The 57,671-nt window shown below is 61.0% G+C and carries 48 protein-coding genes and 1 tRNA gene (2 of these 49 running past the window's edge); 28 read left to right on the forward strand and 21 right to left on the reverse strand.

The window, feature by feature from the left end:
* The 3 genes from M1D43_RS04910 to M1D43_RS04920 all read left to right on the forward strand — a co-directional run.
* Positions 1-801, forward strand: partial view of a LysR substrate-binding domain-containing protein gene (locus M1D43_RS04910; RefSeq protein ID WP_153314228.1) — the 3' portion only. Its footprint begins 135 nt before the window's first position; 801 of the gene's 936 nt are visible here — the last part of the coding sequence; the start codon falls outside the window, past its left edge; its stop codon occupies positions 799-801.
* A gap of 145 nt (positions 802-946) precedes the next feature.
* Positions 947-1,837: a LysR family transcriptional regulator gene (locus tag M1D43_RS04915; RefSeq protein ID WP_153314230.1), complete on the forward strand. Its 891-nt coding sequence runs from the start codon at positions 947-949 to the stop codon at positions 1,835-1,837.
* Between the two features lie 228 nt (positions 1,838-2,065).
* A complete protein-coding gene (locus M1D43_RS04920) occupies positions 2,066-4,963 on the forward strand; it encodes a PAS domain-containing sensor histidine kinase (protein ID WP_153314232.1) in 2,898 nt (965 codons plus the stop codon).
* A gap of 57 nt (positions 4,964-5,020) precedes the next feature.
* Here M1D43_RS04920 and M1D43_RS04925 read toward each other — a convergent pair whose 3' ends face one another.
* Positions 5,021-5,392, reverse strand: coding sequence for a response regulator transcription factor (locus M1D43_RS04925; protein WP_153314235.1), 372 nt, complete (start codon positions 5,390-5,392; stop codon positions 5,021-5,023).
* 9 nt (positions 5,393-5,401) lie between these two features.
* Positions 5,402-10,984 (reverse strand): trifunctional serine/threonine-protein kinase/ATP-binding protein/sensor histidine kinase, encoded by a 5,583-nt coding sequence (locus tag M1D43_RS04930; RefSeq protein WP_498814124.1) that lies wholly within the window; start codon positions 10,982-10,984, stop codon positions 5,402-5,404.
* A gap of 304 nt (positions 10,985-11,288) precedes the next feature.
* Here M1D43_RS04930 and M1D43_RS04935 point away from each other — a divergent pair, with 304 nt between their 5' ends.
* Together M1D43_RS04935 and M1D43_RS04940 are read left to right on the forward strand one after the other, a co-directional pair.
* Positions 11,289-11,768, forward strand: a complete 480-nt coding sequence (locus M1D43_RS04935; RefSeq protein ID WP_127541946.1) for a carboxymuconolactone decarboxylase family protein — start codon at positions 11,289-11,291, stop codon at positions 11,766-11,768.
* 466 nt (positions 11,769-12,234) lie between these two features.
* Positions 12,235-13,203, forward strand: a complete 969-nt coding sequence (locus M1D43_RS04940) for an MBL fold metallo-hydrolase (protein ID WP_498814125.1) — start codon at positions 12,235-12,237, stop codon at positions 13,201-13,203.
* Positions 13,204-13,441: 238 nt separating this feature from the next.
* On the opposite strand, the gene M1D43_RS04945 is transcribed toward M1D43_RS04940, so the two are convergent.
* From M1D43_RS04945 to M1D43_RS04955, 3 genes are all read right to left on the reverse strand, one after another.
* Positions 13,442-13,621 (reverse strand): hypothetical protein, encoded by a 180-nt coding sequence (locus M1D43_RS04945; RefSeq protein WP_027990710.1) that lies wholly within the window; start codon positions 13,619-13,621, stop codon positions 13,442-13,444.
* A gap of 20 nt (positions 13,622-13,641) precedes the next feature.
* Positions 13,642-13,947 carry a hypothetical protein gene (locus M1D43_RS04950; protein ID WP_010969388.1) on the reverse strand — a complete coding sequence of 102 codons (306 nt, stop codon included), beginning with the start codon at positions 13,945-13,947 and terminating at the stop codon, positions 13,642-13,644.
* A 152-nt stretch (positions 13,948-14,099) separates the two neighbouring features.
* Positions 14,100-14,175 (reverse strand) — tRNA-Lys (locus tag M1D43_RS04955).
* Positions 14,176-14,731: 556 nt separating this feature from the next.
* Here M1D43_RS04955 and M1D43_RS04960 point away from each other — a divergent pair.
* Both M1D43_RS04960 and M1D43_RS04965 read left to right on the forward strand, forming a co-directional pair.
* Positions 14,732-15,475 (forward strand): cytochrome c biogenesis CcdA family protein, encoded by a 744-nt coding sequence (locus tag M1D43_RS04960; protein WP_003533210.1) that lies wholly within the window; start codon positions 14,732-14,734, stop codon positions 15,473-15,475.
* 130 nt (positions 15,476-15,605) lie between these two features.
* On the forward strand, positions 15,606-16,568 hold the full coding sequence (locus M1D43_RS04965; RefSeq protein WP_003533213.1) for an AEC family transporter: 963 nt from the start codon (positions 15,606-15,608) through the stop codon (positions 16,566-16,568).
* Here M1D43_RS04965 and M1D43_RS04970 read toward each other — a convergent pair.
* Positions 16,536-17,747, reverse strand: a complete 1,212-nt coding sequence (locus M1D43_RS04970; protein WP_013844473.1) for a UbiH/UbiF family hydroxylase — start codon at positions 17,745-17,747, stop codon at positions 16,536-16,538. The genes M1D43_RS04965 and M1D43_RS04970 overlap by 33 nt on opposite strands.
* A 344-nt stretch (positions 17,748-18,091) precedes the next feature.
* On the opposite strand from M1D43_RS04970, the gene pcsA reads away from it, so the two are divergent.
* The 9 genes from pcsA to M1D43_RS05015 all read left to right on the forward strand — a co-directional run bounded on the left by pcsA (position 18,092) and on the right by M1D43_RS05015 (position 27,747).
* Complete coding sequence (gene pcsA / locus M1D43_RS04975) at positions 18,092-18,817, forward strand: phosphatidylcholine synthase (RefSeq protein WP_003533217.1); 726 nt, start codon at positions 18,092-18,094, stop codon at positions 18,815-18,817.
* A 52-nt stretch (positions 18,818-18,869) separates the two neighbouring features.
* Positions 18,870-19,847: a quinone oxidoreductase family protein gene (locus M1D43_RS04980; protein WP_127541944.1), complete on the forward strand. Its 978-nt coding sequence runs from the start codon at positions 18,870-18,872 to the stop codon at positions 19,845-19,847.
* A 146-nt stretch (positions 19,848-19,993) separates the two neighbouring features.
* The gene (locus M1D43_RS04985; protein ID WP_003533224.1) at positions 19,994-21,580 is read left to right on the forward strand and encodes an ABC transporter ATP-binding protein; all 1,587 of its coding nucleotides are present in this window, start codon (positions 19,994-19,996) and stop codon (positions 21,578-21,580) included.
* Complete coding sequence (locus tag M1D43_RS04990; protein WP_015007561.1) at positions 21,570-22,664, forward strand: ABC transporter permease; 1,095 nt, start codon at positions 21,570-21,572, stop codon at positions 22,662-22,664. Before M1D43_RS04985 ends, M1D43_RS04990 begins: the two co-directional genes overlap by 11 nt.
* Positions 22,664-23,584 (forward strand): ABC transporter permease, encoded by a 921-nt coding sequence (locus M1D43_RS04995; RefSeq protein WP_028011603.1) that lies wholly within the window; start codon positions 22,664-22,666, stop codon positions 23,582-23,584. The genes M1D43_RS04990 and M1D43_RS04995 overlap by 1 nt, the downstream gene beginning before the upstream one ends.
* A gap of 46 nt (positions 23,585-23,630) precedes the next feature.
* Positions 23,631-24,701 carry a BMP family ABC transporter substrate-binding protein gene (locus M1D43_RS05000; protein ID WP_003533231.1) on the forward strand — a complete coding sequence of 357 codons (1,071 nt, stop codon included), beginning with the start codon at positions 23,631-23,633 and terminating at the stop codon, positions 24,699-24,701.
* Between the two features lie 172 nt (positions 24,702-24,873).
* Complete coding sequence (locus M1D43_RS05005) at positions 24,874-25,623, forward strand: FadR/GntR family transcriptional regulator (RefSeq protein WP_033049008.1); 750 nt, start codon at positions 24,874-24,876, stop codon at positions 25,621-25,623.
* Positions 25,624-25,755: 132 nt separating this feature from the next.
* Positions 25,756-27,048, forward strand: a complete 1,293-nt coding sequence (locus tag M1D43_RS05010) for a hemolysin family protein (RefSeq protein ID WP_010969382.1) — start codon at positions 25,756-25,758, stop codon at positions 27,046-27,048.
* Positions 27,049-27,174: 126 nt separating this feature from the next.
* Positions 27,175-27,747: a hypothetical protein gene (locus tag M1D43_RS05015; RefSeq protein ID WP_192923469.1), complete on the forward strand. Its 573-nt coding sequence runs from the start codon at positions 27,175-27,177 to the stop codon at positions 27,745-27,747.
* Positions 27,748-27,776: 29 nt separating this feature from the next.
* Here the strand turns inward: M1D43_RS05015 and M1D43_RS05020 are convergent, their stop codons facing one another.
* Genes M1D43_RS05020 through M1D43_RS05040 form a run of 5 tightly spaced genes read right to left on the reverse strand, consistent with a single transcriptional unit; the run spans position 27,777 to position 33,240 of the window.
* Positions 27,777-28,997 carry a molybdopterin molybdotransferase MoeA gene (locus tag M1D43_RS05020; protein ID WP_127541941.1) on the reverse strand — a complete coding sequence of 407 codons (1,221 nt, stop codon included), beginning with the start codon at positions 28,995-28,997 and terminating at the stop codon, positions 27,777-27,779.
* The gene (moaC, locus tag M1D43_RS05025; RefSeq protein WP_153314239.1) at positions 28,997-29,491 is read right to left on the reverse strand and encodes a cyclic pyranopterin monophosphate synthase MoaC; all 495 of its coding nucleotides are present in this window, start codon (positions 29,489-29,491) and stop codon (positions 28,997-28,999) included. The genes M1D43_RS05020 and moaC overlap by 1 nt, the downstream gene beginning before the upstream one ends.
* Positions 29,491-30,306, reverse strand: coding sequence for an indole-3-glycerol phosphate synthase TrpC (trpC, locus tag M1D43_RS05030; protein WP_127541939.1), 816 nt, complete (start codon positions 30,304-30,306; stop codon positions 29,491-29,493). The genes moaC and trpC overlap by 1 nt, the downstream gene beginning before the upstream one ends.
* A gap of 9 nt (positions 30,307-30,315) precedes the next feature.
* Positions 30,316-31,329 (reverse strand): anthranilate phosphoribosyltransferase, encoded by a 1,014-nt coding sequence (trpD, locus tag M1D43_RS05035; RefSeq protein ID WP_003533254.1) that lies wholly within the window; start codon positions 31,327-31,329, stop codon positions 30,316-30,318.
* 18 nt (positions 31,330-31,347) lie between these two features.
* Positions 31,348-33,240: a peptidylprolyl isomerase gene (locus M1D43_RS05040; RefSeq protein WP_107591925.1), complete on the reverse strand. Its 1,893-nt coding sequence runs from the start codon at positions 33,238-33,240 to the stop codon at positions 31,348-31,350.
* Between the two features lie 352 nt (positions 33,241-33,592).
* Between M1D43_RS05040 and M1D43_RS05045 the strand changes: the two genes are divergently transcribed.
* The 5 genes from M1D43_RS05045 (at position 33,593) to M1D43_RS05065 (ending at position 40,040) form a co-directional block, all read left to right on the forward strand.
* The gene (locus M1D43_RS05045) at positions 33,593-35,239 is read left to right on the forward strand and encodes a Na/Pi cotransporter family protein (protein ID WP_153314241.1); all 1,647 of its coding nucleotides are present in this window, start codon (positions 33,593-33,595) and stop codon (positions 35,237-35,239) included.
* 155 nt (positions 35,240-35,394) lie between these two features.
* Positions 35,395-36,765 (forward strand): bifunctional UDP-N-acetylglucosamine diphosphorylase/glucosamine-1-phosphate N-acetyltransferase GlmU, encoded by a 1,371-nt coding sequence (glmU, locus tag M1D43_RS05050; RefSeq protein WP_153314243.1) that lies wholly within the window; start codon positions 35,395-35,397, stop codon positions 36,763-36,765.
* A 243-nt stretch (positions 36,766-37,008) separates the two neighbouring features.
* Entirely contained in the window at positions 37,009-38,835 is a 1,827-nt protein-coding gene (glmS, locus tag M1D43_RS05055; RefSeq protein ID WP_318853685.1) for a glutamine--fructose-6-phosphate transaminase (isomerizing), read from the forward strand.
* Positions 38,832-39,329, forward strand: a complete 498-nt coding sequence (locus tag M1D43_RS05060) for a GNAT family N-acetyltransferase (protein WP_003537700.1) — start codon at positions 38,832-38,834, stop codon at positions 39,327-39,329. The genes glmS and M1D43_RS05060 overlap by 4 nt, the downstream gene beginning before the upstream one ends.
* Positions 39,330-39,347: 18 nt before the next feature.
* Positions 39,348-40,040: a DUF502 domain-containing protein gene (locus M1D43_RS05065; RefSeq protein WP_003537698.1), complete on the forward strand. Its 693-nt coding sequence runs from the start codon at positions 39,348-39,350 to the stop codon at positions 40,038-40,040.
* Positions 40,041-40,053: 13 nt separating this feature from the next.
* Here M1D43_RS05065 and recG read toward each other — a convergent pair whose 3' ends face one another.
* Positions 40,054-42,159: an ATP-dependent DNA helicase RecG gene (recG, locus tag M1D43_RS05070; RefSeq protein ID WP_153313331.1), complete on the reverse strand. Its 2,106-nt coding sequence runs from the start codon at positions 42,157-42,159 to the stop codon at positions 40,054-40,056.
* 116 nt (positions 42,160-42,275) lie between these two features.
* On the opposite strand from recG, the gene M1D43_RS05075 reads away from it, so the two are divergent.
* Genes M1D43_RS05075 through M1D43_RS05085 form a run of 3 tightly spaced genes read left to right on the forward strand, consistent with a single transcriptional unit; the run spans position 42,276 to position 46,454 of the window.
* On the forward strand, positions 42,276-42,581 hold the full coding sequence (locus tag M1D43_RS05075) for an FAD assembly factor SdhE (protein WP_028011380.1): 306 nt from the start codon (positions 42,276-42,278) through the stop codon (positions 42,579-42,581).
* 2 nt (positions 42,582-42,583) lie between these two features.
* On the forward strand, positions 42,584-46,099 hold the full coding sequence (mfd, locus tag M1D43_RS05080; protein WP_153313332.1) for a transcription-repair coupling factor: 3,516 nt from the start codon (positions 42,584-42,586) through the stop codon (positions 46,097-46,099).
* A 40-nt stretch (positions 46,100-46,139) separates the two neighbouring features.
* Positions 46,140-46,454 (forward strand): hypothetical protein, encoded by a 315-nt coding sequence (locus tag M1D43_RS05085; protein ID WP_192923408.1) that lies wholly within the window; start codon positions 46,140-46,142, stop codon positions 46,452-46,454.
* A gap of 62 nt (positions 46,455-46,516) precedes the next feature.
* On the opposite strand, the gene M1D43_RS05090 is transcribed toward M1D43_RS05085, so the two are convergent.
* The 7 genes from M1D43_RS05090 to M1D43_RS05120 form a co-directional block, all read right to left on the reverse strand.
* Complete coding sequence (locus M1D43_RS05090) at positions 46,517-47,017, reverse strand: hypothetical protein (protein ID WP_153313333.1); 501 nt, start codon at positions 47,015-47,017, stop codon at positions 46,517-46,519.
* 81 nt (positions 47,018-47,098) lie between these two features.
* Entirely contained in the window at positions 47,099-48,718 is a 1,620-nt protein-coding gene (tnpC, locus tag M1D43_RS05095) for an IS66 family transposase (protein WP_153313334.1), read from the reverse strand.
* A gap of 44 nt (positions 48,719-48,762) precedes the next feature.
* Positions 48,763-49,110, reverse strand: a complete 348-nt coding sequence (tnpB, locus tag M1D43_RS05100) for an IS66 family insertion sequence element accessory protein TnpB (RefSeq protein ID WP_153313335.1) — start codon at positions 49,108-49,110, stop codon at positions 48,763-48,765.
* Positions 49,107-49,502 (reverse strand): IS66-like element accessory protein TnpA, encoded by a 396-nt coding sequence (gene tnpA / locus M1D43_RS05105; RefSeq protein ID WP_153313336.1) that lies wholly within the window; start codon positions 49,500-49,502, stop codon positions 49,107-49,109. The genes tnpB and tnpA overlap by 4 nt, the downstream gene beginning before the upstream one ends.
* Before the next feature lie 102 nt (positions 49,503-49,604).
* Positions 49,605-49,823, reverse strand: coding sequence for a hypothetical protein (locus M1D43_RS05110; RefSeq protein WP_010969371.1), 219 nt, complete (start codon positions 49,821-49,823; stop codon positions 49,605-49,607).
* 95 nt (positions 49,824-49,918) lie between these two features.
* Positions 49,919-50,083, reverse strand: coding sequence for a hypothetical protein (locus M1D43_RS05115; protein ID WP_153314101.1), 165 nt, complete (start codon positions 50,081-50,083; stop codon positions 49,919-49,921).
* Between the two features lie 72 nt (positions 50,084-50,155).
* The gene (locus M1D43_RS05120; protein ID WP_153314143.1) at positions 50,156-51,085 is read right to left on the reverse strand and encodes a LysR family transcriptional regulator; all 930 of its coding nucleotides are present in this window, start codon (positions 51,083-51,085) and stop codon (positions 50,156-50,158) included.
* A gap of 113 nt (positions 51,086-51,198) precedes the next feature.
* Between M1D43_RS05120 and M1D43_RS05125 the strand changes: the two genes are divergently transcribed.
* The 4 genes from M1D43_RS05125 (at position 51,199) to M1D43_RS05140 (ending at position 55,516) form a co-directional block, all read left to right on the forward strand.
* Positions 51,199-51,951, forward strand: coding sequence for a 3-oxoacyl-ACP reductase family protein (locus tag M1D43_RS05125; RefSeq protein WP_153314103.1), 753 nt, complete (start codon positions 51,199-51,201; stop codon positions 51,949-51,951).
* A gap of 26 nt (positions 51,952-51,977) precedes the next feature.
* Positions 51,978-52,577, forward strand: coding sequence for an NADPH-dependent F420 reductase (locus tag M1D43_RS05130; protein WP_153314105.1), 600 nt, complete (start codon positions 51,978-51,980; stop codon positions 52,575-52,577).
* A 300-nt stretch (positions 52,578-52,877) separates the two neighbouring features.
* Positions 52,878-54,860, forward strand: a complete 1,983-nt coding sequence (locus tag M1D43_RS05135; RefSeq protein WP_153314107.1) for an alkyl/aryl-sulfatase — start codon at positions 52,878-52,880, stop codon at positions 54,858-54,860.
* Between the two features lie 92 nt (positions 54,861-54,952).
* Positions 54,953-55,516, forward strand: a complete 564-nt coding sequence (locus tag M1D43_RS05140; RefSeq protein WP_041169313.1) for a hypothetical protein — start codon at positions 54,953-54,955, stop codon at positions 55,514-55,516.
* Between the two features lie 168 nt (positions 55,517-55,684).
* Here M1D43_RS05140 and M1D43_RS05145 read toward each other — a convergent pair whose 3' ends face one another.
* Positions 55,685-56,941, reverse strand: coding sequence for an alpha/beta hydrolase (locus tag M1D43_RS05145; protein WP_014526828.1), 1,257 nt, complete (start codon positions 56,939-56,941; stop codon positions 55,685-55,687).
* A 98-nt stretch (positions 56,942-57,039) separates the two neighbouring features.
* On the reverse strand, positions 57,040-57,671 hold the end of the coding sequence (locus M1D43_RS05150) for an arylsulfatase (RefSeq protein WP_192923462.1). 1,747 nt of this gene lie beyond the right edge of the window; 632 of the gene's 2,379 nt are visible here — the last part of the coding sequence; its start codon lies off the right edge, out of view; it ends in the stop codon at positions 57,040-57,042.

Below are 57,671 nucleotides of genomic sequence, written 5' to 3' on the forward strand. Positions count from 1 at the left end.
GTAAGGCTGATCAATCGCACGTCGCGTCAATTTGGAATGACGGATATCGGCGCTGAGTTTTATCAATACGCGGTGCAACTGCTTCACAGCGCTGACCTGGCCGAGGAGTTTGTCCGGCAACGTCTGGTCGAGCCAAGTGGAACGATCCGGATGACCACGGCGGTAGAGATTGCCCAATTTGCCTTGAAGGACCTCATGCCGGAATTTCTCAACCGGCACCCGAAGGTCAAAATAGTGTCAATTGCAACCGACAGGCTCGTTGACATGGTTGGGGAGGGCTTTGACCTCGCACTTCGGGGACATGTCGCGTCGCTGCAGAGTTCCACTCTCGTCCAACGTGGGATCGCGAGCGTTCCGTGGTACATTTTCGCAAGTCCTGGATATCTCAAAAAGACCGGCGAGATAGTCGAGCCGCAGAGCTTGACGACCCATGCTACGCTGTCGATGGACCGCCACGGTGCGGACTTGTGGCGCCTGAAAGGTCCCACTGGCCAAGAAGTCGATATCCCGATCGAGCCAAGATTTCTTAGCAATAACATGATTGCGCTCAAGGAAGCGGCCTGTGCTGATCTGGGCGTCGCAGCGCTTCCCGGATACATCTGCCGGGACGAAATCGAGGCGGGCAAGCTACGCCAGATTTTGCCTGGCTGGATAGCGGCCGATGCTCGCATGAGTGCATTGATCCCCTACCGGAACGGGCTGCTTCCAGCCGTGCGCTCCCTCGTGGACTTCCTCGCTGCGGAAGTGCCGAAAGTCACCGCGTTCACGCCTTTAGTCGTCGATTTTAAAGGCAACTGTTAGCCTTCTCCGAACGCTGGTGCGGCGAACGCCTCGACTGAGCTTGGTCCGAGTTTGTCGGGGAGATTGTCAGGCTGCAAGCAGCATGGTGATTGTGAGCCTGTGGTAATATCGTAACTGCATTCAATGACTGAGCGGGGGAGTGGCTATGCAAGGGCTTTTGTCGGAAACGGCTGGTCTTGTGACTTTTGTGAGGACAGTTCAAACAGGTTCTTTCAGTGCCGCCGCCAAAAGCCTGGGCGCAACGCCATCGTCCGCTTCCAAACGTGTCTCCCGGCTCGAAGTTCTGTTGGGGGCCAAGCTGTTCCGGCGATCTACGCGTGTCCTCACACTCACTCCGGAAGGCGAGGCTTTCTATGAAAGAGTAATGCCGCTGCTCAGGGAACTCGAAAGCTCGACCGACGTCGTGCAATCCCATGGCGCAACTTCCGGACATTTGCGCGTAAGCCTTCCGGGCGAAATGGGGCGGCTGCTGCTCGGTCCGATTTTCAGCCATTTCATGCAAGCTTACCCCGGCATCTCGCTGGAAATCGGCATGACTGACAGGCACGTCGATATTTTGCGAGATAACTATGACATCGCATTCCGCGTCGGCCATTCGGATCATAATGGACTGATGTCCAAGACGCTTTCGCATCTTGATATGGTCCTTGTGGCAGCACCGTCGTTGATCGAGCGCTATGGAAAGGTCGAGGAGACCGCCAAGCTGCGAGAACTCCCTTTTGCACGGTATTCGGTCCAGGGGCGTCCGTATCCCGTTCGGTTTGCCGACGGTCTTGAAATACTTCCTCGAGGCAGGCTGGACTTGGACTCGGCTACCGCGATTAAGGAGGCGGCGAAACTGGGGCTAGGCGTGGCACATGTGCTGAAGCGGATCGTACAAAAGGACATCGACGATGGGTCCTTGGTTGTCTTGCTGCCAAATTATGAGCTGGAGAAACTGCCGTTCCGCGCACTCCATGCTTTCGGACGAATGCCGAATTTGCGAATGCAGCTATTGACCGACTTTGTCACGAACTTCATCCGGGCTTCGGCCTAACACAAGAGTCGCTTTCAATTTATCGAGCTGCCAAAAGCATGCAGTCACCCGAGCGTCCCGTACCACAGTCTGCGCTCCGATTGGCTGGCCGGCAGCGCCGAACTGAGATATCCTGCGCTCTGATATTACTTCGGGTGAAGGGTTATTCCTGCCGTAGTCCAATGGGTTAGCCGCGGTAAATGCTGAGATGCGTATGCTGCCGGCCTTGTCGGCAACAGAGAATCGGGGATGGCTGAGCTCACAGTGCGGCGCTTCATATTTCTGGTGGGCCTTGCGTTGGCCGGATTGCTCGCATTCTGGGCTACCCATACCGCTTTCGGTTTTCTACCGCTCCTCGTCGCGCTGATTCTCTCTTTCGAGGGTCGGTCTCTCCGGCTCGCGGCATCGGCGCTTCTGCTGGGGTTCGTATGCTCGGTAGCAGTAGCAATAGGCTACAGGAATGACGGAGGAGGGGCCGGCGTGGCCTTGGCCGAATTCTTCGCGGTCACGCTTTGCATTGCTGCGCTCGTCAAAGGAAAACCGACCGGCTTGCCTGCTCCGGCGACCGTGCCTTTTTCGCCAACCTTGACCGAGCGTTCTGCGTCCGCGGCGATGCATCGCAACCCGTCTGACCAGACCGAGCTTATCCATGAGGATGACCGAAGGGACGCGATGTTCGCGTCCGCGCGAGCCTTCTGGACCGGCGTAGCGCAGGTCATGAGCTTTCGCCTTCGTCAGGAAGACGGAAGCTACCGGTGGACGGAAATCACTTCGGTCCCTGCTGTGCCGTCAGGTATTGCAGTCAGTCCGCTGGTGGGGAAGGACCTTCGGTTCGTTGCTGGCCAGACCGATACCGCAGTTTCCGACGTTGATCCGGTAACAGCAGCAAAGACTATCGAAAACCTCTTCGGCAACGGATGGGCATTCGATGCAGAGGGTCGTTGGCTGTATCTTCCGGCGTTCGCGCAAACGACGCTCGGTCGAACGCCTGAGGAGATGAATACATCCTGCGATGAGGGTTTTATCGCCTGGAAGCAGCTTCTGCACCCGGATGAGTATGATGGCGTTGCTGAAAACTGGCTGCACTCATTGAAGACGGGTGCAGCATTCAATGCAGAATTCCGCATAAGGAGAAAGACAGGTTATGCATGGGCTCGCAGTTCCGCTCGGGCGGTTCGCGATGTGTCCGGCCGTTTAGTGGGTTGGTACGGCACGTCAATCGATATCGATGTGCACCGAAAAACAGTCGATGCACTGCATGAACGCGAGAGAGAGCTGTTGGAACTCGTCAACGTCGTTCCGAGTCATCTTTGGCGGCTCTCGCGAAATGGCGAGCCAAATTTCTTCAATACAAGAATGGCCGATTATCTCGGCGTGTCTGTTGAGGAAATCAGCAAACCCGGTTTGTCTCGCCTCGATGCGATGATCGAGACGGCCGTGCACCCGGAAGACCAATCCGGTTTCAAGGCGACGATCATGCGGTCGCTTGAAAGCGGTGAAGGGTTTTCTTCCAGATACCGCCTGCGCCGCTTCGACGGGGTCTATCATTGGATGTCCAGCCGGGCCGAAGCGTTGCGCGGCAAAGATGGAGAAATCCTGCAATGGTACGGGCTTTGTCATGATATCGACGACCAGGTGAATGTCGAAGAGGCCCTGCAGCGAAGCGAATGGCATCTACAACAACTGATCGACGCTCTTCCGGTCCGCGTATGCAGCTGGACGCCGAACGGTGAGATTTCATACGTCAGCAGGCGCTATCTCGAGGAGCTTGGCCTCACGACGGCCAGCTTCGCGGAAATGAGTGCTGCAGCCATGGAGCTCGTTCACCCGGACGACATCCCAAGAGTTCGAGCGAGCGCTGCCGACGCGATCCAAAATGGGGCGGTCTTTCTCTCGCGGTATCGTCGGCGCGGAAAAGATGGCGTTTACCGCTGGACAGACGGCAGGTTTGAGCCGTTACGGAATGCCGACGGAAGAATTACGGAGTGGTACGGCTTAGCCATCGATGTCGACGACGAAATGAATGTGCAACAGGCTCTCCGCGAAAGCGAACAGTCGCTGCAGCAGCTCGTGGAAACACTTCCGGCACTCATCTATTGTGCCGCGCCTGACGGCAAGCCGATCTATCGAAGCAAGAAGCTCCGCGAGTTTTTGGGTTTCGGCCTCGAGGATAAGGATGGTTTGGGCGGAACCAGGCTCGACGGCACGCTGGAAGCTATTATCCATCCCGAAGATCTCGGGCTCGTCCGGGAAAAATACGGTCACTCACTCGCCACCGGGGAGCCATACGTACACAAGCACCGTTTGAGGCGTCACGATGGTGTATACCGATGGGTGGAAACGCGGACCTCGGCCATGCGCGATGCTCTCGGGACAATCGTGCAATGGAACGGTGTGTGTCTCGATATTGATGATTGGGTGCGCGCCCAAGAGGAGCTAGGCCACACGCAACGGAACCTCGCGAGAGCAAGCGAAGCGGCTAGCCTTGCCGAGCTCACCGCATCTATCGCCCACGAAGTCGGTCAACCGCTGGCCGCACTGGTTTCGAGTTCCGATGCCTGTCAGCAGTGGCTTTCGGCGGACCCTCCAAATATCGAACGAGCGCAGAAAGCGCTTGAAAGGGTGGTCCGAAGCGCCGGGACGGCGACCGAGGTCGTCACCCGTATTCGGGCCTTGTTCAAGCACAACAATGATGCAAGGCGAAAAGAGTCGTTCGGCCTGGTCCTGTCAGAGGCCGGAGAACTGATGAGCGAAGAAGCGATAAGACGCAACGTGCGCATGGAAATTGAAAGTGAACCTGAACTGCCGCTCGTCCTGATAGATCGAGTTCAAATGCAACAGGTGCTTGTGAACCTCGTCCGCAATGCGTTCGATGCTCTGGAGCAGGTCCCGTCCAACCGAACGCTGAAAGTTCGGGCCTACGAAAAATGCAACACGATCCACGTCGAAGTGATCGACAATGGATTGGGCATTCAGGATCCAGTTCGGATATTTGAACCGTTCTTCACGACCAAAGGGCAGGGCATGGGGATGGGGCTGGCTATTTGCCGGTCTATCGTGGAGTCTCACGGCGGGCAGCTTTGGGTGGCTAGAACGGAGCCGAGAGGCGCGACATTCACGTTTACATTGCCAGTTGACGACTTGTGACCATGGCCGTTGTAGCCAAGATACTGCGGGCCACATTTCTCTGCAGATTTGCAGTCCTCAGGGATTCACCGCGAGTTCGATTGCAGAACGCAGTTCCTTGCTTGCGAAGGGCTTGAAGAGGCAGGTGCCGGCCTTTTTGGCTTCGTTGATCACAGCGTCTTGAGCGTGTCCGGTCATGAAGACTACGGGTATTTCTATTTCTCGACGTTTGAGTTCCAGATTGAGATCGACACCTCCCATGCCGGGCATTGAGATATCCAGGAGGAGGCAATTTGTTTCCGGTATCGCCGACGATTCCAGAAATTCATTCGCAGATGCAAATGTCCGCACCGAGTATCCGAACACCTCAAGCAGATCGAGCAGCGACTCCCGGACCGATTGATCGTCGTCAATGATCGTGATTGAGAGCGATTTCGTCATGCTGTTCATACCCGCATATTATGCGCTGTCCGGAGGCGCTTCGCGAGCTTTGGCCATTCTTGCGGCGGGGCTCGGGGGTTGCTCCGATGCGCGTTGGAGTGTGAACGAAAACGTGGCTCCTTGCTTCTCGTTCCGAGAGGCCCATAAACGTCCTTCAAGGCTTTCGATAATCGCCTGGCTGACCGACAGCCCGACACCCATGCCGTTGACCTTGGTCGTGTAGAACGCCTCGAACAGCTTTTCCGCCAAAGCCGGGTCGAATCCGATGCCGCAATCGCTAACATCGACGCGTATATCGTTCGGCCCGGATGTTCGGGTTCGAATGTGTACTGTCTTCGGCGTCCCGGATGTGGTGCGCATTGCATCCACCGCGTTCAGAAGCAAGTTCAGCACGACCTGTTGGACCTGCACGCGATCCCCTGCCGCAAGGGGAAGACCATGCGTGAAATCGGTCTGTACGATGACCTCATTCATCTGAAGCTCGTTGGCCGCGAGATTGAGTACTTCACGGACGATTTCATTGACGTTGAGGGGCTCAATCGTCGCATTCTTGCTGCCAAAGAGGCTTCGCAGCCTCTTTATCGTTTCGGCTGCACGGTATCCGTCACGAAGACAACGCTGAGCGGTTCTTACAGCGCCTTCTATATTTGGAGGGGTGCTCTCAAGCATGATCTGGCACGCCTCGGCATTGGCGACGATGCCCAGCAACGGTTGGCTGATCTCATGGGCAATCGATGCCGTCAGCACCCCCAAAGTGGCCGTTCGCGACACATGCGCTAGTTCGGATCGAACGTTACTGAGAGTGTCTTGGGCATGCTGCATTTCCGTCACATCCTGAAGCGAACCAAGATGCCGCCGCTTTCCAGCATGATCGACACCGCTGCGAGTAACCAGTCGAACGTCTTTGACGAGACCGCCGTCGAATTGAAGGCGAAACTGACGATCGATGTCGGCGCCTGATTGCCGGGCGGTTTCGACCAACTCTTCAAACATCTTTTGATCGGCGGGGTGGATACGAGTTCTGATAACCCCGATCGTGACTGCCAATCCCGGTGGAAGTTCGAAGATCCTGTAAATTTCCTCGGAGCACTCAAGCGCATCCAGGTCATCGTGCCAATAGAATCTTCCTGTCCGGCTCAGTCGCTGAGCCTCCCTTAGCCAGGCTTCACTGCGTTGGAGCTCGGAATAAAGCCGAGAGTTGCTCAGCCAGATGCCCGCTTGGGAGGCAAGGAAATCCAGAACAGCAATGCGATCTGGCGAGAAAACGCCCGATGTGAGACCGTTCTCGGCATAGAGAAGGCCGATGATCTCCGTGGCGTTGAATATGGGGATACAAAGGATCGATCTTGGACGCCGGCCATGGAAATATGCGTCGGAGACATCGAACGCTCCGGAAGGCAGATCATTTAGAACCGCGGGTGTTTTCGTTCGTAAAACGTATTTGAGGATGGAATTCGGCAAATCCGAAGGGCTGTGACGGCGCCGCTCGAGCGTGACGGCAATTTCTCCGCGTTCTGTTGCCGCTGTCGCTTCGATATTGAGTTCGCCATTGCTGAACAGTAGCAATGCTCCGCGCTCGGCTCCGGCGTGCTGGACTGAAAGATGCATGAGCTTCTCGATGAGCTTGCTCAACACCATCTCGCTTGAAAGCACTCTGGAGGCCCGCCCAACTGCTTCCACGTCCAATGCAGCCACGGGCATCTCGATTGTGCTCAGGGGCGAGGCGGATGGCTGGCGTTTGCTCAGATGAAGATAGCGAAAATCCAGCAGCCGGACTTTTGCCAGGCAGCCCCACCGGTTGTAGCATTCCCGTGCATTGCGCAAGTACGCGTCTGAGGCAATGTTCAGTCCTCTCGACGCGTAGAAGCGGCCGGCCAGCTCGGCAGAGATGGCTTCGACCTGAAGAAATCCTCCGGATCGCGACAGGTGAATTGACCTCTCGTACAGTGATTGCGCCACGCTGTCCTGCCCCTCCAAGCGCGCGCGCTCGGCACCCAACAGCGCTTCCCGGCACCCGAAATTGGACGGGCTGTTCTTGGACCAGGTTGCCATCCGGTCGTGATGACGGCAAAGCGTGTCCAGATATGTTTGCCGCTGGGCTGCGGACACGGTCTCACGATCGGCCAGTGCGGCCGACGTGAGGCCCGCATAAAAACCGTACTCGGCCTCTTCGATCGAAGACCGCATCGCCCACCGAATGGCCTCAACTCGCGATGCGGCAAGGTGCGCGGCGGTGAAATCCTCGGTTAGATAGTGCTCAATGAGCCTGAAAACCCAATGGTAGCCGATCATCATCGCGACACCGGGTTGCGGCTCGGCTTCCCCGAGCGCCCACGCGTCGTCGTCGGTCGAGATTGCCGTGTCTTCCCCCCGCAGTTTCCGAACGAGGCGAAGCTGGCTGAAAAACCTTTCCGTCGGGAGGCCGAGCTGGACCTTTTTCGCAAAGTCTACAGCGTTCTCGACTTCGTTCTGTACATGCTTCAGCGACTTGCCGCTTACGAATTCATGGGTGATCCGATTTCGCGTATTGTAGGCAGCAAACGCCAGATCTCCGGTTGAACAGCTAATTCGAAAGGCCTCTGCCATAAGGGGTGCGCTGTCGGCCAGCGGCCTGATCCAAGGCGTCGCAAACCCGGCAAATAGAGAATAGACTCGCGCTCTGTAGCGCCCGCTTTGGCTCTTATCGACAAGCCGGCGGGCGAGTTCACCGAATGCATAGGCGGTCTTGTAGTCACCGAACTGCACGCCAAGAGCCATATTCAGGGCCGAAAAGGCCACGGCCGAACTCTCACAAAAGCCATGCTGCAGGCTGAGATTAGTCATTCTCAAGAGGAGAAATTCCATGAGCCGGCGATCTACCGCGTAGGCGGCAGGAAACACCTCCGTCATCACCGCAATCGCGGAGATGATCCGCGGATCAGTCATCTCGGCGGCGTCGGCAAGAGTGTCGATATCAATGTCGGAAAGCCAAAGGTGGAGGCTGTCGAACTCGCTCCGAACATCGGCTTCTGTCGACTGTGACGGCCAGCCCGGATCCGCTTCGCTTAGAAATCGGACGCCTACCTCGACGGCGCGACTGCTCCTGCCAGTTGTGAAATAAAGGAGCACGGCGAGGCAAACAACCTCGGCCCTGTCGGCAAAATCCGTTGTCATCGCCATCAATCCGGAAAGCCGTTCCTCCGCAGCGACCAGATCCCCGGTAACAATCTCGCTCTCGGTTTGATTCAGCTCTAACTGAAAAAGGAGCTGATATTGATCTTGCCGGCGGTCGGCAATGAGCGAGCGCCCTCGTTCAAAATACGACCTCGCGGAAGAATAGGCACTTGCCGCCTTCGCCCGTTGACCAGCGACAAGGTAAAGCTGCGCGACTGTAGCCGCTTCGGCGCGGGTAACGGCAGGCAGGCCCCTGTCGAATTGGTTCGTTATCTCGAAGATACGCTCCTCAAGTTCCCGGCGTGCCGTGTGGGCGAGCAACAACCTTGCGATATCGAGGTGCGCCTGCGCAAGCGATTCGACCCCAAAGAAGGAATAGGCCGCCGCCTGCACATGGTCATGTGCAAAAGACAAGGTGCTATTTGAAAGCTTTATGAGCCCGGCATCGAGGGCGGGATCGAGCAATTCTCTCAAACCGCCGCTGGACACACGCAGCACGAGGGCAGCGGTGCGGGCGTCCGTGACGTTGCCCAGCAAGGAGAGCTGGCCTAACGCCTTCTGCGTACCCGCCGGCAAGCGATCCAACTGCATCGCCAAAAGCTGACCGACATTGTTTGTGAGGCCCTTCTCTCGAACTGCCGAGGTATTCCAGCTCCATTCCGAGTTACCGGGTTGGAAAAACAGCGTGCCCTCTGAAGCCAGCTGACGGACGAACTGAATGGCGAAGAATGGATTGCCTCCCGTTTTCTCGCCAACCAAATCCGCTAGCGTCCCGACGCGGTCAGGCGAGGTCGAAAGGATGTTCGCGACCAAGTGCAGAAGATCGTCATGTTGCAAAGATTGCAATCCGATCTCTGCCGTCCGACCACGCATTGAGCGCAGATTTGAGAGGACGCTTCGGAGCATATCGCTTTGCTCGTTTTCTTCATCACGGTAGGCCCCGATGATGAGTATGTGCCGAAGCTCAGGATCGTTTATAAGCCTTTGAACCAGGTCTAACGTCGCTGCGTCCAGCCACTGCAAGTCGTCGATGAAAAGCACCAGCGGATGTGAGGCAGTCGCAAAAACGTTTAGAAACGCCCTGAATACGAAGTGGAACCGAACCTGTGCGGTCGCCAGGTCCGCGGGAGCGGTCTCGGGCTGCGATCCGACGACGTAGGCCAGCTCCGGGATTAGATCGACGATGAGCTGAGCGTTGCTTCCCAACGCATTCAACAGCGAGTGGCGCCAATGTGCCAGTTCGCTTTCATCCTTGGTGAGAAGCTGCCGCACGAGCCGTGTGAATGCTTGTGCGAGCGTAGCATAAGGTATTTCCCATTTGTGCTGATCGAACTTCCCAGAGGCAAACAGCATGCCTCTTTCAACGAGATTTTTGGAAAGGTCTTCGACGAGCGAGGATTTTCCAATGCCGGGCGGCCCTGAAACCAGGACGAACTCACTTTCGCCACTGGCTACGACCCTATCGACCGCCTTCATCAAAAGCTGCTGCGCTTCGCCACGTCCGAAGAGCATCGGGGAATTTTGTCTTTGATCCAGCAGATCGCTTTTGGCGGGTTGAAAACGCTGGACCTGATCGGTGGCGGAAAAGTCTGCAAGGCAGCGTTGGAGGTCATTTTCGACGGCCTTCGCCGTCTGGTACCGGTCATCCGGATTTTTCTCGAGTAGCTTCAATATGATGGCATCGATCTGGGATGGGATCGCTGCGTCTCTGTCGCTCGGCCTTGGCGAACTTGTGGCGAGATGGCGGTGGGCCCATTCGAGAGCATCGTTGGCTTCGAACGGAAGCGCGCCGGTGAACAGTTCAAACAGAGTGATCCCGAAAGCGTAGAGGTCGCTCCTTAGATCCGGAGAGCGGTTCATTTTTCCGGTTTGCTCAGGCGACATGTAGGCGAGTGTGCCAGCGATTACGTCGATAGACCGCGGAGCCTTCCCATCCACGATGAATTGACCGGCAAGGCCGAACCCTGTCAGCTTTATGTCACCGGACGCATCGACGAAGCAGTTTGATGGGCGGATGTCTCCGTGGAAAAGGCCGATCTCATGGATTTTGCGGATCGATGACGCCAATCTGCATGCAGTTACCAGCACATTTGTCAGGCTGGGCCGCCAGTCGGCCTCTGGCACGGATGCTTCGAGAGAAACGCCGCCCGGGTCTTCAAAAACAAGGGCGATACGGCCGCGATCCCGATGCATGCCTAGTGGATGAATGACTGCCGGGCAGTTTAGACCGGCAAGAAGACTGTATTCCCTTGCAAATCGATCATCGGTGCGGCTTGCAGGGGGCTCGCTTGTCCCCACGAGAACCAGAACGGAGGGGCCGTCAGTGGCCTTCGCGCGATACAATGCAACGTCGGGCTCGGCTTTGACAAATTCGACATCTAGAGCACATTTGGGAAGAAACGAGAGCGCCGCTTCTCGGACACCGTCTAAGTCTGCACGGGCTTTCATTTGTCCGGAACCTGTAGGTGCCTGTAAAGTTGGTGTCATCTTCCACTAACTCGATAGACGGCTGCTCAGCCCGTTCAAACTGTTCGCTTAGGACGGCTGAGGGTAGCCACGACCCACATCGGTGCGCGGCGATGGAGCCATGGCATGGTTTTGTTACTCTACGCACCCGCGAGGCTATCAGGCGTCCCCAACAGATGTATAGCTATGCCTGGGCCTGCCAGTAAACCAACATCCGTTCGGCTGTGCATTGAATCTGCTTGCATGTGCAGCTGGAAAGCATTTTTCAAGAAACGGGTGAGAGACAATGTCACAGCGGCTCAACTACGCACAGTTATCGCCTGAACATTTTAAAGATCTGATGGCCTTCAGCAATGAGGTCAGGAAAGGTTCGATCGAGCCGTCGATCCTCGATCTTGTCGATATTCGAGCATCACAGCTCAACGGCTGCACATTTTGCCTCGATATGCACTCGAAGGAAGCGACAATTCACCAGGAGCGGCCTCTTCGCCTCCACCATATCGCATCCTGGCGGGACTCCAATTTGTTCAGTGCGCGCGAACGAGCAGCGCTTGCATGGACTGAAGCGCTGACCAAACTTCCGGACACCGGCGTTTCTGATGAGCTTTACGAACAGGTGCGAGAACAGCTTTCGGAAAAAGAAATCTCGGATCTCACGTTTCAGATCATGTCCATCAATGCATGGAATCGAGTGAGCATTGCGGTGCGCGCCGTTCCGGGTTCTGCGGACAAGGCGTATGGGCTGGACAAGGCCGGCCTGGTGTAAAGCGTTTCGGCAGCAGGAGATCCGCGCCGATCTCCTGCTTTCCAGAAAAACGCTGCCATCTCAAACAATAGCTCGAAGATCGGTATCGTGCTGGCTTGCTGCTTTGCTCTTTCGACGTGCACTGAACACGGACGATGAAGGTGTGGCGGCGCGCCGGCACCATGAACATCCGGGGTCGCGAGCCGCCCGCGCTACGGCTGACGCCGGGCAAAGGTCCGTTTGAAAGCGTCCCGATTCTGTCTCGAATGGCTGAAGGCGCGGCGCACGATCAGCCCACTCCTAAACCTAAGTTTGGATTACTGGCTTCCGAGGGCGACTGTAATGGTGTTTGAGCCGTCACGAGAGAAGCGCTCGAAAACGACAATGTCCAGAACACGCCTCGTGCGCCGATTCCATGGCCATACGCAACTTCAGCGAACACCAAATGGCCCGTGGCGAGATCGTCCAAGCAACACAGGAGTGCATCATGTCTCAGCCACTAGCAGAAGCCCCTACGTCGGGTCCGCAGCAGCTAAAGATTCCCTCGGAGAACACCTTTCATCCCGGTAAACAGGGCACCAGCGAGCTCGTTCCGTCCCGTTATGCGGTGCGGATCGGCGAAATCGACGTGATGATCGTCAGCGATGGGGTCCTGCCGCTTCCAACGCAAATGTTGGGACATAATGCCGACCCTGCGGCTCGGGCGTCATGGATGGAAAACATGTTTCTGCCGCCGGATGCTTTCGACTGGCCACTAAACGCAGTGGTCGTGCGCAGCGGCGAACAAACCATCCTCCTGGACGCCGGACTGGGCCTTGACCCGGACCTGAATTTGCCGCGGGCCGGACAGTTGGTTAAGCGGCTGGAGGCAGCCGACATTGATCTCGCCTCCGTGACCGACCTCGTACTCACCCATCTGCATATGGATCACATTGGCGGACTTGTGGTCGAAGGGGTGAAGGAAAAGCTGCGTCCTGACCTCCGGATACATGTAGCTGCCGCTGAGGTCGAATTCTGGGAGGCCCCCGATTTCTCCCATACCAGCATGCCGCAAGGGTTCCCGGACGCACTCCGGGCGACGGCCAAGCGATTTCTGAGCGAATATCGCAGCCATCTTCGACCATTTGACGAGGAGCGCGAGGTTGCGCCGGGCGTCGTTGCCCGTCGGACCGGTGGGCACACTCCGGGTCACTGTGTGATCCGCATAGCATCCGGAGGGGAAGGGCTCACCTTCGCCGGTGATGCTGTGTTCGCCGTCGGTTTCGACCAGCCGGACTGGCATAACGGCTTCGAGCATGACCCGGAAGAGGCGGCTCGTGTACGGATCGAGCTTTTGCGGCAGCTGGCGGCGAGCGGCGAGCTCTTAGTGGCCACTCATCTGCCGTTCCCTTCCGTTGGCAGGGTGGCGGTCGCTGGCGATGCTTTTCGTTGGATACCGGTTTTCTGGGATTACTGACAGCGATCGTATTTCCGTTTGTACTTGTCGATTTAGTAAGGCCCGGCAACTGCCGGGCCTTACTTTGAATCTGTGTTTTCCCCTGTGGCTCCTGTCCGAGCGCCATGCTGATCTTTTCAGCGTTCAACCGAAGGCAAATGGCAGCCACACGAGCACAAAGGCGGAGATGATGATCACTGCCACCGCAATCAATTCACCTCTTCGTCCCATCATCTACGGCCATTCGGAAATTACGTCGCTAACTTGGGGCAAACAGCAGAACCACAGCGATAACGATCAACAACGGCCCCATCCAGCGAAAGTGCCTTGTGAGTTGAACGAGCCACGGCATTTGAGTGTTCGTCTGAACGAAGCCAAAGCCTGACGCTGTCATCCAAAGACCGGCGCCAAACATGATTATTTGATCGATATTGGCCATTCGTCACAGGTTCGAACGTGTTACTTGGTCGGCTTCACAAGCGAGATGACCCGCGGCTTAGACGGCGCGTCCAACCATTCGATCCACGTGTCTCGTTCCTCGATCGTGTCGAAAAACCGCCAGAGCTTGTACTCTTCTTCGGTGGTGTCCAGCATCTCGCCAACGGTCACGAGTTCCAGGGGCAATGTCACCTCGTTGCCGTCGAACCGAACGAAATAGAGTCCCTCGGCAGCAAGACGGATCACTTGACCAGTGGAGTAACTCCCATCGGGGGCGTCCATCGTGAAGTACATGCCGGTCAAGGTCTCAAAAATTTTGCTGCTCATTGGTTTCACATGCCAGTTCAAGAAATGGGAATCAGAGATTCGCCCAGGCCGCCGGCAAACGCAAGAGATCACTATGATAGGTGAGGGCCGACAGGCACCGCGCTGACTGGGAAGCAATAGAGGGCGCGAGTATGGCGTCGGCAAGGGCGCAGTGGTGAGCGCGCAGGGATTCGAACCCTGGACCTACTGATTAAAAGTCAGTTGCTCTACCGGCTGAGCTACGCGCTCCCATACCGGGCCTAAGGCCCGGCGGAGTGGCCGGACATATGCACGCAGGCTTTGCGCCGGTCAACCCAAAAATTGCATTAAGGCCTGAGTTTATAACGGCTGCTGCGAGATGGGTAATGGCGTTGAAGCTCTGGTCGGTTTTGTTGGGTACGCCTGGCGCGATGCACTTGAATTCCTTGAGCACCGACTGCCTGGCCTAGGAAAGCTTTCGGAGGACTGCAATGTCTCCTCACCCTCATCTCTGTGCTTGTCACAGAGATCCAGCAGCGCCGCGTCTGCGGGCGCGGGAAGAGTTCTTTCAGACCAAGGACTTGGTCTGGCCGGATCCCTGTGACGAGCACAGGGAGGAGGAAATCAAACAAGTCGCGGCGGGTATCCCGCATCTCAAGAGGCCTAGACCATGGTTATGGATTCGAAGCGAGCGGCTGCGGGTCGGACCGCTCGTCTTCGGCGCGGCTATGGCTCCGTGCGGCAAAATGATCGCCAAAAGGTGATTGGTTTCGCTCCATACATGCGGGTAAGAAGGCGGCAAGTCGAGTGCCGGAGTTCTGATACCTTGTCGATTGCAGATATTTCCATCTGGACCGCCGTTCTTGCAGGTGCTCTGTCCTTTCTCTCGCCCTGCGTCCTGCCCCTGGTGCCGCCTTACCTGTGCTACATGGCAGGCGTTTCCGTCGATCAGTTCCGGGACGGAAATGCAGTGGCAACCGCAAGCACGCGCAGGGCCGTGCTGCCGGCGGCGTTGTTCTTCACGCTCGGCTTTGCGACGGTCTTCGTGGCGCTCGGGGCGGGTGCCTCTTCGATCGGTCTTTTGCTCAGGCAGCATCTCGATCTTCTTTCGCGCATCGGCGGGATCATCATCATCATCATGGGGCTGCATTTCCTCGGGGTCTTCCGGATCGGGCTGCTTGCCCGCGAGGCACGTTTCCAGGGCGGCAAGCCGGCGACCCTGTCGGGAGCCTATGTCATGGGCCTTGCCTTCGCCTTCGGCTGGACACCGTGTATCGGCCCGGTACTCGGCACCATCCTGGGTGTTGCCGCCGCGCGCGATACGGTCGCCGACGGCGCTGCTCTGCTGGCGATCTATTCGCTCGGACTCGCAGTACCGTTCTGGATCGCCGCGGGCTTTTCCAGTGCCTTCATGCGTTTTCTTTCGCGTTTCCGCCGCCATCTAGGGCTCATCGAAAAGCTGATGGGCGCTCTGCTCGTCGCCGCCGGCCTTGCTTTCCTCTTCGGTTTCGTCAGTTCCGTCGCGATCTGGTTCCAGCAGACCTTCCCAATTCTCTCCCAAATCGGCTAAGCACGCCCAGCTACAGCTTCCGGACGGGGAAACGTTACCGGGAAGCGCTGAGTCTTTGAACAACGCACTTCCGGACGGAAAACCGCTACGCATTTTTCCTGGAAGCGCTTCTGCAGCGGCGAGGGAGATCATGGCGGAAATCACGGGTCTGGTGCTGCCGTTCTTCGGCCTCATCTTTCTCGGCTACCTGACGGCGCGCCTCGTCGACCATCCGGGCGAGGCGATGGGCTGGCTGAACACGTTCATCGTCTACCTGGCGCTGCCGGCGCTCTTCTTCAAGCTGGTATCGCGCACGCCGGTGGAAGAGCTTACCCGTGCCGATTTCATCCTGACCAGCGTGGGCACGACCTATGTCGTCTTTGCGCTGATCTTCGCCATAGGGCTGTTCCTGCGCCGCAATACGGTTGCCGAGGCGACGATGCAGGGCTTCGCCGGTGCTTATGGCAATATCGGCTACATGGGCCCCGGTCTGGCGCTGCTGGCCCTCGGGGAGACGGCGGCCGTTCCGGTAGCGCTGATCTTCTGCTTCGAGAATGCAGCGCATTTCACCGTCGCTCCGGCGATGATGGCGGCTGCGGGCGGCAGCAAGCAGAAGCCGGCAGTCGTCGCACTCGGCATTGCGCGCCGAATAGCGTTTCATCCATTCATCCTGTCGACCTTTGCCGGCGTCGCCGCGGCTTTTCTCTCTTTCGAACCCCCGCTGCCGCTGCAGCGGCTTATCGACTATCTGGCGCAAGCGGCGGCGCCTTGCGCCCTTTTTGCGATGGGGGTCACGCTTGCGCTGCGCCCGCTCAAGCGTATTCCCGCAGAGATCGGCTACATCGTTCCGGCGAAGCTCGTGCTTCATCCGGTGCTCATGTACCTGGCGCTCAGCCTTGGCGGGGCCTACGATCCCATCTGGGTACAGACAGCCGTGCTGCTCGCCTCCTTGCCGACCGCAACCAATGTCTTCGTGATCGGCCAGCAATACGGCGTCTGGCAGGAGCGGGCATCGGCGACGATCCTCATCACGACGTTGCTTTCGGTCGCGACGGTGACCGGCCTGCTTTATCTGATACGCTCAGGCGCTCTTCCGGCGGATCTGTTCCCGTAAACCCTCCTTGAACGCCTGCAGCGCGCTGCCGGGATGTATTCCCTCGCGCATCAAAAGTCCGCGCAACGGCCCCGCAGAGGAGAGGAGATGCAGGCCGGCCGCACGCAGGGCCTGCACCGGCAGGAAATTGGAGAGCAGCGAACGGTTGAGCAGGTCGACGCTCGCCGTTCGGCTGAGAATGTCGGCGCGCCGCCGGCCATCGAAGCGGTCGCCTGTGTCTGCCGGCAGGCGGCTGCCGGTTGGCCGGCCGATGAGATCGACAAGGGTCATGATGTCGCGAAGACTGAGGTTCAGCCCTTGGGCCCCGATTGGTGGAAAGGCATGGGCGGCTTCGCCGACGAGCAGCGTGCGGCCCTTGCCGAAACGACGGGCGGAAAGGCCGGAAAGCGGAAATGATTGCGGCATTCCCTCCGTCGTGACTTTGCCGAGAATCGACTGCATTCGGTCCTCGATGGTGCGCGAGAGGACGTCCGGTGCAAGCGTCAGCGTCTCCTCGGCGTCCCGGGGCTTGCGAACCCAGACCAGGCTCGAGCGGTTGCCGGGAAGAGGCACCTGCGTGAACGGACCGCCCTCCGTATGGAACTCGGTCGAAACGTCCTGGTGCGGCAGTTCGTGGCTGAAATTCAGGACGATAGCGGCCTGCGGATAGGACCAAGTGCGAACGCCGATCCCGGCGGCCTCGCGCACCGCCGAGCGTCGCCCGTCTGCGCCGACCACCAGGTCGGCAGTAATCGAGCGGTCATCGCCAAGACCGATCCGAACCTCTGCGCCGTCGATGTCGAATCTCGTTGCCGCGGCGGTCGCACGCTCGAGCGTCGGCAGTCCCGCTTCGTGCCGTTCCAGAATCTCGAGGAAGGGCGCGTTCGGAATGTTGTAGCCGAAAGCATCGAGGCCTACTTCGGAGGCGCGGAAATTGACCGGAGGCGCCCGAAAAAGCCGCGAGGTCCCGTCGAGGATGCGAATGGCGACGAGCGGCGCAGTCAGCGGCTCGACCTCACCCCAAAGATCGAGCTTCTTCAGATATTCGATCGACTGGTCCATGAGCGCGGTGGTGCGGCCGTCGGCGATGGCAGGCCGCGGGCCGACGAGCGCCACGCGGTGACCTTCGCGGGCAAGAGCGATCGCCGCCAGAGAGCCGGCAAGCCCCGCGCCGATAATTGCGATGTCATAGTGATCCATGGCCGACAGGACCTCCCATGCGGTTGCCCGCTTTCGTCTCGATATCACAGCCTGAAGTGCCCGCATTCATCCGAAGCCCTTCAGCGTGTTGCTTCGTGCCCGCATCTTCGGGCGACATGCATTAGTTCTAGTCGCTTAGCCCATTGAAATAAATGGGCAGATTCAGCGCAGGGGCACGCGCCGCATGTCCACAGGACAATGCCGGCCCAAGGCGACGAACGTTTGGAATTTGCTGGCGATGCTCGGCAAACGGTGCATATTACGGCCAAAGCGGTGCCGGTGCTGAAAATAGCGGCTGACCGGCGGCGCAGAGGGACGGGACAAGGGACAGGGCGGCTTCGCACATGAAGTTCTTCAATTACAGACGCGTTCCTTACGCGGAAATACGCGCCTTTTCCGTGCATATCCTCACAGCGTCCGGATCGTTCCTGGCCTTTCTCGGTGTCGTCGCTGCGGCAGAGCACCGCTTCGTCGACATGTTCTGGTGGCTCGGTCTGGCCTTGCTCGTCGACGGCATCGACGGGCCGATCGCCCGCAAGGTCCAGGTCAAGGAGGTGCTGCCCAACTGGTCCGGCGATACGCTCGACAACGTCATCGACTACGTGACCTATGTGCTGCTGCCGGCCTTCGCACTCTACCAGAGCGGCATGATCGGCGAACCCTGGTCGTTCGTGGCCGCCGGCGCGATCGTGGTTTCCAGCGCTATCTACTATGCGGACATGGGAATGAAGACGGACGAGTATTTCTTCTCCGGATTTCCGGTCGTCTGGAATATGGTCGTCTTCACCCTTTTTGTGATCCAGGCGAGCGAAGTCACTGCATCGATTGTCGTTTTCCTATCGGTGATATTGACGTTCCTGCCGATCAACTTCCTGCATCCGGTGCGTGTGAAAAGGCTGAGGCCGCTTAATCTCGGCATCTTTCTCGTCTGGTCGGTGCTCGGAATGTATGCGTTGCTCCTGCATTTCGAGACCCCGCCCTGGGTAGTGGTGGGCGTCGTGGCAACCGGGCTTTACCTCTACGTCATCGGTTTCATACTGCAGATCTTCCCGAAACTCGGGCGTGCCTGAGCGCGATCGGTAGGCTCGGCGCGAAATCATTGCAATCGGTTAGGAGTTGGACATGGCAGAGGCGATCGTCGTTCGCGAACTTGGCGGACCGGAAGTTCTGAAGATGGAGGGCGTTACGCTGGCGGCGCCCGGACCCGGCGAAGTGCAGATCCGGCAGGTGGCGATCGGCCTCAATTTCATCGACGTCTACTTTCGCACCGGCCTTTATAAGTCGGCGACCGGGCTTCCCTTCATTCCGGGCAAGGAAGGCGCCGGAGTAGTGACTGCAGTGGGTGACGGGGTGAGCATGTTCTCGGTCGGCGACCGCGTCGCCTACGCATCCGCTGATGGCGCCTATGCCAGCGAGCGCAACGTAGACGCCTCGCAACTCTTGAAGGTGCCGGAGGGAATCAGCCTCGAGACGGCGGCTGCGATGATGCTCAAGGGCATGACCGCGCAATACCTTCTCAACCAGACCTTCAAGGTGGGCCCGGAGACGACCTTGCTCTTTCACGCCGCCGCCGGCGGCGTCGGGCTCATTGCGGGGCAGTGGGCCAAGGCACTTGGTGCGACGGTGATCGGAACGGCCGGATCGCAGGAGAAGATCGATCTGGCTCTTGCCCATGGCTACGACCACGTCATCAACTACCGCACGGACAATTTCGTCGAGCGCGTCAAGGACTTGACCGGAGGGCGCGGCGTCGACGTCGTCTATGATTCCGTTGGGCGCGACACCTATCCGGCCTCGCTCGACTGCCTGAAGCCGCGCGGCCTCTGGGCCAGCTTCGGCAATTCCTCCGGGCCGGTGGATGCTTTCAACATCGGCATCCTGGCGCAGAAGGGTGCGCTCTATGCGACGCGCCCGACGCTCTTCACTTACGTCGCGACCCGGCCGGCCCTGGAGGCATGTGCAAATTCCCTGTTTGATGTTGTGCAAAGCAACAAAGTGCGTATCAATATCAACCAGACCTATCCGCTCGCCGAAGCCGGTCGGGCGCATACGGATCTCGAAACAAGAAAAACAAGTGGAACGACATTGCTGATTCCCTGACCGAAGCCTTACGGCGCCGGCGTCTTATCGGACGCGAAGGTCGCTGTAGTCTTCACGTTGCTGCAGGTTCCTGTCGATTGATCGGGTACGATCAAAGCAAGCGTGCAGTAAGGCGGGCGGGGATCGAAGAGGGGAAAGAGGGCAGCGTGCCTGAAAAGGGACAAACCGCGAGCGGCCCGCTGCTGGCCGTTCGCAACCTTACGAAATTGTTCGGCTCGTTCGCGGCCTGCAATGCAATCGATCTGCAGATAGAACCCGGAGAAATCCACGCGCTGCTCGGCGAGAACGGCGCGGGAAAGTCGACGCTGGTGAAGATGCTGTTCGGCGTGCTCGCGCCGAGCGCCGGCGAGATCATGTGGCAGGGGGCGAATGTCCGCATCGCCAGCCCGAGCGACGCCCGCCGGCTCGGCATCGGCATGGTCTTCCAGCATTTCTCCCTGTTCGAGGCCCTGACGGTCGCCGAGAACATCGCCCTTTCCATGGACCGGGCCGTTTCGCTCGCCCGCGTCGCCGAGGAGGCGTCACGGCTGTCGCGCATCTATGGCCTGCCGCTCGATCCGAAGGCACATGTCGCCGATCTCTCCGTCGGCGAAAGGCAGCGGATCGAAATCGTCCGGGCTCTCCTGCAGAACCCGCAGCTCATCATTCTCGACGAACCGACTTCGGTGCTGACACCCCAGGAGGCGGACCGCCTTTTCGAGACGCTGCAGAAACTGCGATCGGAGGGGCGTTCCGTCCTTTATATCAGCCACCGTCTCGAGGAAGTGCAGCGCATCTGCGACCGCGCGACGGTGCTGAGACACGGCAAGGTAACCGGCGCCTGCGATCCGCGCGCCGAAACGCCCGCCTCTCTGGCAAGAATGATGGTCGGCAGCGACGTGGCGGTCGTCACACCGGAGGGAACGAGCACCAGAGGCGACGTGCAATTGGAGGCGCGGCATCTTACGGTCGCGGCGCGCACGCCCTTTGCGGTCTCGCTGAAGGACATCTGCCTGAAGGTCAGGGCGGGCGAGGTACTGGCGATCGCGGGAGTGGCCGGCAACGGGCAGAGCGAGCTTTTCGACGCGCTTTCGGGCGAATATCCGTTGGCCGACGACGATGCCATCCAGATCCGCCAGCGGCCGGTCGGGACCAGGAACATCAATGCGCGCCGTCTGATGGGCGCCGGATTCGTGCCGGAGGAACGCCATGGGCACGCCGCGGTCTCGGCGCTGTCGCTCTCCGACAACCTTGTGCTCGCGCGCAGCCAATCGGATCGCCGGGCTTTCCTCGGCGGCGGCGCACTGAAGATCATCCGCCACGGCGCCGTCAAGGCGGCGACGAAGCGGATTGCCGAGGCGATGGACGTGCGCAAGAGCGGCGAGGACCCGCCGGCCGGTTCGCTGTCGGGCGGCAATCTGCAGAAATTCATCGTCGGACGGGAACTCGACCGGCAGCCGGCCGTGCTCGTCGTCAACCAGCCGACCTGGGGCGTCGATGCCGGGGCGGCGAGCCGCATACGCCAGGCCCTCGTGGATCTCGCAAAGGCCGGTTCCGCCGTGCTGGTGATCAGCCAGGACCTCGACGAGATATTCGAGGTGGCGACGGAGATCGCAGTGATCAGCGACGGGCGTCTTTCCGATCCCTATCCTGCCCGCGAACTTTCGCGCGAAAAGATCGGCCTCCTGATGGGCGGCATGCATGGCCAGGCGCAAGGCCAGGCCGAAGGCGAGGGAGCGGCGCATGCGCATTGAACTCGAAAAGCGCGCGAAGGCCTCGACGCTGTTTTCCATCCTTTCGCCGTTCATCGCATTTGCGCTGACCATCGTCTTCGGCGGCGTGATGTTCGCACTTCTCGGCAAGAATCCGGTAACCGCGCTCTACAGCTTTTTCGTGGAGCCGCTGAGCGAGGTCTGGTCGCTGCACGAACTCGCGATCAAGGCGGCGCCGCTGATCCTGATCGGCGTCGGGCTCTCCGTCTGCTTCCGCTCCAACAACTGGAACATCGGCGCAGAGGGTCAGTTCATCATGGGCGCAATCGCCGGCTCGGCCCTGCCGGTACTCTTCTACGATTGGCAGTCGCCGTTGATATTGCCGCTGATGATGCTTCTCGGCATGCTTGGCGGAGCGCTCTTCGCGGCGATACCGGCCTTCCTGAAGGCGCATATGAATACGAACGAGATATTGACGAGCCTGATGCTGGTCTATGTGGCCCAGCTCTTTCTCGACTGGCTCGTGCGTGGCCCTTGGCGCAACCCGCAGGGCATGAACTTCCCGGAAACGCGAACGTTCAGCGCGGATGCGATCCTTCCCGAAATGCTCGCCTCGGGGCGTACGCATTGGGGTTTTGCCTTCGCGATCATCGCGGCGGTGCTGGTGTGGTTCATGATGCGCTATACGTTGAAGGGCTTCGAAATCACCGTTCTCGGCCAGTCCGAGCGGGCAGGGCGCTTTGCCGGCTTTTCCTCGCGCAGGATGATCTGGTTCTCGATGCTGTTTTCCGGCGCGCTGGCGGGGCTCGCCGGCATTTCGGAAGTGAGCGGCGCCATGCAGCAGCTGCGTCCGGTGATCTCGCCCGGTTACGGATTCACCGCTATCATCGTCGCGTTCCTCGGCCGGCTCAATCCGCTCGGAATCGTGGCCGCCGGTCTCGTCCTGGCGTTGACTTATCTCGGCGGCGAGGCCGCGCAGCTTTCGATCGGCGTATCCGAAAAGGTGACGCGCGTCTTCCAGGGGCTGCTGCTGTTCTTCGTGCTGTCGTGCGACGCGCTCATTCACTACCGCATCCGGCTGGTGTGGGACCGCTTCGCAGCGGTCAGGACGGAGGAGGCCCACTGATGGGCATAGTCGAAGCAATCCTCTTCAGTGTCATCACGGCTGCGACGCCGCTGGTCCTCGCCGCCCTGGGCGAGCTCGTCGCCGAGCGGTCCGGCGTGCTCAACCTCGGCGTCGAAGGCATGATGATCATGGGAGCTGTCTGCGCCTTCGCGGCGACGCAGCTCAGCGGCTCGCCCTATGTCGGAATTCTTGCCGGCATTGCTGCCGGCGCCGTGTTTTCGCTGCTGTTCGGCTTCCTGACGCTGACGCTTGTTGCCAACCAGGTAGCGACCGGCCTGGCGCTGACTCTCCTCGGGCTCGGCGTTTCCGGGATGCTCGGAGAGAGTTTCCTCGGCATGCAGGGGATCAAGCTGCAGCCGATCGCGATCCCGCTCCTGTCGAAGATACCCGTCGTCGGACCGCTTTTGTTTCGGCAGGACGCCATATTCTATGCGTCGGTCGCGATCGTGGTGGGCGTCCATCTGTTTCTGTTCAGGAGCCGTGCGGGATTGAAGTTGCGGGCGGTGGGCGACAGCCACGCCTCGGCCCACGCCCTCGGCGTGAACGTCATTCGCACCCGCTACCTGGCCGTTCTGTTCGGCGGCGCCTGCGCCGGACTTGCCGGCGCGCAACTGTCGCTCGTCTACACGCCTCAATGGGTGGAGAACATGTCGGCCGGCCGGGGCTGGATCGCGCTGGCATTGGTGGTTTTCGCCTCGTGGCGGCCCTGGCGAGTCGTCGCCGGAGGATATCTCTTCGGAGCCGTATCGATCAGTCAGCTTCATGCCCAGGCCTTCGGCATCGGCATTCCCTCGCAGTTCCTGACTGCGCTTCCCTATCTCGCGACGATTGTCGTACTCATTCTCATATCGCATAACCGGCGCATGACCCTGATCAACACGCCGGCATCGCTCGGCAAGCCGTTTGTGCCGGACCGGTGAAGAACAACAGCCAGACGGACATTTCTCAAACCGACAGAGGTCAAAAATGAAAAAACTACTCGTCGCCCTCGCAACCACCGTCGCCGTGCTCGGCATCGCGCCGGCCGCAAGCGCTCAGGAAAAGGCAAAGATCTGCTTCATCTATGTCGGCTCGAAGACAGACGGCGGCTGGACCCAGGCCCACGACATCGGCCGCCAGGAGCTAGAAAAGGAACTCGCCGACAAGATCGAAACGCAGTTCCTGGAAAACGTGCCGGAAGGTCCGGACGCCGAACGCGCGATCGAGCGCCTGGCGCGTTCCGGCTGCGGCCTGATCTTCACCACCTCCTTCGGCTTCATGGATGCAACGATCAAGATCGCGGGCAAATTCCCGGATGTGAAGTTCGAGCACGCGACCGGCTACAAGACCGCGCCGAACGTCGCCACCTATAACAGCCGTTTTTACGAAGGCCGTTACATCCAGGGCCAGATCGCCGCGAAAATGTCCGAAAAGGGCGTTGCCGGCTATATCGCCTCCTTCCCGATTCCCGAGGTGGTGATGGGCATCAACGCCTTCGTCATCGGTGCCCGGGCGGTCAATCCGGATTTCAAGATCAAGGTCGTATGGGCGAACACCTGGTTCGATCCGGGCAAGGAAGCGGACGCCGCCAAGGCGCTCATCGATCAGGGTGTCGATATCATCACGCAGCATACCGACACGACCGCGCCGATGCAGGTCGCCGCCGAGCGCGGTATCAAGGCCTTCGGTCAGGCATCCGACATGATTGCCGCCGGCCCGCAGACGCAATTGACTGCGATCGTCGATACCTGGGGCGCCTATTACGTGAAGCGCACCAAGGCCTTCCTCGATGGAACGTGGTCGACGACTTCGAGCTGGGATGGTCTGAAGGACGGCATCCTGACCATGGCGCCCTACACGAACATGCCTGATGACGTGAAGGCGATGGCGGAAGCGACGGAGGCGAAAATCAAATCCGGCGAGCTGAAGCCGTTTACCGGTCCGCTCAACAAGCAGGACGGCAGCCCGTGGCTGAAAGAGGGCGAAACTGCCGACGACGCGACGCTGCTCGGCATGAACTTCTATGTCGAAGGCGTCGACGACAAGCTGCCGCAATAGTCGAACGTCCGAAACACGGCAATCCCGCGCCTCGCGCGCGGGGTTTTCTATAGTCCGACCCGGCCTACCTGCAGCTCTCTGCAGGCCTTTCAGGAATCGTCTATTCGATCTAGTGTTGATCGTCGCCGGCAAGAATCACGCTGACGATGAGGAGTTTCCTGGGGAGGATTGGTTGAAGAGCGTGCTTGAGACCGTGATATCCGGCACGCCGAAGCGGACGAGCCATGCACAGGTCGTGGATCAGCTCGGCAAGGCGATCGTTTCGGGCGAGTTCCCGGTCGGCAGCATTCTCCCCGGAGATCCTGAATTGGCGCTGCGTTTCCGCGTCTCGCGGACGGTACTGCGCGAAGCGATGAAGACGCTTGCCGCCAAGGGCATGATCGTACCGCGCGCCCGGATCGGCACACGCGTCACGCCCCGCAAGGAGTGGAACCTCTTCGACAGCGACATTCTCACCTGGCACTTCGCCTGCGGCGTCGACGAGGATTTTCTCTATCATCTGAGCGAGGTGCGGCTGGCCTTCGAGACGCATGCCGCGGCACTGGCGGCAAGAAACGCATCGGACGCGGAAATCGCGGGGATGATGCGGCTCGCCGTCGCCATGGGCGAAGCGAATCACACCCCCGAGAGTCTCGCCGTAGCGGACCTCAAGTTTCATCTCTCCGTCATCGAAGCGTCCGGCAATCCCTTTCTGCGTACCGTCGGCGGCTTGATCGAGGCAGCCCTTGTGGGCGTCTTCAAGCTCAGTTCGCCGACCGCCGAGAAAGGCGGTATCGACGAGGTTGCGCGCAACCATATCCGCATCGTCGAGGCGATCGGCAAAAGGGACGAGGCGGCTGCACGCCTGGCGATGGAGCACGTGATCAAGGTGGGGCGTGCGCGTATCCGTCAGGCGCTGAGCGGAGGCAAGGCGAAGGCTTGACCGGAACCTCGTCGCGCACCTTACCTCCTGCCGTGAAATCCTGCAGGTGACCTTGCCCGAACTTGCGGCTTAGCCTATCTGGGATGGGGGCAGTCGCGAGGCCGCCCCTTTTTCAACGGTGAACCGGAGACTATGTTCGAGCTTCTTGTCATTTTCCTTCTGCTTTTGATCAACGCCTTCTTCGCGTTGTCGGAAATGGCAATCGTCTCGGCAAGCAAACCGCTGCTTCGTCAGATGGTGAAGCAGGGCAACCGGCGCGCGGAGGCCGCGCTCAAGCTCGCCGAGGACCCGGGCAAGTTCCTGTCGACGGTACAGGTCGGCATCACCCTTGTCGGCATCCTCGCCGGCGCCTATGGCGGCGCGACGATTGCTGCCAAGATTGCGCCGTTCCTGAACGACATCGGCTGGATCAGCCCTTACGGCGACACGATCGCGGTCGCACTGGTCGTCACGCTGATTACATTTCTGTCGGTGGTCATCGGCGAGCTCATCCCCAAGCAGCTGGCGCTCCGAAATCCCGAAGGGCTGGCCATGTTCGTCGCCGGTCCGATGGCGCTGCTTTCGCGTATCGTGGCGCCGGTCGTCTATATTTTCGAAACGGCGGCCTCTATCGCGATGCGGCTCATGGGCATGAGGCCGGAAGATTCCGATCGGGTCACCGAAGAGGAAGTGCAGGCCATCATGGCGGAAGGCGTCGAAAGCGGCGCCATCGAGAAGAGCGAGCACGAGATGCTGCGGCGAATCATTCGCCTCGGCGACCGCAACGTCAAATCGATCATGACACACCGTACAGAGGTGAGTTTCATCGACGTTCACGACAGCCTGGAGACGATCGGGCAGAAGATCCGGCAGTTCGGCCACTCGCGTTATCCGGTGATCGACGGCCCATCGGGTGATGTCATCGGCGCGGTCCTTGCCAAGGAGATATTGAATGTTGCGCCGGCCGCGCCTTTCAACATCCGCGATTATGTCCGCGAAATTCTTACCCTGCCGGAGACGGCCTCCTGTCTGAAGGCGCTCGAAGCCTTCAAGTCGTCCAGTATCAATATGGCGATGATCGTCGACGAGTACGGGAGCACGGAGGGGATCATCACCACCGCCGACATCCTTGAGGCCATCGTCGGCGTCATTCCTTCGAATTATGATAATTCCGAGCACGCCCTCATTCGCCAGCGCGACGATGGCAGCTATCTCGTAGACGGACGGACGCCGATCGATGAAATCCACCTCCAGATCGGCATCGATGGAATCGACGCGGACGGCGATTTCGAGACCATAGCCGGCTTCCTGGTGCAGCAGTTGCGCAAGACTCCGGAGGAGGGCGACACCGCCGAGGCGCACGGCTATCGCTTCGAGGTGATCGACATGGACGGCCGACGCATCGACAAGATCCTCGTCAGCCGGGCCGGTGAGGCACTCTCATAACGCGGGTTTCCGCGACATTCCGCCTCTCAACTCATCAGAATCGATCACATTCATGATTTCAGGTCGATCCGACCTAAAATCACCGTGATCCGCCTGGAAGTAGTCCAGGATGGATGCGCGCAGGCGATGCAGATGGCAGCGAAGGCGGAGAATCGTAACGGACGCGGGAGACTCTGGAGGAGAGCGGCGTGGGGCGCGGCCGCAGCGCTTATGCTGCTGCCCTTGCTCGCGATGCAAGTCACGGAGGAAGTGGCCTGGGATGTCGCCGATTTCGCTATCTTCGCAGCCATGCTGATCTCCGCAGGCGGCGTCTACGAGTTGTCAGTGAGGTTCTCGGCCAGCAGCGCATACCGCGCCGCCATCGGCCTTGCGCTCGCGACAGCATTCCTCCTGATGTGGGTGAATCTCGCCGTCGGCATCGTCGGGACCGAGGATGACCCCGCCAATCTCCTCTATGGCGGCGTGCTGGCGGTCGGCATCATCAGCGCCGTCATTGCGCGGTTCCGGCCGGCCGGAATGGCACGTGCTTTCTTCGCAACGGCGCTCGCGCAGGCGCTGGTCGCCGCGGTCGCGGTGGCCGCAGGAATGGGTTACCCGGCAAGTCCGCCGCTGGAGATCCTTGCCGTCAATGCCTTGTTCGCAATGCTCTGGCTCGCATCGGCTTCGTTGTTTCGGATAGCGGCGCGGGAAGATCGCTGATCGTTTTCATCCGCCACCGCGACGTCAAGTCAGGCGGGCTCTCTGAGCCTGAAAACGCTGCATGCCTCTCCGCTCGCGGCTTCGGGAGCCCCCGGTCGCCGCACGATCAGCCCGTCGGACTGCGCGAAAATGCTGACCATGGACGAATCCTGGCGCGGGAAGGGATGCGCTACGAGCGAACCGTCCGCCTCGAGCGTGAGGCGGGCACGTATATAATCCTGGCGCCGGTCATTGGCCGGCAGCGTTGCGGCGAGCCGTGCATCGACCAGTCTCGAACGGGGCGGCAGATGCGCAAGCTTGCGCGTCAGAGGTTCGAGGAAGAGCAGGGCGCAGACGAGGCTCGAAACGGGGTTTCCCGGAAGGCCGAGCACCGTGACGCCGTCGAGATCGCCGACCATCAGCGGTTTTCCCGGTCGCATGGCGATGCGCCAGAAATCAAGCGTCATGCCGCAGCCGAGAAGCGTCGATTGGACGAGATCGTGATCGCCGACCGAGGCTCCTCCGAGGGTGACGAGCACGTCCACCTGGGCTGCCTGTGCCTTGGCGACGGCGCCGGCGATCGCCGTCCTATCGTCGCCGACGATGCCGAGATCAAGAACTTCGGCCCCGTTGTCGCGGGCAACCGCAGCGATCCCGAAACTGTTCGAAGCGATGATCTGGTCGGGGCCAAGGGAACTTCCCGGCGGCAACAATTCGTCGCCCGTGGCAATGATTGCGATTTTCGGTCGCGCGAAAACCGGCAGGTCCCGATGATTCATGCCGGCCGCGAGCGTCAGGCGGCCGGCGTCGAGTGCGCTGCCGGCGGAAAGCGCGACGTCACCCGCCAGGAAATCCTGGCCCGCCAAACGGATGTGGCGGCCCTTTGCCGGCGCAAACAGGGTGCGGATGCGTCCGTCCGGCAGTTTTTCCGTGTCTTCCTGAATGATGACGGTATCGGCGCCTGCAGGTACCGGCGCGCCGGTGAAGATGCGTACGGCCTCCCCGCCCTTCACGCCACCGCGAAAACGGCGTCCTGCGGCGGACTGGCCGACAACGGAGAGCTCCGCTCCGACTTCGGCGATATCCTCGTGGCGGACGGCATAACCATCCATCGCGGAATTGTCGAATGGTGGGTGGGTCAACTTGGCCGCTACGTTCTCGGCGAGCACCCGTCCGAGGCATTCATGCAGCGCAAGGCGCTCCGTCCGTCGCAGCGGATTGGCCCTGGCCAAAATCCTCTGTAGTGCTTCCTCGACCGAAAGAAGCGACATCAGCGCATCTCTCCCGCGCGGTGATAGTCGCCGGAGCGCCCGCCCGACTTGCTGACCAGGCGCACGCCGCCTATCTCCATTTCCCGGTCAGCGGCCTTGGCCATGTCGTATATCGTCAGGCAGGCGACGCTGACGGCAGTCAACGCCTCCATCTCGACACCCGTCCGTCCGGTCAGCTTCGCCATTGCCTGGACGCGCAAACCGGGAAGGGCGTCATCCGGCGTGATATCGACGGACACTTTCGTCAGCATCAAGGGATGGCAGAGCGGAATGAGGCTGGATGTCTGCTTGGCGGCCATGATGCCTGCGAGCCGTGCGGTCGCGATAACGTCGCCCTTCTTGGCATTGCCTTGGCGAATCAGAGCCAGCGTCTCCGGCTTCATCCTGACGAAGCCCTCCGCGACAGCGACACGGACCGTCTCGGCCTTGTCGCCGACATCGACCATGCTGGCTTCGCCGGCGCTGTCGATATGGGTGAGGGCCGGCCCGCTCATCACTCTGCCGCCATGATGCTTGCCGAGCCGGTCAGCAGCGCACGCGTCGCCGCCTCTACGTCGTCCTTCCTCATCAGGCTTTCACCTACCAGGAAGGTGGTAATCCCGCTCTTCTCTAGGCGCCGGCAGTCTTCGTGCGTGAATACGCCGCTTTCGCCGACCAGGAGACGGTCTGCGGAAACCATTGCCGCGAGCCTTTCGGAGACGGCGAGATCGACCTCGAACGTCCTGAGATTGCGGTTGTTGATCCCGACGAGCGGAGATGACAGGCGAAGTGCTCGTTCCATCTCTTCCGCGTCGTGTACTTCGACGAGGACATCCATGCCGAGTGCAAATGCGGCTTCTTCCAGCCGGCGCGCATCATTGTCGCCAAGCGAGGCCATGATCAGCAGAATGCAATCGGCGCCCCAGGCGCGCGCTTCGAAAACCTGATAGGTGTCGAACATGAAGTCCTTGCGCAGAGCCGGGAGCGGGCAGGCCTCGCGTGCCTTCGTCAGGAACTCCGGCGCGCCCTGGAAGCTCGGCGCGTCGGTAAGGACGGAGAGGCAGGCAGCGCCGCCCGCGGCATAGGCCTTCGCCAGTCCCGGAGGATCGAAATCCGGGCGGATCAAACCCTTCGAGGGGCTCGCCTTCTTGATTTCGGCGATCAACCCGAACTCGCCTTTGTCCCTCCGGGCCGCAAGCGCGGCGTGGAAACCGCGCGGCGCCGACTGATCGGCGGCCCGCGCCTTCAACTCTTCGAGCGGAACGCGCGCTTTCGCGGCGGCGATCTCCTCTCGCTTATAGGCTTCGATGCGGCGCAGGATATCCGTCATGTCTTCTCCTCAAGCCGCGTTCGAGACGGTGATCAACCGCTGCAAGGCGACCTTGGCGCCGCCGCTCGAAAGCGATTGCCGGGCCAGCGCCATGCCTTCGGACAGGTCGCCGGCGCGCCCTGCTATCATCAACGAAGCGGCGGCATTCGCAAGGGAAATGTCCCGGTAGGCGTTTTCCGCACCGTCGAGAACGGCCTGCAACGCAGCGGCATTATGGGCTCCGTCTCCGCCCTTCAAGGCATCGAGCGACACCCGTTCGAGGCCGAAATCGGCCGGCGTCAGCTCGAAGTTGGTGATCGTGCCGTCCTTGAGCGCGGCCACTTTGGTCACGCCGGTCGTGGTAATCTCGTCGAGCCCTTCGCCATGCACGACCCAGACGCTTTCCGAACCCAGATCGCGGAGCACTTCCGCGAGCGGGTCGACCCATTGCGGCGCGTAGACACCGACGAGCTGCTGCCTGACGCCGGCAGGGTTGGCGAGGGGGCCGAGCAGATTGAAGATGGTCCTCGTTCCGAGTTCCACCCGCGTCGGACCGACGTGGCGCATGGCCGAATGGTGCTGTTGGGCGAACATGAAGCCGAGACCGGCCTCGGCAATGCAGCGCGAGATCACCGCAGGCCCGATATCGAGATTGACCCCGAGGCACGAGAGCGCATCGGCCGTTCCGGACTTCGAGCTGAGCGCACGGTTGCCATGCTTGGCGACCGGTACACCGGCACCCGCGACAATCAGCGCGGCCAGCGTCGAAATGTTGTAGGTACCGGCACCGTCGCCGCCGGTGCCGACGATGTCGATCGCACCGTCGGGCGCTTCAACGGGCAACATGCGTGCGCGCATCGCGCCGACCGCACCCACGATCTCGTCGACCGTTTCCCCGCGCACCCGAAGCGCCATCAGAAAACCGCCGATCTGCGATGGCGTGGCGGCTCCGGACATGATGATCTCGAAGGCCGCGCGCGCATCTTCGCGACTCAGTGCCTCGCGCGCTGCGACTTTGGCGACGAACGGCTTCAAATCACTCATGAGTTCGCTTCTCCGTCGTCACCGTTGCGCCAGTGCCGTTTCGGCAAGCGACTGGTTGATCGAAACGCCATAGGCAGTTTGCAATGTGGAGACCATCTGATCCAGGATGTCGTCACCGCTCGCGCGCGCAATCGCTTCGATTTGGCTGCTGTCATTGTCGAGGGCGTCGGCAGGCGCTTTCTCTTCGACCGCCGTAACCTGCATGAGCACCTGGCCGTCGCCGCCGATCCCCGGGGCGTTGGCGACATGGCCGTTCGGACCGCCGAAGGCCGCGATCACCGCGGCAGGGCTCAGCGTCGCATCGTTGGTCGCGCGGGTCAGCCCGGTCTTGGTCTCGACGACAAGGCCAAGTTCGCTTGCGATATCGGCGAGCTTGGCGCCCTTTTCGATACGTTCCTTGAGTTCCTTGGCCTTGGCGGCCAGTGCCGCGCGCTGCTGTTCCGCGGTCCAGTCGGCGGCCACTTCGTCGCGAACTTCGTCAAGCGTGCGGTCCCGGGCCGGAATGATTTCCTCGACGTCGAACCATGCGGAGCCGTCCCGCCCGATATTGACGGCAAGCGTATCCGTTCCGACATCGGCCTTGAAGACTTCCTGGAGAAGGGCGCGCGGTTCCGGAAGATCCTTCACGTCGTCCCCGTTTTGATCCTTGCCGGAAGCGTCGACGGCGTCGACCGTGACGAGCTTGAGCTTCAGCTGTTCGGCGATCTCCTTGACGGTCACGCCGCCGGCGCGTTCGTCTTCGATCTTGTCATGAAGACCGACGAGCTGCTCGCGCGCGGCGTCGAGGGCGATTTCCTTGCGCAATTCTTCCTTGACTTCGTCAAAGCTGCGAACGGCATCGGGCCGGATGTTGGTTACGCGCAGGATGACCGGGCCGAATGCACCTTCGACGACGGGCGTGGTGCCGCCATCCTGGGCAACGGCAAAGGCTGCGTCGGCAATCTTTGCGTCTGGCATGCGCTCCTTGGTGAAATCGCCGAGGAGTACATCTGCCGACGTCTTACCCTCGGCCTTGACCAGATCGTCGAAGGAGGTGCCGGCGGCAAGCTTGGAGGCCGCGGCGTCGGCGGCCTCGCGCGACGGGAAGGTGAGCTGCTCGACCGTTCTCGTGGCCGGCGTGCGGTAGCTCTCCTTGCGCTTCTCATAATCGGCGCGAAGCTCTTCCTCGGTCACGGCGTCCGGTGCGGCCAGGTCCTCGGGCTCCAGCTTGATGTAGCTGATCTTGCGGTATTCCGGAGCGCGATAGTTCGCCTTGCGGCTTTCGAACCAAGGCGCGAGCACGTCGTCGCCCGGCGTTTTGACCGCGTCGATATTTGCGTTGGAGAGCAGAAGATAGTCGATCGTGCGCGTCTCGTGGCGGTACTTGCCAATGGCGTCGACGAGTACCTTGGGCGCCGTGTAACCGTCCGTGAGCGCATCGACGATCTGCGATCGAACCGCGACCTGGCTGCGGTTGTTGATGTAATCCTGCTCGGTCAGACCGGCATTGCGCAGCACGCTCGAAAATGTCAGACGGTCGAACTGCCCGTTGGCGCCGTGGAAGGCCGGGTCTTCGCCGATCAGCCGCGCAAGCCTGTCTTCCGAAAGACCGAGATTCATGTCGGTAGCGAGCTGGTCGAGTGCAGCACCCGCGACGAGCTGGGCGTAGACCTGGTTCTCGACCCCGAAGGCTTGGGCCTGCTGGCGCGACAAAGGCGTACCGAGCTGGCGCGAGAGCAGGGCGACCTGCCGTTCGTAAGCCAGGCGAAAGTCGCTCGCCGACACCTTGACGTCGCCGACGGTGACCACCGCGTTGGGCGTGTTTGGCACCATCAATGTCTGACCGCCCCACACCATGAATGAGAGGATGAGAAGGGCCAGCAGGCCTTTGACGACCCGCGTCTGGGCAGCGTTTCTCAGGGAGTCGAGCATGGGGGCAGAAAACCTCGTTGGGATGCGCTGGCATTACGCCGAATGAATTCGTTCCTTAGAACAAACCAGAGAGGAATTGAAGGCCGGTTCGTCGCAAATTGCGGCCGGCGGAGTTGAACTTGCCAACCCGTCGCCATGGCCGCGCGCCTCAGGGCTCCCGGGGCATTCAAGAGCAAAGGCCGCAAAAGGCGCTAACGACGAAGGCAATGTCGGAATTCGTTAGCCGGCAACTTAAAGCGCGCTGCAAATTAAGCGTTGGAAGCGCGTCCCGCTGTGGCAAACTGATGGGAATCGTTTCTTCGATACTCGACCGGGACTTTCGATCCGCCGGCCATTACGGGAAATCACCTCCATGCAGTCCACGATCGTGATGGTCAATCTCTTCGGTGCAGTGGCGCTGCTGCTCTTCGGCCTTTCGCTGGTCAAGGACGGGGTGACGCGTGCCTTCGGGGCGCGGCTGCGGGCAGCTCTTGCGCGCGGAACGAACGGTCCCTTCCGGGCTTTTTTGACGGGGCTCGTCGCAACGCTCGGGCTCCAGAGTTCGACGGCCACGGCACTCATGACGGCCTCTTTCGTCGAGAAGGGGCTGATCCGTTCGCAGATGGCGCAGATCGTGCTGCTGGGCGCCAATGTCGGCACCGCGATGACGGCCTGGATCGTCGCACTCGGCATCGGATGGCTTTCGCCGCTGCTCATCCTCGCAGGCGTGGCCACGCACCGCCTGAGCCGGTCGAGCGCGCGCCAGGGCGCCGGCTATGCGCTCGTGGGCATCGGTCTGATGCTTCTGTCGCTCGAGCTGCTCGGCACGGCGACCGAGCCGATGCGCCAATCCCAGGCTCTGGGAGCATTTCTCGGAATGCTCGACAACGCCTTGCCCGTGGCGATGATCATTGCGGCCGGTCTTGCCTTTGCGTCATCGTCCAGCCTCGCCGTCGTCATGCTGGTGCTGTCGCTTTCATCCGCGGGCGTGCTTTCTCCCGTATTGACGGTCGCTCTCGTGCTCGGTGCCAATCTCGGTGGCGCAATCCCGCCGGTCATCACCACGCTCGGCTCGCCTCCCGCCGCCCGCCGGGTCACGCTGGGCAACCTCGTGGTGCGCGGCATCGGCTGTCTCATCGCCCTTCCGGCGGTTGGCGCCAGCGCCGACTTCCTGCAGAGCCTGCCGCTGCCGCGGCAGAACCTGCCCGTCGACGTGCACCTGCTTTTCAATCTGCTCCTGGCGATGGTTGCCTGGCCGTTCGCGGGGTTGCTCGCCCGCACCATGACCCGCTTCTTCCCCGACGACGAAGCGGCGGAGACCGGGCCGCGCTACCTCGATGAGGCGGCGCTCGATACGCCGGTCATGGCCCTTTCCGGGGCCACGCGAGAGGTCCTGAGGGTGGGCGACCTGATCGAGGTCATGCTGATGCGGGCCTCCGAAGCGTTCAGCAAGAATGACGTCAACGAACTGGGCGACATCGAGAACATCGAACGGCAGGTCGACCTCCTGCAGCAGGAGGTGAAAATCTTCCTTTCGCGGCTGGGGCGCGATGGCCTGAACGAGGAGGACGGGCGCCGCTCGATCGTGATCATAGACTATGCCATCAATCTCGAGCACATGGGCGACATCATCGAAAAAGGTCTCTGTGAACAGATCGCCAAGAAGGTGAGGGGCGGCTTGCGGTTCTCGGAGGACGGCTATCAGGAGCTGAAGGGCCTTTTCAACCTCACCATCGACAATCTGCGCATCGCACAGACAATCTTCGTCACGCGCAATGCCGACCTGGCGCGCCATCTCATCGAGGTCAAGGTGGACGTGCGGCATATGGAGAAACGCTCCGCGGAGCGCCACCTGGAGCGATTGCGCGATGGCCTTCTGGAAAGCCTGCAAACCAGTTCGCTGCACCTCGATATGCTGCGGGACCTGAAGCGCATCAACGCGCACATCGCCTCCGTCGCCTATCCCATTCTGGAGGAGAGCGGCCTGCTCACCGAAAGCCGCCTGCGGCCGCCGGGCTGATATCATACGGTTTGAACCTGATTAACGCGACGTGATTGTGCGAATTATGGTTCTCGCAATATGTTGCTGATAGGAACGCGCAAAAAGCGCGCGGGCAGAGGCGCGAGACGCCGCGTCGAAGAAATGTCCCGAGAGGGTATCAAGGAGATCAGAGTATGGAACGGACTTGCCTGGCGATCATCCTGGCAGCTGGCGAGAGCACGCGGATGAAATCGGCCATGTCGAAGGTGCTGCATCCGGTCGCGGGGCGGCCGATGATCGCCCATGTCGTCGACGCCCTGGCGAGTGCATCGATCTCGGATGTGGCGCTGGTCGTCGGGCGCGATGCGGACGCCGTATCTGCCGCCGCGGCAACCGACGAAGTGGCCGTCACCTCCTTTCTGCAGAAGGAGCGACTTGGCACCGCCCACGCGGTGCTTGCTGCCCGCGAAGCGATCGCGAAAGGCTATGACGACGTTCTCGTTGTTTTCGGAGACACGCCGCTTATCACCGCCGCACCTCTGAAGGCAGCGCGCGACGGTCTTGCGGCCGGAAACGACGTCGTGGTGATCGGCTTCCAGGCGACGGATCCGACCGGGTACGGGCGTCTCATCGTGAAGGATGGAGCGCTGGTCGCCATCCGTGAACACCGGGACGCCTCCGACGAGGAGCGCCGCATCACCTATTGCAATGGCGGACTGATGGCGATCGACGGCCGCAAGGCGCTCGATCTGCTTAACCGGATCGGCAACGCCAATGCGAAAGGCGAATACTACCTGACCGATCTCGTCGAGATCGCGCGCTCCCTCGATGGCCGTGCAATCGCTGTCGAAGCGCCCGAGGAGGAACTTACCGGCTGCAATACCCGCGCCGAGCTTGCCTATATCGAGCGCCTCTGGCAGCAGCGCCGTCGTCACGAACTGATGCTGGCGGGCGTGTCGATGATCGCACCCGAGACCGTCTTCCTTTCATGGGACACCGCACTTGCCCAGGACGTTCTCCTCGAGCCGAACGTCGTCTTCGGGCCCGGCGTGCGGGTGGAAAGCGGTGCGGTCATCCACGCCTTCTCCCATCTGGAAGGCGCTCACGTCCGTGCCGGCGCTACGGTCGGACCTTTCGCGCGCCTGCGCCCGGGTGCCGACCTCGGAGCGAAGTCGAAGGTCGGCAATTTCTGCGAGGTGAAGAACGCGGAGATCGGTGCCGGAGCCAAGGTCAATCACCTCACCTATATCGGCGACGCCGTTGTCGGCGCCGGATCCAATATCGGGGCCGGAACCATTACCTGCAACTATGATGGCGTGAACAAGCATGTCACCCGCATCGGCGCGAACGCCTTCGTCGGGTCCAATTCGTCGCTCGTCGCTCCGGTTTCGATCGGCGACGGGGCGCTCGTGGCGTCCGGAAGCGTGATCACGGAAGACGTGCCGGCGGATGCGGTCGCATTCGGCCGTGCGCGCCAGGACGTGAAGCCCGGCAGGGCGCCGATATTGCGCGAGCGCTACGAGGCGGAAAAGGCAGCCAGGAAGCGGGCCAAGGCTGCGGAGTAGATGCATTAAATATTGAAACTGAAAGTGAAATCGAAACGGATTGCGTCGCGGCGCAATTTCGCTACCAAGGCTTTCAACAGGCACCTGCGGCGCCGCGCGTTTGTCGGACGCGCAATGGTCGCTGCAGCATTTTAGATTTGCTGCATATTCCTGTCCTCGAGCCGGTACGATTCGGGGAAACATGCAGTGGTCGTTACATTTGAGCTGATACGCCGCAGGGCGTGAAGAGACGCGGAGAGGGATATGTGCGGGATTGTTGGCATCGTGGGGAATCAGCCGGTATCGGAGCGGCTGGTCGAAGCATTGAAGCGCCTGGAGTATCGCGGCTATGATTCGGCCGGCGTCGCGACGATCGACGCGGGAACGCTGCAGCGCCGGCGGGCCGAGGGCAAGCTGGTCAACCTCGAGAGCAGGTTGAGAGAGGAGCCTCTGGCCGGCACCATCGGCATCGCCCACACGCGCTGGGCAACCCATGGAGCACCCACGGAACGCAACGCCCACCCGCATTTCACTGAAGGCGTCGCCGTGGTTCACAACGGCATCATCGAGAATTTCGCCGAGCTCAAGGACGAGCTGGCGGCAGGAGGAGCGGAATTCCAGACGGAGACGGACACCGAGGTCGTCGCGCATCTTCTGGCGAAATACCGGCGCGATGGACTGGGGCGGCGCGAGGCGATGCATGCCATGCTGAAGCGCGTCAAGGGCGCCTACGCACTGGCCGTTCTCTTCGAGGACGATCCGTCGACCATCATGGCGGCACGCAACGGACCGCCGCTGGCGATCGGCCACGGCAGCGGCGAGATGTTCCTGGGTTCGGACGCGATCGCGCTTGCTCCCTTCACCAATGAAATCACCTATCTCATCGATGGTGACTGGGCCGTCATCGGCAAGACCGGCGTCCATATCTTCGATTTCGACGGCAATGTCGTCGAACGTCCGCGCCAGATTTCGACGGCTGCTGCCTTTCTGGTGGACAAGGGCAACCATCGCCATTTCATGGAGAAGGAGATCTATGAGCAGCCGGAGGTCATCGCCCATGCTCTCGGGCATTATGTGAATTTCATAGAAAATCGTGTCGTTCCGATTTCCGACGCCATCGATTTCGGCAAGGTCCCGAGCCTGGCGATCTCTGCCTGCGGCACAGCTTATCTCGCCGGCCTGATCGGCAAATATTGGTTCGAGCGCTATGCCCGCCTGCCGGTCGAAATCGACGTTGCGTCCGAATTCCGCTACCGCGAGATACCGCTGTCGCCGCAGTCGGCGGCTCTTTTCATCTCGCAGTCGGGCGAGACCGCCGACACACTGGCCTCGCTGAGATATTGCAAGGAGCACGGCCTCAAGATCGGCGCGGTGGTCAATGCCCGCGAGTCGACCATCGCACGGGAATCCGATGCGGTCTTTCCGATTCTTGCGGGCCCTGAGATCGGCGTCGCCTCGACCAAAGCATTCACCTGCCAGCTTGCCGTCTTGGCCGCACTTGCGGTCGGGGCGGGCAAGGCCCGCGGAACGATCAGCGACGAAGAGGAGCAAGCGCTCGTAAAGAGCCTTGCCGAAATGCCGCGCATCATGGGTCAGGTGCTGAACAGCATCCAGCCGAAGATCGAGAGTCTGTCGCGCGAACTGTCCAAATGCCACGACGTCCTTTATCTCGGCCGCGGCACCAGCTTCCCGCTGGCAATGGAAGGGGCGCTGAAGCTCAAGGAGATTTCGTATATCCACGCCGAAGGTTACGCCGCTGGCGAGCTGAAGCACGGACCGATCGCCCTGATCGACGAAAACATGCCCGTCATCGTCATCGCGCCGCATGACCGCTTCTTCGACAAGACGGTATCGAACATGCAGGAGGTGGCCGCACGCGGCGGCCGTATCATCCTGATAACCGACGATAGAGGTGCGGCCGCGTCGAAGCTCGATACGATGCACACGATCGTGCTGCCGGAGGTCGACGAGATCATCGCGCCGATGATCTTCTCATTGCCGGTCCAGCTTCTCGCCTATCATACGGCCGTCTTCATGGGGACCGACGTGGACCAGCCGCGCAACCTCGCCAAATCGGTGACGGTCGAATGATCATCCGACCGGAAACTGCGGGCGATGCCGAGACGATCCGGCAGATTACCGAGGCGGCTTTCGCCGGCCAACCCTATAGCGACCAGACGGAGGCCCGGATCATCGACCGGCTGCGCTCCGAGGACGCGATGACGCTGTCCCTCGTTGCCGAGGAAGAGGGTGAGTTGATCGGCCACATCGCTTTTTCGCCTGTCACGATCACCCCGTTCGCGGTCGGCTGGTACGGGCTGGGTCCCGTGTCGGTGCGGCCGGACCGGCAAGGACGCGGCACGGGGAGCGCACTTGTGCGCCGCGGGCTCGACATGCTGCGCAAGGCGGGGGCTTCAGGCTGCGTCCTGGCGGGCAATCCGGCCTTCTATGAGAGATTCGGATTCCGCAACGAGCCTGCTCTTGTTTTTCCGGGTTGTGCGCCGCAATATTTCATGGCTTTACCCTTGTCGGGAGGGCTGGTTTCCGGCACCGTCACTTATCATCCCGCCTTCGGAGCGGACTGACGGATCGATGGCAACGGCATGACGGAAAGTTCCAAAAGCGGCATCATCGCAGCCCGGTTGCGCAACTACTTTCTTACCGGGCTTATCATCTGCGCGCCCCTGGCGATTACGGTGTGGCTGGTCCGCTCCTTCATCGAGTGGGCCGACGGTTGGGTGAAACCGTATCTGCCGAGCTTCTATAATCCCGATAATTATCTGCCGATCGCGATCCCGGGTTTCGGGCTGCTCGTCGCCGTCGTGGTCATCACCCTGGTCGGTTTCCTGACCGCGAACCTCGTCGGACGCTCGATCATCAATTTCGGCGAGTCGCTCCTCAACCGGACGCCGCTCGTCCGCTCCATCTACAAGTCGCTGAAACAGATCTTCCAGACCGTGCTGCAGGACCAGTCGTCCTCGTTCAAGAGGGCAGGGCTGATCGAATATCCAAGTCCCGGGCTGTGGTCGCTGGTCTTTATCGCCACGGACGTGAAGGGCGAGATTGCTGCCAGGTTCGACGAGCGCGGCATGGACATGGTGACGGTCTTCCTGCCTCCGACACCGATCCCCACCGCCGGCTTCCTGCTCTTCGTGCCCCGCGACAAGATCATTCCCCTGCAGATGAGCGCCGAGGATGCTGCGAAGCTGCTGATTTCCGGAGGCCTCGTCGCGCCGGATTACAACCCGCTGGCCAATGCGCCCCCGCGTGCGATCAAGCAGCAAGAGAGCGTTTGAGGTCGCGGGATGATCAGCCGGCCCGCAGGAACCGGATCGCCTCGTCGCGCCGGAAGAGATAGAGCAGCGTCCTGAGCGCCTGGCCGCGTTCCGACGTCAGTTCCGGATCCCTGTCTATGACATAGGCGGCGTCCTTGCGCGCCATCTCCAGGAGGTCGGCATGCGCCTCGAGGCTTGCGATGAGGAAACCCGGCGTGCCGGACTGCCGCGTGCCGAGAAGCTCGCCTTCGCCGCGCAGCTTCAGATCCTCCTCGGCGATCAGGAAGCCGTCTTCGCTTTCACGCAGGACCGAAAGACGCGCGCGCCCTGCTTCGCTGAGTGGGCTCTTGTACAAAAGGATGCAGGTCGAGGCTTCGTCGCCGCGCCCCACGCGGCCGCGTAGCTGGTGCAGTTGCGCAAGGCCGAAGCGTTCGGCGTGCTCGATGACCATGATCGTGGCATCCGGCACGTCGACGCCGACCTCGACGACCGTCGTAGCCACGAGCAAACGGATTTCACCGTTCTTGAAGGCGAGCATGACGGCGTCCTTGTCCGGCCCTGCCATGCGCCCGTGCACCAGGCCGACATCCTTGCCGAACCGTCGAGCAAGGCTCTGGTAGCGCTCATCGGCGGACATGGCGTCGGTCTCCTCGGATTCCTCGACAAGCGGGCAGATCCAATAGGCCTTCTTGCCCTGCCGGAGCGCTGCGTCGAGCCTCTCCACGATCTCGTCCGTCCGTTCGTTCGGAATCGTGACGGTCTGGATCGGTTTGCGCCCCGCCGGCTTCTCCGTGAGCTTCGATACGTCCATGTCGCCGAAGGCGGCGAGCACGAGTGTTCTCGGAATCGGCGTCGCGGTCATCACGAGCATGTGCGGCGAGATACCCTTGGCCGTCAGCCGCAGCCTCTGATGCACGCCGAAACGATGCTGCTCGTCGACCACGGCGAGGACGAGTTGGCGATAGATCACAGCGTCCTGGAAGAGTGCGTGCGTGCCGATGACCAGCTGCGTCTCGCCGGAGGCAATGCGTTCCAGTATCGCGTCCCGTTCCTTGCCCTTCGTCCTGCCGGTCAGGATATCGATCGTGATGCCCGCCGGCGCGGCCATCCTCGAAAGCGTGGCGTGGTGCTGCCGCGCGAGAATTTCCGTCGGCGCCATCAGCACCGCCTGGCCGCCGGATTCCACCGCCGCCAGCATCGCCATCAAGGCCACGGCCGTCTTGCCGGAGCCGACGTCCCCCTGCAGCAGCCGCAGCATGCGGTCGGCTCCGGACATGTCGGCAAGGATCTCGTCGACGGCCGCCGACTGGCTGTTCGTCAAGGAGAAGGGCAGGGCTGCGATTACCGGACCGCTCAACCGGCCGGTCGGATGAATCGGCGTACCGGCGACCTTGCGCAATCGCTGGCGAACGAGGGAGAGCGAAAGCTGCCCTGCCAGGAACTCGTCATAGGCGATCCGGCGGCGCGCCGGCGCCTGCGCATCTATATCGGTTTCGTCCCGCGGTTCGTGCAGGCGCTGGAAGCTTTCTTTGGCGCTCTTGAAGCCCTGTTGGCGCAGGAGTGCCTCATCCAGCCACTCCGGCAGGTCCGGGACGCGCGCCACTGCCGCCTCGATCGACTTGCGAAGGGGCCTCGAGGTCAGGCCTGCCGTCAGGCCATAGACGGGTTCGACGAGCGGCATGTTCTCCGATTCGGCCGCACGGACCATATAGTCCGGGTGGACCATGGAAGCCCGCCCGTTGAACCAGTCCACCTTGCCGCTGACGATCACCGTCTCATCGATGGGCAGGGCCTTCTCGAGCCAGTTCCCCCTGACGCGGAAGAAGGTGAGCGCCAGTTCGCCGGTCTCGTCGTGGAGAAAGACGCGGTAGGGCACGTTCGATCTGCCACTGGGAGCCGGCTGGTGCCGGTCTACCCGGCCCGTGATGGTAACGATCGCACCGTTTGGAGCATGGGCAATGCCGGGCTGGCGGCGACGATCGATCAGCGAATGAGGGATATGGAACAGGAGATCGACGACGCGGCAGTCTTCAACCGTCTCGCGCCCGAGCAGGCGCGCGTAAAGTTCGCCGGTCTTCGGGCCGATGCCGGGCAATGTGTCGAGGGGCGAAAACAGCGGATCGAGCAGGGCAGGGCGCATAGCAATGAAATTGCGACGATAATTCCGGCTTTGGCAAGGCTGACAACCTGCTTTCCAGCGTTTATAGAGCCCATGATCTCGATCCGCAGAGCGGCGGAGAGCAGGAAGGACATCCCATGACCGGCATTTCGCGCACGAGCGCCGATCTCGACCCGCGTCGGCGCAGGATTCTCTTCCGCGCGTGGCACCGCGGCATTCGGGAGATGGACCTGATCCTCGGCCAGTTCGCCGAGGCGGAGCTCGCCGCCTTGTCCGAAGCGGAGCTCGACGAACTCGAAGCGATCATGGGGGAGGAGGACAACGACCTCGTCCGCTGGATCACCGGAGAAAAACCGCTGCCCGAGCGTTATGCGACGGAACTCTTCTTCCGCATCGCGGCCTATCGCCCGGATTTCGACCCGGTTCGCCACGAAACGAAGTAGACATGACGATGATACCTGGCTTCGACCCTAGGAAGATTCTTGCGGCGACGCGGGAAATTACGATCGGCCCGGTGCCCACGGGTGCCGAGGCGCTCGTTCTCGCCGAACTGGCCCGGGCCGGGGCCCCCGTCGCCTATATCCTCTCCGATGGCCAGAAGGTCGCTGACCTCGAACAGGTGCTCGGTTTCGTCGCTCCCGATATCCCGGTCCTGACGCTGCCGGGTTGGGACTGCCTGCCTTACGACCGGGTCTCGCCGAGCGCCGACACCTCGGCGCGCAGGCTTGCCGCGCTGAGCGCGTTGATCGCCCACCGCAGGAAACCGCATCCGGCGATCGTGCTCGTCACCATCAATGCAGCGCTGCAAAGGATCTCGCCGCAGGATGTGATCGAAAGCCTCGCCTTCACGGCACGGCCCGGCAACCAGATCCGCATGGACGACCTTGCCGCCCGGCTGGAGCGAAACGGCTTCGAACGGGTCCCGACCGTGCGCGAGATGGGCGAATTCGCCGTACGGGGAGGCATCCTCGATGTCTATGTACCCGGCAGCGGCGAGCCTTTGCGCCTCGACTTCTTCGGCGACACGCTCGAGGCGATCCGCTCCTTCGATCCCGCAAGCCAGCGCACGATCGGGCAGGTCCGGTCCCTCGACCTCAATCCGATGAGCGAGGTATCCCTGACGCCCGAGACGATCAGCCACTTCCGAAAGCAGTATCTTTCTCTCTTCGGAGCGGCGACGCGCGACGATGCGCTTTATCAGGCCGTGTCGGAGGGACGGCGCTATGCCGGAATGGAGCATTGGCTGCCGCTTTTCTACGATCGGCTCGAAACGGTCTTCGACTATCTCGACGGCTTTCGCATAGTCACCGACCATTTGGCGCGAGAGGCCGCGGCAGAGCGCTCGAAGCTCGTTCTCGACTATTACGACGCCCGCCTCGCTTCGGCTTCGCCGGGCAAGTCTCAGGTCACCCAGGGCACGCCCTACAAGCCCGTGCCGCCGGACATGCTCTATCTCACTGCGAAAGGCTTCGGCGAAGCCCTGAATGATCGCAATGCGGTGCGCCTTTCGCCCTTTACCGAACACGAGGGCGAAGCCCGCCAGGTCGTGAACATCGAAGCGCGTCAGGGCCTGCGTTGGGCCAAACCGGCGGGCGAGGCCGACAACGACGGCACGCGCACCAATGTTTTCGATCAGGCCGTGAAGCATATCGCCGAGAAGCGGGCAAAAGGCGCCAAGGTCATCGTGTCCGGCTGGACGGAAGGCTCGCTCGACCGGCTGCTTCAGGTTCTGGCCGAGCATGGCCTCGCCAATATCCGTCCGGTCAAGGCGCTCTCGGATATCGGTTCGCTCAAGCCGGGGGAGGCCGCATCCGCGGTCCTCAGCCTCGAAGCGGGATTTGAGACCGGCGACCTCGTCGTCATCGGCGAGCAGGACATTCTCGGCGACCGTCTGGTTCGCCGCTCCAAGCGGCGCAAGCGCGGCGCGGATTTCATCGCCGAAGTGACCGGCCTCGACGAGGGCAGTTATGTCGTACACGCCGAGCACGGTATCGGGCGCTTCGTCGGCCTCAGGACGATCGAGGCCGCCGGCGCACCGCATGACTGCCTCGAGCTCGTCTATGCGGACGATGCCAAGCTGTTCCTGCCGGTGGAAAATATCGAGCTTCTGTCGCGCTACGGCTCGGAAGGAACCGATGCTGTCCTCGACAAGCTCGGCGGCGTCGCCTGGCAGGCGCGCAAGGCCAAGCTCAAGAAGCGGCTGCTCGACATGGCCGGCGGCCTCATCCGCATCGCTGCCGAAAGACATACGCGCCATGCGCCGGTCCTTGCGGCGCATGACGGGGTCTATGACGAATTCGCCGCCCGCTTCCCCTATGACGAGACCGAGGACCAATTGAACTCGATCGATGCCGTCCGCGACGATCTCGGCCGCGGCCGGCCCATGGACCGCCTCGTGTGCGGCGATGTCGGCTTCGGCAAGACGGAGGTGGCGCTGCGTGCCGCCTTCATCGCGGCGATGAACGGCGTGCAGGTCGCCGTGGTCGTGCCGACGACCCTGCTTGCGCGGCAGCACTTCAAGACCTTCTCCGATCGTTTCCGCGGTTTGCCGATACGAATACAGCAGGCCTCACGGCTGGTCGGCTCGAAGGATCTGGCGCTCACGAAGAAAGAGGTCGCCGAAGGCAAGACGGACATCGTAGTGGGCACGCACGCGCTGCTCGGCTCGTCGATCAAATTCGCCAATCTCGGCCTGCTCATCATCGATGAGGAGCAGCATTTCGGTGTCAAGCACAAGGAACGCCTGAAAGAACTGAAGACCGATGTGCACGTCCTCACGCTCTCGGCGACGCCCATTCCGCGGACGCTGCAGCTTGCCCTCACCGGAGTGCGCGAACTGTCGCTGATCACGACGCCGCCGGTCGACCGCATGGCGGTGCGAACCTTCATTTCGCCCTTCGATGCTTTGGTGATCCGAGAGACGCTGATGCGCGAGCACTACCGCGGCGGCCAGAGCTTCTATGTCTGTCCGCGCGTGAGCGATCTTCCGGAAATCCATGATTTCCTTAAATCCGACGTGCCGGAACTGAAGGTTGCCGTGGCGCACGGGCAAATGCCGGCGACCGAGCTCGAAGATATCATGAACGCCTTCTACGAGGGGCGCTACGATGTGCTCCTCTCGACGACGATCGTAGAGTCCGGTCTCGACGTGCCGACCGCCAACACCCTGATCGTGCATCGTGCCGATATGTTCGGCCTCGCCCAGCTCTATCAGCTGCGCGGTCGGGTAGGACGCTCCAAGGTCCGCGCCTTCGCGCTTTTCACCCTTCCCGTCAACAAGACGTTGACCGGGCCGGCGGAACGGCGCCTCAAGGTTCTCCAGTCGCTTGATACGCTTGGAGCCGGGTTCCAGCTCGCCAGCCACGACCTCGACATCCGCGGAGCGGGCAACCTGCTCGGCGAGGAGCAGTCCGGTCACATCAAGGAGGTCGGCTTCGAGCTCTACCAGCAGATGCTGGAGGAGGCGGTCGCCGAGCTCAAGGGCGAGGAGGAGATCCACGATACCGGCTGGTCGCCGCAGATATCGGTCGGAACGCCGGTGATGATCCCGGAAGAGTATGTGCCGGACCTCAATCTGCGGCTCGGCCTTTATCGGCGCCTGGGTGAGCTGACCGACCTCAAGGAGATCGACGGCTTCGGTGCGGAGCTGATCGACCGTTTCGGGCCGCTGCCGACGGAGGTGCAGCACCTCCTGAAGATCGTCTACGTCAAGTCGCTCTGCCGCACGGCGAATGTCGAGAAGCTCGATGCGGGGCCGAAGGGCGTCGTGGTCCAGTTCCGCAACAAGGAATTTCCCAATCCCGCGGCACTCGTGGGCTACATCGCGAAACAGGGAACAGTCGCCAAGATCCGCCCGGACCAGAGCATTTTCTTCCAGCGCGAGCTCGCAACTCCGGAAAAACGCCTTTCCGGCGCCGCGATGGTGATGACGCAGCTTGCAGCGCTCGCAAAGGCCAGTTGAGATTCATCTTGAGTTTATGGCGGCTGCTGCGAGATCGATGATGGCGTTGAAGCTCTGGCCGGTTTTGTCGGCGCGGAGGGCGGTGCGGACAAGGTTGCCGAGCGCGTCGGTCAGAGCGGGGGAGGACTGCAATCTCCTTCTCAACTCTGTGCTTGTCACAGAGATGAGAGCAGCGCCGCGTCCGTGGCGCGGGGAAGAGTTCTTCCAGCCCAATGACTTGGGCTGGCTGGATTCCTGTGACGAGCACAGGAATGAGGAGATCAAACCAGCCGCGGCGGGTATCCCGAATTTCAGCAGAATCCGCCGCGTGCTGCTGCGTCAGATCGCGATCACCAACTTCATAAACCCGTGCTGACCGGCGACACCGTGCCGGACCATTCTCGTATGCATCCGGTGAGGGCCACGCGTGCAACCGGCTTATTCGTCGCCAGCGAAAAAGTGTATTTCCATGAGCCGAGGCTCAAAATGTCCCTGAAAAAAGTATAATTCGGATTTCGTCTCGAGGACAATTTTGCTGGCTATCTCGCTGCCATCGTCTTGACTGAATTCCTCGTAGAAAACCCGCAACGAGTCTAACAGTGCTTTAGCAGATGATATCGAGATGCCCGGTTGGAAACCGCCGAGATCGACCTCAATCCCATCGACTAGACGTATAGGAGACCTTTTCGGTTGCGGCTCACCATGATGTACATTCCACAGTTCGAGCCACACCCTCTCAACTTCGACACAATTGCTACGTGTTCGCAAGGAAAACTCAAAGTCGGTATATCCCAATTGGCACGTGAATTCGTCTTCAATGCCGAAATCCCAGCGGTCTGGAACTCCTAAGAACTTTCCCAACGTTTCTAACTTGGTTCCAGGAACAAGAGGGTAATCGCTCGTTCCGACGAGCATGGAAGTGATTGCTATGATTCTCATTGCAGCCTTCTTCTTGAAAGTGCGGCGTTGGGGGAAATTCACGGATGAAATCAGTGAGCGCAGGTTTGGCAGCCTGATCTCTTAGGGACTTAATGGCTGCCAATTCCACGGGAGCAATTGCTCGAGCCTGGTGATCGGGGTGTCGGCGATACGAGCAAGAACGTCGGCGAGCCACGCTTGCGGATCGACGTCATTGAGCTTGGCACTCATGATCAGCGTCGCCATGAAAGCGGCGCGATCGGCACCACGATCGGAGCCGGCAAAGAGCCACGACTTCCTGCCGAGGGCAAAACCGCGCAGCGCGCGTTCGGCGGCGTTATTCGTCAGGCAGATCCGGCCGCCGCCGAGGAAGGACGTGAATCCATCCCAGCGCTTCAGCATGTAATCGATCGGCTCAGTGACCGGTGAACTGCGCGACAGCTTTGCTCGTTCAGATCGAAGCCAGGCCTGAAGCTCATCAACGAGCGGACGGCTGTCCTTCTGACGTCGTTGCAGGCGCTCGTTGGCGGCAAGCCCATTGATGTCACGTTCGATATCAAAGAGCGCGTCGATGCGCTTGACCGCCTCGAACGCGACCGGCGAGATCGCGGCAGCATTCTTGCCGCGTTTGGCGTTGCTGGCGATGTCGGCAAGCACGAAGAACTTGCGCCGAGAATGGGCCCAGCACAGCGCCTGCGTCAGCGGAACGGGATCGCGATCCACCTTGAACAGCGGATTGTAGCCGCCATAGGCGTCCGCCTGCAGGATGCCGGTGAAGCTCTTCAGATGACGCTCGGGATGCTCCTGCCGCCGATCGCGCGAGGCATAATAGAGCGCCGCCGGCGGCGATGTTCCGCCGAACGGCCGGTCATCCCTGACATAGGTCCAGATGCGACCCGTATCGGTCTTCCCTTTCGCCAGGATCGGCACGGTGGTGTCGTCACCATGCAGTCGCTCGGCGGCCAGCACATGCGCTTCGATCAGCGCATGCACCGGCTTCAGCGCCGCGGCGCAGGCCCCGACCTGATCGGCGAGCGTTGAGAGGCTGAGGTCGATGCCCTCGCGGGCATAGCGTTCGCTCTGGCGGTTCAGCGGCTGATGCTGACCGAACTTCTCGAACAGGATCATCGCCAAGAGGTTCGGCCCGGCAAAGCCGCGCGGCGTCACATGGAAGGGTGCTGGCGGCTGGGTGATCTTCTCGCATTCACGGCAGGTGAACTTCTCGCGCACGGTCTGGATCACCTTCCACTGGCGCGGAATCACCTCCAGGGTCTCGGTGACGTCTTCGCCCAGCTTCGCCAGTTTGGCCGATCCACAGCACGGGCAGTTGAATGGTGCGGCAATGACGACGCGCTCGCGCGGCAGATGCTCTGGGAAAGGCTTGCGCGATGGACGCTTGCGCTCGAACGCCCTGACCGTGGATGAGCGTGCCGTCATCTCCGCCGCCAGTTCGTCTTCGCTGGCGTCGGCCTCCAGTTCCTCGAGCTGCAATTCCATCTGTTCGAGAAGCCGGGCCTTGCGCTCCGAGCGACTGCCGTGGATGTCGCGCTTCAGCTTCTCGATCTCAAGCCTCAGTCGGGCAATCAGTGCATCCGAATGTGAGTTCACCGCCTGGGCGCGGGCGGCGAGCGCTTCCGCTTCACGGCGGGCTGCACGCTCCGCGAGGATCATCGCATGCGCGCTGGCAAGGTCGTCGGGAAGCTGATCGGCCGGATCGGTCATGGCGGGATGGAATCATATTCGCTCCTGCCCCGCCAGCGTTTTGCTCATCCCGCCGACGTCGGACGCCAGGTTTTTTGCGGCATTCGCCAGTCTATGCCTTCGAGCAGATAGCCGAGCTGCGCCGGCGTGATCACCACCGTGCCGTCGGCCGCCGATGGCCAGATGAACCGGCCGCGCTCGAGCTTCTTCGTGAACAGGCAGGCACCCTGGCCGTCGTGCCAGATCACCTTGATCAGTCCACCGCTCCGACCCCGGAAGACGAAGAGATGGCCGCTCATCGGGTCGCGCTTCAACGTCTCCTGCACCATCAGCGACAGGCCGGGAAAGCCTCTGCGCATGTCGGTATAGCCCGTCGCTAGCCACACCTTCACACTGTTCGGGACCGGGATCATCGCCGCTCCAGCACATCGAGAATCCGAGCCAAGGCTTCGGTGTCGACGTCACTCTCGACCCGGAGACGACGACCGCCGCCAAGCTCGATCATCACCAAGCTTGCTTTCTTGCGCGGCCGGGAGACCGCCGGCGGCTCGGCCCGGGCCGCTGGCGTTGGCAGCGCTTCAACGACCTCGACCGGAACGAGCTGCGGGACGGACGGCGTGGAGATTTGGCAGAGTTCCTTGCGCCAACGGAAAAGCTGGCTCACATGGATCCCCGCGGATCGCGCGATCTCCGAAACACGGGCCCCCGGCTCGAGCGTCGCCGCGACCAGCCGCTCCTTCTCCTCACGAGACCAGCGTCGACGACGCTCGACCGATGTGATCACTTCAACAAGCTGCTTTGTCATAGGACTATCCCTAGTGCTTGCACTAGGACTTGCAGCCTTCAGGCCATCTCAGCAAGGCGGCCGTCACCGTGGGGGTACCCATTCTCGAAGTCTCGTTCACCCTTAGTCGGCGGCGGGCCAATTGTTGGACGGTTCTTCGATGACCTGCTCGCTGATGTCGTCGGCGGGATCAGGGTCTCGTTCGTAGGCGAGCCGAAGCTGTCCAATCTCGTCAAGAATGGCGGCGTAGACATCCCGTTGGCGCGCGCCGGCAACGACAGCGGCGTCGACCAGTTTTTCCAGTTCGAGGCGCAGCTCGGCGCGCCAATCATTCATCGTCATTGACCTTCCTCCTCAGGACCATCCATGACGTTGTAGTCGCCAGCGAGGATCACCGGAACACCGAATTCCAGCCGCTCCGCCCGTATCCGGCGCTTTCAAGGTAAGTTCGGCGGCGCGATGACATGGAAATACGCCCATACCAGAAACAAACCCGCTATCACCGCGAGCCAGATGAGTGCTTTCCGTTGCATCGGGCCGACCGACCTTGGCTCCGGCTTCGGTTTCGGTCGCTCGAACTTGATAATGTTGTCGTCGCTCATGTGATCCCGTTGGTTTGGCGGTGAACATAGCAGGTCCACCTGCTTGTCTCAGCCGATCTGAAACGCCTACCCCTAATCAAGGCTTCCCGCAAAGCGCTCGGACCATCTTTGTCGCTGGAAGGCCTCGACGACGAAGTCCACGAAGACCCTTGTCTTGGATGGCAGCAGCGTCCTGCTCGCATAGTAAATGGAGATCGGGCCTGCGTCCGCGTACCAGTTGGGTACAAGCCGGACGAGTTCGCCGCGCTCCAGATACGGCAGCGCGTCAGGCTTGGCGATCATCGTGACTCCGAGTCCAAGAAGGGCCGCCTTGCACATCGCCGCTGGGTCGTTGACCACCACTTTCCCATTGAAGACGACCGCCTGCTCCTCGCCGGATGCATTTCGCATCTGCCAATGCCGAATACGTCCCGTGCGCGGCGACCGCATGACGATGCCGTCCAGCACTTCCATGCTTCCAGGCTCGTGCGGCGGCACCTTTCCTTCCATGTAGGAGGGCGAAGCCACTGCGATGATGTGAGCCGGCGCGAGCGTTCGCGCGATGACACCGGGTGTCAGCTCGAAGCCACCCCCGATTGCCGCGTCGTACCCTTCGGCAATGAGATCGACCTGCCTGTTCTCGAACATCCACTCGGGCCGGATGAGGGGATAGCGCTCTGCAAACTCGGGCAGCAGCGGCAGGATGTAGCCGATCCCGAATGTCGGACTCATGCTCACCTTCAGCGCGCCCGACGGCGCGGGCTGCTCCGCCGAAGCTTCGGCGATGGCGCTCTGCAGCGCGGCCAGGTTGTCCCGTATTGCATGGAGGAACCGCTCGCCCGCCTCGGTCAATGTCAGGCTCCGGGTGCTCCGCTGGAAAAGTCGTACCCCCAGATTGTTTTCGAGGACCGCGACGTTACGGCTTACGGCAGCGGGCGTCATGGAGAGTCGCCGCGCAGCGGCAGAGAAGCCGCCGAGTTCCGCGCTGCGGACGAAGGATTCCAGGTTTGACAGGGTTTCCATGGTTTCATCTTCAACGGACGCTTGAAATTCAATAAAGCCATTGACGACTAATCGCAAGATAATCCGCGAGCGATATTCACTCCATCGAAACACGAAACCTTGGAGCTATCGCAATGACAAAGGTGAACGAAAGACTCTCTGGAAAGACGGCACTGGTCACAGGCGGGTCGCGCTCCATCGGTGCGGCCATCGCAAAGCGGCTCGCTGCCGATGGAGCCGCAGTCGCCATCACTTACAGCGCGTCTCCGGACAAGGCAGCCGCGGTCGTGAAGGAAATTGAAGACGCCGGCGGTCGAGCGATCGCTATCCATGCCGACTCCGGAAACCCGGATTCCGTCCGGGCCGCGGTGGCCAAAACCCAGGAGGCATTCGGCTCGCTTGATATCCTCGTCAACAATGCGGGCATCGCGCTCGGCGGTCCCATCGAGGAGATCAAGTTCGAGGACTACGAACGCATGATCGCAGTCAACGTGACCGGTGTCTTCGTCGGAACCCAGGAAGCCGCCCGTCGCATGAAATCAGGCGGTCGCATTATTCATATCGGCTCTTCCATGGTCCGTTACGCCGCCTTCCCGACTGCCTCTCTCTATACGTTGACGAAGGGAGCGGTTGCGGGGTTCAATCGCAGCCTCGTGCGGGACCTCGGTCCTAAGGGTATCACCGTGAACACCGTGCATCCGGGCCCGACCGACACCGACATGAACCCCGATGGCGGGCCTGTCTCGAAGATCGTCGGTCCCGGCATGGCCATCGGCCGTTACGGCAAGGACTACGAGGTCGCGAGCGTCGTCGCCTACCTCGCCAGCCCCGAGGCCGCCTTCGTCACCGGTGCGGACATCGTCGCGGATGGCGGCTTCACCGCCTGATCGTCAAAACCAATTGGAGTTTACCAATGTCCATCGGCATCATTGGAGCCGGCGAGATCGGCTCCGCCTTCGCCCGCGCGCTTGCACGCAACGGCATCGCTGCAACAATTTCCAACAGTCGCGGCCCTGATACGCTTCAGGACCTTGCCAGAGAGCTGACGCCCCATATCAAGGCAGGCACCCTCGGAGAGGCGGCAAATGCCGATCTTGTGCTGGTGGCAGTTCCGTGGTCGAAACTACCCGAGGCACTGGTGGGGCTTCCCGATTGGGGCGGCCGCATCGTGATCGACGCCAACAACCCGATCGAGAAACCACTCTTCAAACCCGCCGATTTGAATGGCCGCCTTTCGACGGAAATCTTCGCAAGTCTTGTTCCAGGTGCTCGTGTGGTGAAGGCCTTCAACCATCTCCAGCCGCACCTTGTTTCAGGCGATCCGCGCGCGGAGGGCGGCAGCCGTGTCCTCTTCTACTCGGGAGACGACGCAAGATCGAAGGCCGAAGTAGGTGCCCTGATCTCCAAGCTCGGCTTCGCCGGCATCGATCTTGGCCCGATCTCGATCGGCGGAAAGCTCGTCCAGTTCCCCGGCGGGCCGCTGCCAGCGCTCAACCTCGTGAAATTCGGATGAACACGCTGAGGCGCAACTCCACATGCTCGAGTAAATGATTCGAATGGTTGTGTGCGCGCCGAGACAGCGCGGCCGATAATACCCTCGGCAACGGCACACAGGTCACGCACAAACGTTCGAACCGTTCCCATCGAACGGCCACGCTCAAGACCCCTTCGAGCGAAAATTGCCCCAAGGTCCAATACCCGCTGCACCGCCGCTCCGCTAGATTCAAGCTCGAAGGTGCCCCAACGCGGAGTTGCCGACAAAGAAATCTCAGCGGCCACGAGCATCACCTGAACAGAAACAGGGAGTATTGAGATGCATATCGGAAGATATTTATCCGGCCTTTCACTTATCGCTATCGTCGCCGCCGGGACAATTCCCGCCTATGCGCAGGACGCGGCGACCCAAAAGGACGCGACGGAAGCAACGCGCGCCGCAAACGACGCCCTGCTCACCCAATTGCCGTTTGACGACACATCCGACTTTGATGATGCCAAGCGAGGCCTCATTGCTCCCTTGCCGACCGAAATGATTCAAGGTCAGGGTGGCAACGCGATCTGGAACCCGCAGCAGTACAGCTTCATAACCGAGGGAGCCGAAGCTCCCGCGACCGTAAATCCCAGCCTTTGGCGGCAATCGCAACTCATCAATATCAGCGGTCTGTTCGAGGTCACGGAGGGACTTTACCAGGTTCGCAACTTCGACCTTTCAAACATGACCATCATCGAGGGCACCGAGGGGATCACCATCGTCGATCCGCTCGTCTCGTCCGAAACGGCAAAGGCCGCTCTCGACTTGTACCGGAAACATCGGGGCGACAAGCCTGTAAAGGCGGTCATCTACACGCACAGCCACGTCGATCATTATGGCGGCGTACGCGGCATCGTGGATGAGGCGGACGTCACCTCGGGCGCTGTCAAGATTTACGCTCCCGAAGGATTCCTGGAGGCAGCCGTCGCCGAAAACGTGATGGCGGGCACGGCGATGAGCCGCCGCGCAAGCTACATGTACGGCAATTTGCTCAAGGCCGATCCGAAGGGGCAGGTCGGTGCTGGTCTCGGCACGACCACGTCCGCCGGAACCGTGACGCTGATCCCGCCAACCAACATTGTCACGGAAACGGGTCAGAAGGAGACCATCGACGGGCTGACCTATGAATTCCTGATGGCACCCGGTTCGGAAGCGCCCTCGGAGATGCTCTGGTACATCGAGGAAAAGAAGGCCATCCAGACTTCCGAGGATGCCACGCACACGCTGCACAACACCTATTCCCTGCGCGGTGCGAAGATACGCGAGCCGCTGCCGTGGTCGAAGTACCTGAACCAGGCGCTGACGATGTGGGGCGACGAGGCGGAGATCATCTTCGCGCAGCACCACTGGCCGACGTGGGGCAACGACAACGTCAAGGAACTGCTCTCCAAACAGCGTGACCTCTACCGCTACATCAACGATCAGACCCTGCATATGGTGAACCAGGGCATGACGATGCGGGAGATCGCCGAGGCATTCAAACTGCCCGACAGCCTTGCCAAGTTCTGGGCAAACCGCGGTTATTACGGCTCGGTCTATCACGACGTGGCGGCAACCTATGTGCTCTATCTCGGCTGGTTCGACGGCAATCCGTCTACATTGCACGAGTTGCCGCCGGCGGAGGCCAGCAAGAAGTATGTCGAGTTCATGGGCGGCGCGGACGCAGTGCTGGAGAAAGCGAGGAAGTCCTATGAACAGGGCGAGTATCGCTGGGTGGCACAGGTCGCGAACCATGTCGTGTTCGCCGATCCCAATAACCAGGACGCCAAAAACCTGACAGCCGACGCCTTGGAGCAGTTGGGCTACCAAGCCGAGTCCGGGCCCTGGCGCAACTTCTATCTCACGGGTGCCAAGGAACTGCGCGACGGCGTGACCGAGCTACCGACACCGAACACTGCGAGCCCGGACACCGTGCGCGCGATGTCGCTCGATCTGTTCTTCGACTACCTCGGTGTGCGGCTAAACAGCGAGAAGGCCGGCGACACCAAACTGACGCTCAATTTCGATTTCGGCGTGGAGGACGGAAAATACCTGCTCCAACTCGAGAACGGGGTGCTCAACAACACGGCGGGCCAGCAGGCGGACAATGCCGATGCCACGATCACCCTCACGCGCGACAGCTTGAACGGAATCGTCCTCGGCGAGACGACGCTGGAGAAGGCGATCGCTGACGGTAGCATCAAGGTGACCGGGGACAACGCCAAGCTCGGGCAACTTGTATCCATGCTCGACAACTTCGAGTTCTGGTTCAACATCGTAACACCCTGACGCAAACAAAGTTCTCCTCGTGCCGCCGAGTAGGGTACGAGGAGAACAGCGCGTACGTGGGTACGGTTTCGCCAAGATACGGAAGTGGTCCGATGCAATTAACCATTGTGCTTCTGAGCATCATGTTGACCGTGAACGCACATGCGGCATTGGCCTGCGGCTATCATTCTTCCCTGGACAGCTCCACCTTTAACGTCGCTCACCCGGGATCGGTGGCCGTGGCGTCAGCCATTTATCACGCGGGAGAGCGCGGCATTCTGGATGACCGGATCACGACTGCGCGTTCCGCTACACTCTTTGGGCAGGGGTATCGAGAAGCTGTAGAACAGCTGAGACGGCTAGAGCGAGGCGTCGCTAATCGTACGGCCGATTTGGGCGACACAGGAAGCCGTCGCTTTGCAGTTTTGTTCGTACGATCACGCCTCTGGACTGACTTCACCGCGCAACCGGGTCGGACTAAAGTAAACATTCATGTCGATGGCCCGGTTCAGGGCGAGCCCATTGTTCTTACCGACGAGAGCGTGCTGAGGGCGCTGTTTTCAAGGCAATTGACTTTTGATGTTGCGGTCAATCAAGGTCTGCTTCAGGTTTTACAGGACCACGACGGCAAGATTCATACGCTCCTTCAGGCGGCTTTTGACGGCGGTTCTCTTTGAATACGCCCTGATGGCTCGCGCCGGCCGTGCTCGACGATGTCGTTGGTTATGCTGACATTGGAGTAGTCGACGCATCGATAAGGGGGCGAAGGCGGCGCTGCCGGGCTAGAGGTTGCAGTGCACGGACCTTGCCAGGCTCTCCTCCCTGCACGCAATGTCGGCCGTGTTTCATCTCGTTGCGCCGGATGGCTCGGCGAGTGCCTCGACGTGGTGGACGTAATTCCGCCGCGTGTTCTGATCGACAATGGCAGCGGGAGCGGCAACGACCAGTCCCGCCGCTGTTCCGACGGTATGGGCGGCCCCGGCGGTCGCAGCGACGATATGGTCGCCGAGTCCCAGGCGACTGTCGGTCAAGGTCTGGCCGCTGGACAGGCGGCTGCCGATCAGTCGTACGATTTCCGGCGACTCCGCAAACTTGGTGTGATGCAGATTGTCGCCTGCCTTGATTTTGGTGAGGTCGACGACGGTGATCCCATTCGCCGCCAACTCCTCCTTGTAGGGCGACTGCTCCGGATCGATCGCTCCCAACCGGGAGACATTTCCCCAGACGCGGCGGGAAACGGCGAGTGCACGGTCGTCGCGCGAGACGAAGAGTGTAAAGCGCGGCCGTTGCTTGCCCATGTCGGCGATCTGCGATCCGAAGACGTCGACGTCGACGTCCGGCGCCGCCAACATGACATTCCTGAACTTCGCCGGCAGGCCGTCGTTGCGAATGGCCATCTGGCGCAGGGACTCGAGCGCCAACCAATTGCCCATCGAATGTGCCAGGATCGATACTTCCTTGACCTCGGGATCACGCGCCAGATACTGGAAAAGGCGTTCTACTGCGTTGCGGGTGTAGTTGGTGCTTTCGCGATCGTAGCCATAGGCCAGCAGGCTCCCGCGCGACGGCCACGTCGCGAGCACCGGAACGCTGCGCGCGCCCGAGTCGTGGATGATCTGCGCGAAGCGGAAGACCGCATCCTCGAAGTGGTTGTTGAACCCATGGATGAAGACGAGGACGCTGCCGTCCGGGCTCTTGCGCACATGCGTGTTCAACCATTTCTCCGCCGCACCGCGATCGACTTCCACCGCCTTCAGTGTTGCGAAATCCGTCTCGGGATTGGGTGGAAGCTTGCTCGGCCAAGCGACTTCACCGGCCTTGCGAACGGTATCGGGCGGAATCGACACCGTCATTTCCGCAAATGTCGGGCTGAGCGCACGCTCGCCGCTGAACATCTCGCCCGGTTTTTCCGCCCGGCTTCGGGTGGTCGTGACCAGCATCTCGACTTGGGCGGCTGACGGATTGGCCGCTACCGGCTCGAGGACCCCTGTCGGGCGGCCCGCACATCCGTAGAGCAGCACAAAACTCCAGGCGGCGCACGCCAAAAGCGGCCGTATTGGTGGTACGCCGGCTTTGGCGTTCCGGGCGAGGTGCCGCTTCAATCCAATCACTCCTGTTGAATGCCGTGTGTACGCCGGCGGAAAGAGGAGCGGCGAACTGGGAGTTCGCCGCTCCTCCGAGCGCCCGGCGAGACCGATGCTTACTTCAGATATTCGACTTTCAGGCTTTCGATCTTGCCGTTGAAAGCAAACGGCTTGCGGTCGAAATACGCAAGGGCGACTGGAGAATAACTGTCTTTGCCCACGTCGAAGGCGTCGTTGGCGGTAAAGGCAAGTGGAGCGGAACGCGGCACGTGTCCTTTGGTCACCTCTTTGCCATCGATGCGGATAACGACGTCTAGCGGTGCAGCGTGATCGCTGCTGGCCTTACGTGTTTCGACCTCGATGTTGACCTTGCCGCTCGGCAACGGATCGGAGGATTCGAGACGCGTCCGCTCTATCTCGAACAGGTTGTACTCGTAGGTGAGCTTGCCGTTCTCGACCCACAAAGCGACACCGCCCGAAAAAGCCCCCAGAGCATACAACACGCCTTCGGAGTCCGGCCGCAGTTCCGCCTCGATGGTCACAAGGTTGCTGCGGGCTCCGACTTTCGGTGCCGTGAACTCGGGAACACCGACCACATCTTGGGTGAATTGGAACTCGGTCGCGGGATTGGACGGCGCATCTTCAGGATGGAAGACGGCAGACCACAATCCTCCCCCGACCGGGAACACCTTATTGGCTTCGGCCTGCACGCCAAAAGCCTTCTTCAGCGCCTCGACCTTTTCCGGAT

Source organism: Ensifer sp. R1-3, from assembly GCF_056739175.1.

Excerpts from the sequence above, each read along its gene's own strand:
- M1D43_RS05115 (WP_153314101.1), bottom strand. The coding sequence starts at position 50,083 with ATGAGCGACGACAACATTATCAAGTTCGAGCGACCGAAACCGAAGCCG.
- M1D43_RS05085 (WP_192923408.1), top strand. The coding sequence starts at position 46,140 with ATGGCGTTGAAGCTCTGGCCGGTTTTGTCGGCGCGGAGGGCGGTGCGG.
- glmU (WP_153314243.1), top strand. The coding sequence starts at position 35,395 with ATGGAACGGACTTGCCTGGCGATCATCCTGGCAGCTGGCGAGAGCACG.
- M1D43_RS04925 (WP_153314235.1), bottom strand. The coding sequence starts at position 5,392 with ATGAACAGCATGACGAAATCGCTCTCAATCACGATCATTGACGACGAT.
- tnpC (WP_153313334.1), bottom strand. The coding sequence starts at position 48,718 with ATGACCGATCCGGCCGATCAGCTTCCCGACGACCTTGCCAGCGCGCAT.
- M1D43_RS04965 (WP_003533213.1), top strand. The coding sequence starts at position 15,606 with ATGGCGGAAATCACGGGTCTGGTGCTGCCGTTCTTCGGCCTCATCTTT.
- trpC (WP_127541939.1), bottom strand. The coding sequence starts at position 30,306 with ATGACGGATATCCTGCGCCGCATCGAAGCCTATAAGCGAGAGGAGATC.
- M1D43_RS05125 (WP_153314103.1), top strand. The coding sequence starts at position 51,199 with ATGACAAAGGTGAACGAAAGACTCTCTGGAAAGACGGCACTGGTCACA.
- glmS (WP_318853685.1), top strand. The coding sequence starts at position 37,009 with ATGTGCGGGATTGTTGGCATCGTGGGGAATCAGCCGGTATCGGAGCGG.
- M1D43_RS05040 (WP_107591925.1), bottom strand. The coding sequence starts at position 33,240 with ATGCTCGACTCCCTGAGAAACGCTGCCCAGACGCGGGTCGTCAAAGGC.
- M1D43_RS05110 (WP_010969371.1), bottom strand. The coding sequence starts at position 49,823 with ATGACGATGAATGATTGGCGCGCCGAGCTGCGCCTCGAACTGGAAAAA.
- M1D43_RS04995 (WP_028011603.1), top strand. The coding sequence starts at position 22,664 with ATGGGCATAGTCGAAGCAATCCTCTTCAGTGTCATCACGGCTGCGACG.
- tnpB (WP_153313335.1), bottom strand. The coding sequence starts at position 49,110 with ATGATCCCGGTCCCGAACAGTGTGAAGGTGTGGCTAGCGACGGGCTAT.
- M1D43_RS05015 (WP_192923469.1), top strand. The coding sequence starts at position 27,175 with ATGCAGATGGCAGCGAAGGCGGAGAATCGTAACGGACGCGGGAGACTC.
- M1D43_RS05010 (WP_010969382.1), top strand. The coding sequence starts at position 25,756 with ATGTTCGAGCTTCTTGTCATTTTCCTTCTGCTTTTGATCAACGCCTTC.
- M1D43_RS05140 (WP_041169313.1), top strand. The coding sequence starts at position 54,953 with ATGCAATTAACCATTGTGCTTCTGAGCATCATGTTGACCGTGAACGCA.
- M1D43_RS04945 (WP_027990710.1), bottom strand. The coding sequence starts at position 13,621 with ATGGCCAATATCGATCAAATAATCATGTTTGGCGCCGGTCTTTGGATG.
- M1D43_RS04990 (WP_015007561.1), top strand. The coding sequence starts at position 21,570 with ATGCGCATTGAACTCGAAAAGCGCGCGAAGGCCTCGACGCTGTTTTCC.
- M1D43_RS05000 (WP_003533231.1), top strand. The coding sequence starts at position 23,631 with ATGAAAAAACTACTCGTCGCCCTCGCAACCACCGTCGCCGTGCTCGGC.
- M1D43_RS05120 (WP_153314143.1), bottom strand. The coding sequence starts at position 51,085 with ATGGAAACCCTGTCAAACCTGGAATCCTTCGTCCGCAGCGCGGAACTC.
- M1D43_RS05090 (WP_153313333.1), bottom strand. The coding sequence starts at position 47,017 with ATGAGAATCATAGCAATCACTTCCATGCTCGTCGGAACGAGCGATTAC.
- M1D43_RS05060 (WP_003537700.1), top strand. The coding sequence starts at position 38,832 with ATGATCATCCGACCGGAAACTGCGGGCGATGCCGAGACGATCCGGCAG.
- M1D43_RS04980 (WP_127541944.1), top strand. The coding sequence starts at position 18,870 with ATGGCAGAGGCGATCGTCGTTCGCGAACTTGGCGGACCGGAAGTTCTG.
- recG (WP_153313331.1), bottom strand. The coding sequence starts at position 42,159 with ATGCGCCCTGCCCTGCTCGATCCGCTGTTTTCGCCCCTCGACACATTG.
- M1D43_RS05065 (WP_003537698.1), top strand. The coding sequence starts at position 39,348 with ATGACGGAAAGTTCCAAAAGCGGCATCATCGCAGCCCGGTTGCGCAAC.
- M1D43_RS04930 (WP_498814124.1), bottom strand. The coding sequence starts at position 10,984 with ATGAAAGCCCGTGCAGACTTAGACGGTGTCCGAGAAGCGGCGCTCTCG.
- M1D43_RS04940 (WP_498814125.1), top strand. The coding sequence starts at position 12,235 with ATGTCTCAGCCACTAGCAGAAGCCCCTACGTCGGGTCCGCAGCAGCTA.
- tnpA (WP_153313336.1), bottom strand. The coding sequence starts at position 49,502 with ATGACAAAGCAGCTTGTTGAAGTGATCACATCGGTCGAGCGTCGTCGA.
- M1D43_RS04970 (WP_013844473.1), bottom strand. The coding sequence starts at position 17,747 with ATGGATCACTATGACATCGCAATTATCGGCGCGGGGCTTGCCGGCTCT.
- M1D43_RS04915 (WP_153314230.1), top strand. The coding sequence starts at position 947 with ATGCAAGGGCTTTTGTCGGAAACGGCTGGTCTTGTGACTTTTGTGAGG.
- M1D43_RS05135 (WP_153314107.1), top strand. The coding sequence starts at position 52,878 with ATGCATATCGGAAGATATTTATCCGGCCTTTCACTTATCGCTATCGTC.
- M1D43_RS05075 (WP_028011380.1), top strand. The coding sequence starts at position 42,276 with ATGACCGGCATTTCGCGCACGAGCGCCGATCTCGACCCGCGTCGGCGC.
- pcsA (WP_003533217.1), top strand. The coding sequence starts at position 18,092 with ATGAAGTTCTTCAATTACAGACGCGTTCCTTACGCGGAAATACGCGCC.
- M1D43_RS05020 (WP_127541941.1), bottom strand. The coding sequence starts at position 28,997 with ATGTCGCTTCTTTCGGTCGAGGAAGCACTACAGAGGATTTTGGCCAGG.
- moaC (WP_153314239.1), bottom strand. The coding sequence starts at position 29,491 with ATGAGCGGGCCGGCCCTCACCCATATCGACAGCGCCGGCGAAGCCAGC.
- M1D43_RS04920 (WP_153314232.1), top strand. The coding sequence starts at position 2,066 with ATGGCTGAGCTCACAGTGCGGCGCTTCATATTTCTGGTGGGCCTTGCG.
- trpD (WP_003533254.1), bottom strand. The coding sequence starts at position 31,329 with ATGAGTGATTTGAAGCCGTTCGTCGCCAAAGTCGCAGCGCGCGAGGCA.
- M1D43_RS05130 (WP_153314105.1), top strand. The coding sequence starts at position 51,978 with ATGTCCATCGGCATCATTGGAGCCGGCGAGATCGGCTCCGCCTTCGCC.
- M1D43_RS04950 (WP_010969388.1), bottom strand. The coding sequence starts at position 13,947 with ATGAGCAGCAAAATTTTTGAGACCTTGACCGGCATGTACTTCACGATG.
- M1D43_RS05045 (WP_153314241.1), top strand. The coding sequence starts at position 33,593 with ATGCAGTCCACGATCGTGATGGTCAATCTCTTCGGTGCAGTGGCGCTG.
- M1D43_RS04935 (WP_127541946.1), top strand. The coding sequence starts at position 11,289 with ATGTCACAGCGGCTCAACTACGCACAGTTATCGCCTGAACATTTTAAA.
- mfd (WP_153313332.1), top strand. The coding sequence starts at position 42,584 with ATGACGATGATACCTGGCTTCGACCCTAGGAAGATTCTTGCGGCGACG.